Source organism: Methylobacterium oryzisoli (assembly GCF_046557895.1).
GTDB classification, from domain to species: domain Bacteria; phylum Pseudomonadota; class Alphaproteobacteria; order Rhizobiales; family Beijerinckiaceae; genus Methylobacterium; species Methylobacterium oryzisoli.
On sequence record NZ_JBKIBX010000004.1, the window covers coordinates 214,095 to 266,625 of the forward strand.

Genomic DNA, 52,531 nt, shown 5'->3' on the forward strand with positions numbered 1-52,531 from the left:
GGCGGCGAGCGCCGCGGGCGACCCCGCCGTCCCCGCCTCTCGGGCCGCGTCGCGGGCCGCCTCGCGCAGGAAGGCGCGGAGGGCAGGGACGGCGCGCAGTTCCAGAAGCGTCGTCGCCCGCGCCATCTCGCGCAAGGTCCCGCGGCCGTGCGACGGCGGGGCGGCGGTCTCGCCCTCGAAGGTCTCAAGCTCCGGATCGTAGGTGAGAAGGCGGCTTGCCATGGGCCCGTCTCCCGACCTCCCGCTGCGGGTTTCGAGCGGCGGTCGAGAGGGCTTGCGCAAGCAGCATGCCAAGACTTAAGCTATTGTGCTGATTATAATTCCGTCCGGAGAGCGATTGCTCTGGACGAAGCGTTCTTCGCCCATCGATGCCGTTCCCGAAGCGCCCTTCGCCGACAATCGCTGGGTCCCGGCCGCCGCGACGTCGAGGCCATCAGCCTTCCGGAGTACGAGGCGCTCATCGGTGCGCGTTCGCTGCAAGCCCAATCCCGCCACGGTCCGAGCGAGGCGGCGTGTCCGTCGGGCTCGTGACGGCTGTGAACGGCGGAACTGAGCAGGCCGCGGGCCGGACAGCGAGGATGAAGGCGGCGCCACAAGGGCGAGGCTGACAGGGTGATCGGCGCTCCGGGTGACGCTCTCGATGGCGCAGCCCGGCAGGGGGAGGGGAGGATCATCCCGTCCGTGAATCAGCCAGCGCCGCCCTCGTCACCGCGACCGTTCCACGCAAAGTGCGGGGGGAGCCACCAGAAATGGGAGTGGATCAGGGGAGCGATCTCACGCTGATCGCAAGACGAACCCGCACCGGCCCGTTTCAGGCCGCCACACCGGCCGCGCTGCGCCACGTCCCGAACGCCTTGGCCCGGAAGGGCCGGCGCGCTCAAGCCGAGACGAGTGGGCCTCCGCAAATTCCCGGGCGCGCCAACGTGCCAAACCCCTCCGGCGGGAACTCGCCATGGCTGCAGACGTAAACGCCTCATGAGCGAAGCGTCACTTCAGGCCGTGGTACCGGCGGATGCTCGGACGGGCACATCTTTCCTGCCCAGCGACGAGCACGAGGCCCTCAGGCTCGCTGTCATCACGCTCGAGAGCCCCAGCTTGGTGGCTCGCTTCTCGAACTTCGCGGGTCGGCCTGTTGAGTTGATCGGGCACGTACTCCCTCGTGCCGCCTCGAAAATCATCGCACGGGCCAGTCGCGCGGCTCTCACGTCCGCCCTGCGTCTTGCCCTGACGACCCTGCCCAACGTCCCTGCCAAGCGCGGTCTTCTCATTCACAAGGCCCTGGCCGCTACATCCGGTGCACTGGGCGGTGCGGTGGGTATCGTGAGCCTGCCGCTCGAGCTGCCGATCGCCACGGCCCTCATTCTCCGCGCCATCGCTGAGATCGCCCAGTCTGAAGGGGAGGATCTGGCGAGCCCGGACGTCGCTCTTGCCTGCGTGCAGGTGTTCGCTCTCGGAGGTGGGCAGTCCGAGAACGACAACCCCGCCGAGAGCAGCTACTTCGCTGTCCGCGCGGCGTTGGCGCAGTCGATGTCCGAAGCGGCCCACTTCGTGGCCGAGCAAGGCTTCGTCGGGCAGGGTGCGCCTGTTCTCATTCGGCTCGCGGCTGAGATCGCTTCGCGCTTCGGGGTGGTGGTCTCCCAGAAGCTCGCGGCGCAAGCACTTCCTTTGGTCGGGGCGCTCGGAGGGGCTGTGGTGAACACGGTCTTCATGGATCACTACCAAGACATCGCCCATGCGCACTTCACTGTTCGGCGCCTCGAGCGCATCTACGGCAAGGAGAGGATTCGATCTGCATACGAGCAGCTCCGATTGAGCGAGCTCGATCAGACGTCTTGATTGCCCCATCAGGTTTCAACGCGCACCCCAGGGCTGTCGCCTTTCCGGTCAACCGGCCGGCCATCACATGTGCCGATGACTACGGCGCGCGGCGCAAAACATTCAAAGAGCGGGATCCGATCGCGTTGCATTCGGACCCCGCTCTCAGTCTTCGATAGGGTCGCATTCTCAGCGCCGGATCGGTCACCACTTCGTCGCAGAAAATGCGGCAAAATCAAAAACCTAGAGCAGGCTTCACGTTTCAACCTGATCGAAGCCTGCTCTAGGTGACGATGAAGTGTGCGGCGGTGAGGGCGGCCCTGTTGTCGAGGGTCGCGAATTGCACGGCCTCCGCGGCCGAGCCGCTGCCATCGGCATCGTAGAACAGCGCTCCCACCGTGCCGTCGTACAAGATCCGATCACCCTCGTCCGCCGCACCCAGACCCAGATCCGCGAACGCATCCGCGGCCAGGGGGCCGCCCGTCAGGGCTGTGAAGATGCGGGCATCCAGGTTGATCACGTCGTCGGTCACGGAGAAATCGGCGATCGAGTCGACGTTGTCGGAGCCGAGTGTCGCGCTGAACCGGAATGTGTCGGCACCCGCGCCGCCCGTGAGCAGATCATCGGCCAGTTTGCCGTCCAGCACGTTCGCGCCGGCGTCACCCGAGAGGCTGTCGCCGAAGGCGCTGCCTTCCAGGTCCTCGATCGACAGGAAGACGTCACCCGTCGCGTCGCCCCGATTGCCCGTGGCATCCGACAGATCGACGGTGACGCCTTCGCCGGCCCACCGGTAACTCGCGGTATCGCGGCCACCGCGCCCGTCGAGCAGGTCGGCGCCGCGCTCGCCCATCAGAAGATTGTCTCCGTCCGTTCCCCGCAGCACGTCGTCGAAGAAGCTGCCGGCGAGCCCTTCGATGCTCTCGAACGTGTCATCCGCCGCGTCGCCGGTATTCTGCGCAGGATCGGTCAGATCGGCGGCCACGGCCGTGGCCGAGTACCAATAGCCGACGAGATCCTGCCCCTCGCCACCCACGAATGTGTCGGCACCCTGAAGGCCGTACAATTCGTCATCGCCCGCTCCTCCGGACAGCCGGTTGCTCCCGGCCGTGCCCTCGAGGATGTCGGCGAAGGCGCTGCCGATCTGATTCTCGATGGAACGCAGCGTGGCCGTGGGATTCCAGTTGCCGGAGACGTTGGCCTCCCAGAGCGGCTCGCTCGAGAACCAGGCGAGGCCGTTGCCACCGTCGCGTACGTCGATCCAGACGGCCTGGGCCGCCTGAGAGAAGTCGACCGCATCGACCCCCTCGCCGCCATCGGCCGTCTCGGCCTCGGCAAGAACGACGAGCAGGTCGTTGCCCTCGCTGCCCTGAAGCGTATCGAGCCCGGCACTGCCGATCAGGGTGTCATCGCTTCCACCACCCGTCAGAAGGTCGTCGCCTCCGAGTCCGTCGATCACGTCGGCGAAGGCCGATCCGGTGAGTGTGTCGGCATTCTCCGTCGCGCGCAGGGCGTCGACGCCCCGCACCTCCTCGATGTTCCTGAAGCTGACGCTGCCCGTGAAGAGCGCCGCGCCGCGCGAGCCCGTGAAGGCAACCGAGCCTGCCGCGGCGTCGTAAGCCGTGACGGTGACGCCGGTGAGATCGAGGATGTCGTAATCGTCACCGCCATCCGCGATGTCGGCTCCGTTGCCGTCGATCACGATGGTGTCGTTGCCGAGTCCGCCGAACACTTCGTCTCGGCCGTCTCCGCCCAGGAGGACGTCGCCGTCGGCCCCACCCTCGAGCGTGTCGTCACCAGCACGGCCTTCGAGCCGGTCGGCGCCGCCTTCGCCTCTCAGGTGGTTGGCGCGGTGATCCCCGTAGAGACCGTCCGCCGCCTGACTGCCGGTGACGTTCTCGAAGCCGCTGTAGCGCAGTTCGCCGACGGTGCGGGTCTGGCCCAGATCGGGCTTTGGCAGGACCGGAAGCACCGGCTTCATGGGAAGCTCGGGGTCGATCGGGATCGGGAAGCTCGGGATGGTCGGCAGCTTGGGAACGAAGAGGTTGCCCGGTAGCCCTGGCAGGGATGGAAGTGTCGGGAGGCCGGGAAGCTGAACCAGCCCGACCCCGGCGTCGACCTTCGTCTCGTCGGCACCCAGGAAGCCTGCCTGTGCGGTCGCGAAGGTGTCGAGGACGGCCTTGTCGCCGACCAGAGGCATCCTGGGCGAGCCCGGGGCGGAGGTCGCCATGTCCGCGCGCGCGAGGTCGAACCGGTCGGCAAGCGCGAAGCGCGGCGTCGTCGTGGTCAGCGACGACGTCCCGATCGCACCGACGATGGAGACGTGGTCGGCGGGCGTCAGGTCGAGGAAGTCTCTGAACAGGAACTCCGGATAGATCGGCTTGCCGGCCGGCTTGGCGATGGCATCGAGGATGCTCCAGGAGAAGCTGGTGCTACCGGCGGCCAGCGACAGGTCGACCGTCACGCCCTTGCGAAGCGTCGACAGGGTGAGCGTGTCCGTGCCGCTGCCGCCCTCTGCCACGGTCGTCCCGAAGATGTCGGTGACCCGCACGAGGTCGTTGCCCTGGCCGCCGCGCAACAGAGCGTCGCCGGCCCCGTCGTGAAGGATGTCGTTGCCCCGGCCGCCGTCGAGCATCGTCCCGTCGAGGCTGCCCGCGATCAGCACGTCGTTGCCGTCGCCGGCATAGGCTTTCTCGATCGTGTCGCCGGTGATCGACAGGCGGCGGCCGTCGAGGCGGCTCGTCCCTTCGCCACTCAGGTCGATCCAGGAGTTCGACTTGATCGCCGCAGCGTTGAGGATGTCGATGCCCCCGTCCTTGTCGGCGAGGCGCCCCCGCGCCGTGCCGCCGAGTTCGCCGAAATCCTCGGTGTAGACGTAGAGGGAGTCCCGGTTGGTCGGATCGGCATTCTTGGTCTGCCCGGCCACGCTCAGGCGGATCTCATCGACGGCGCCGGTGTCGCGGGCCCAGGTGTCGCGGATCACGACCTGCCACTCGCCGCCGCTGTCCTCGCCGCGGAAGGCATTGCTGAGGAAGGTCAATCGCCCCTCGACGTCCATCACGGCGCCCGTCGAGTCGGCGCCATTGCCGTCGTTGTCGAGGACGCGGCTGCGGGTGCCGTCCGGTCGCACGATCTCGATCTGCAGGTCGCGCAGGCGCTCATGCGCGATGTCCAGATCGAGCGTCACCGTCTCGACGGAGACGCCCTGACGCAGGAAGAACGAGTAGGTCAGGTCGCCCGTGCCGTCCGGAATGGTGGCCTGCCATTCGGAATTGGGCGGATCGACCAGCGCCGATGCGGTGAGCACGGTCTGGTTCGCGCTGGTATGCTGTCCCTCCCAGGTCTCCGCGAGGCGGACAGCCGCGTGAGCGTCGAGATAGCCGAAGCCGTAATCGTTCGAGAAGCGGTGGCCGCCGCCGTTCCAGTTGGTGGCATTGTTGATGGTCCAGCTCGCGTCGGTGACAGGCGGGCCGACGTGGCGGGCGGAGTGGGCCAGGATGTCGGCGACGTCCCGCCATCCGAGCAGGGGATTGGCATCCAGCAGCAAGGCGGCGACGCCCGCGACGTGCGGCGCGGCCGCGGAGGTTCCGCCGAAGCCGCCCGGCTGCGGGCGCAACTCGTCGATCGCGCCGTCGCCATCATTGTCGGTGATGCCGTCGGCGTTGCTGTCGGCGACATCCGCCGCGACGATGCCCGGATTGCCCGCGGACCGGGTGGGGGCGGAGACGAACACGTTGGCACCGGCATTCGAGCCCTCGTAGAGGGCACCCGTCGAGCCAACGCCTGCGACCACGATCGACCACGGATTGCCGGCGTGAATGCCGTTGCCGTTGGCATTGAAGTCGTTCGCGCGATCGTTGCCGGCCGATGTGACCAGGATGGTTCCGAGCCCGCCGCGACCGAACCGGGCCGCATCGGAGAGCCCCTGCCACATGGCGGCCCCGCGAGCGTCGTTGAGGTCGTTGGCGAAGTTGAAGCTGTATCCCCAGCTCTGATTGACGACATCGAAGTTCAGGAGCGCATCGACGGCGGCTTGGTACTCAGCGTCGCCGGCGCCCTGGATATCGACGCCCGTCACTTCGGCCCCGTAGGCGACGCCGACCATGCCCGCACCATCGCGTTCCGCCGCGATGACGCTCGCCACGGACGTGCCGTGATAGGTCTGCCCCATGGTCGGAATCGAACTCGCAAAGGCCGTTTCGAGCGCTGCTTCGTAGTTGCCGTCGAGCTCCTGATGGGTGCGAAGGACGCCGTTGTCGAAGACGCCGACATTGACATTGCGGCCTGTGTAGTCGCGCCAGACGGTCTCCACATCGATCGACCAGGGACTCGCATCGCGCAGCTGCCACTGGTTGGCGAATTGCGGATCGGTCGGCGGGCCGAAGATCAGAGACCAATCGAACGACGGTCTGGTGATCGCGTCGGCCAAATTCGGCCGAAGCAGCAAGCTCGACAGGCTTGTGCCGGTCCTGACGAGGTCGAGATAGAGGCTCGGTTCCATGGCGGCTCTCCTCTGCACAACCCAGACACGCAAGGCTTTGAGCAGTAGAAGAGGCTGCCAGAGGTGGCTCATCCGTGCCGTGCGTCAGTGCACTTCATCACAGACAGCAGCATCAAGGAGAAGCCGAGTGCTCGAAATCATTCGGAATGGCTTGACTATTCGTGCCGCGGCAGGTTTGAGGCGGCCCTTGCCATCAGCGAAAGGCGGGATGGGCCGGCTCGCCCGCACCCGGGAGCGGCTCGGAAAGCGAGAACGAAGGCGTGCGCTTGGCACTCAGCTGCGTCGAGATCGAGACGACGGTTGAATGTGCGCTCCGCGGGGCCTTGAAACGTCCCACATCCAGAGCCGGATAGGCATCGCTCGGCCCTCCGGTTGCGCGCGCCGCCGCGCCGCCGCGCTTCCTGCTCCGGGCTGGTGCTGTGGGAGAGCAGGATCCATCTCCCATGCGGCCTGTGAGCGCCGGACCAACCGAGGAGACTTTGGTGTCGATCGCAGGATGTAATCTTGGCTTCGATCAAGTGCAGGCAGCGCGGAATTCTTGACACTATTTCGATCGAAAGATACACAGCGACGCACGCGGTGTGATTGAGAGACGCGCCATGGCTGAGACCATCGAACGGCGAAGCTTTCTCAGGGCATCGGCAGCCCTCGCGGCGAGCGCTGCCGCGGGGTTCTCCTGCATCGAGATCGCGTCCGCGGCGCCCGTCGCGGTGCCGACCGTCGATGCGCTCGCGCTCCGGGTTCTGATCGACTCCGCCCACGACCAGTTCCTCAAGCCGGGCACCGTCCAGGGCGTCGTACATCAGCCGCCCGGCAGCGGGCGCGGCAGCGATTATCGCAAGGTTCTGCACAATCAGTGGGGCCTGTCGCTCTTCGCCGAGTCGCAGCGGAAGGACGAGACCAGGACGATCCTCCTCGATTTCGGCTACACGCCTGACGCGCTCCTCAACAACATCGAGCTCCTGAAGGTCGATCCGACCAAGGTCGACGCCCTGATCGTCAGCCACGGGCATCACGACCATTACGGCGGCCTGATCGGCTTCCTCGATCGGTACGGCGCGGCCTTGTCCCCGGACGTGAAGCTGTACGCCGGTGGCGAGGACAATTTCTGCCACCGGCTCGTGCCGAGCGGCACCACCGGCCAGTTCACGGATTTCGGACAGCTCGACCGGCGCGAACTGGCGGCCCGGCGCATCACCACCGTCCTGTGCGAGGCGCCCACGGTGATCGCCGGCCACGCCTTCACGACCGGGCAGATCAAGCGGCGCTCGATCGAGCGTGTCCTGCCCAACACCTTCGTCGAGCGCGGCATCAAGGATGGGCTCGGCTGCGATGCCGGCCACTACGCGGCGGCGGAACTGGAGGGGAAGATCATCCCGGACGAGCACGTCCACGAGCATGCCACCTGCTTCAACATCAAGGATCGGGGCCTCGTCGTCATCAGTTCGTGCGGCCATGTCGGCATCGCGAATTCGGTCCGGCAGGCGCAGGAGGTGTCAGGCGTCGAGAAAGTCCACGCCATCGTCGGTGGCTTCCATCTCGGCCCGGCCCCGAAGGAGTATCTCACGCAGGTGGTGGCCGAGATCGCCAAGCTGCAGCCCGACGTCGTGATCCCGATGCATTGCAGCGGCTTGAACTTCGTCCTCGAAGCACAAGCCCAGATGCCGGGGAACGTGCTCGTCCCGACGACGGGCAGCCGCCTGCGCTTCGGTGCGTAGGGCCGTCCTGCTGGCGCTGCTCGCCGTCCTGACGGGCGCGTTGGCCGGGGCTGCGCAGCCGGCACGCCGGTCGGCCGCCGAACTCATGGACGTGCTGATGTGGAACCGGGAGCCGGTCGGTGGTCCCTTCGCGCTCGTCGATCAGGCCGGACACCGGCGCACGCAGGCCGATTTCGGCAGCAAGATCCTCCTCGTCTATTTCGGTTTTACCTCGTGCCCGGACGTGTGCCCCACCGACCTCATGGAGATCGGCCGGCTCTTGACCCTGCTCGGCGACCGGGGCGAGGCGATCCAGCCGCTCTTCATCACGCTGGATCCCGAGCGCGACACGGTCGAGCGTCTGGCCGAGTACGTGCCGAGCTTCCATCCCCGGCTGATCGGTCTCACGGGCAGTTCCGACGCCATCGGGCAGGCCGCCGCCGCCTACAAGGTCTATCACGAGCGGGTGCCTCTCGGCGCGGACGACTACACGATCGACCACTCGGCCTTCATCTACCTGATGGACCGGTCGGGACGGTACGTCGGCTTCTTCCCACCGGGAACGTCCGCCGAGCGGATGATGACGATCCTCAAGCCCCTGCTCTAGAAGGCGCGATACCAGAGCGGTGCGGGCCGCTCAGGCTTGTAGCAGACGTAGCCGTAGGGCCCATACCAGCGACTGCCGACACGACAGGGCGCCAGCGGCCGGCGGCACGCGCCGAGACAGACCGGCGGGCCGGCCAATTCCACGGCCGGAGACCAAGAGGCGTGTCGGGTCGGGCCAAACTCCGCGCCCCCGGCAGAAACCTGCCCAGGCAGGAGTGCACCGACGCCGAAGACCATGGCCGCAACGGAACCGGCTATTCTCGATAGCGCCATGTCGAGACCTCCCTGGCAAAGATCGGCCGGGCCGCAAGACGTGACTTTGTGGCCCCATTCATCCAACGTCTCAGAAGCGAGACAGTTCATAGGACTTCGGCGGGTTCGCCGACCAATCACCGATGCGGCGACATCGAGGGTGGGAACGAGGATTGCGTCGCCGTCCGGGTGCCTGGCAGCCGTGTCCGAATCCGGCGCGCCCGGTTGCTACACCGATCGACGGCCGCTTGTGTCCCGGGTCACGCGAAAGTCACGAGACGACCGTTCGGCTCAGACCTCGCGCGCGCCCTGGCCGTCGACCCGCCGAAGGTCGCGCCGAACACTTGGTCCGATCGGGGCCGCGCCAGATCGATCCGCCTGTCGACTGCGTCGATCTCAGCTGAACGGTGCAACCTCCCGGTCTGCATCGGCTCACGCGGGCACCGCCTGAACTCAAGGCGCCAGTGCAAATTGTATGACCACATCCTGCAACTGAGAGAGGCAGACGACGCAACGACTTGGATCTAGTTGGTAACCAAATGTTAACTATGCTGGTCGAAGGGTGCGAGGCAGCAATTCGGCCGAAGCACGACCAAACGGATCCGCCATCGATGGACAAGCCGGGCAAGTTCTCCCTGCGGGGCCTCGTGGCGGCGATGTGCGCGCTCTCGGCGCTGGCCGGCGGCCTCGCCGCGCTCTCGCCGATGATGGCGCCCGAGCGCGACCCGACGATGCGCCTGGGGCAGGAGGCTCAGCGCGGGGCACAGCTCCTCGCCGACCGGCTCAATGGCGCCCTCCTGGCCGTATCGCGCGACGTTGCGCTGGCGGCCGAGAACGTCCTCCTGCGGCCCGAGACCGACCCGGCGGCGATCCGTGACTATTTCGCGCGCTGGCGCAGGCTGCACCCCGAATACGCCGACATCCTGCTGGCCGACCGCACCGGCGCCGTCCGCGCCACGGCGAGCGGGCAGTACACGGCGGCGAATGTGTCGGGCGCCGGCTGGTTCTCCCGTGGCCTGTCCGGCCCCGTGGTGGCGGATGCGAGCGAGCGGAGCAGGGCCGGGATCGAGGCGCCGCGCAACACCATCGTGGGCCTGCCCGTCCCGGGTCCGGATCGGTCCGCCACCGGGGTCCTGGCGATCCAGCTCACGCCGGACTGGATCGAGACGGTCACCGACGCCGCGCGGGCGGACCTCGGCGAGGGCGGGCGGGCGCTGCGCTTCACGATCTTCAATGGGGCGGGCCGCCCGCTGCTGCGCTCCGGCGAGCCCGCATCCCAGGCCGGGACCGAGGGTCCGGAGGCGGTCGCGCCCCTTCCCGAGGCCGAGGGCGCCGGTCTCGGTTGGCTGGTCGCCGCCCGGGCGGTCGCCGGCCCCGGCGGCCTCCCGCAGCCGGGCACCGGGCCGATGCTGATCCTGTTCGCGGACGCGGTGGCTCTGGCGGCGCTCCTCGGCTGGATGCTCGGCGGTCGCCTGAGCCGCAGCTTCGCGCGCCTGGGCGAGGCGGCCCGGACGGGGGTGTCCGGTCCCGCCCCCGATCAGTTCCGGGTGGCGGATCTGCGCGCCCTGGCCGCGGCGGTGTCTCAAGCGACCGCCCGCGGTCAGAGCCGGGATCGCCTGCTCCAAGACACGCGCGCCGCCCTCGTGCGGGCACGCAATCGGATCCGGTTCATCAAGGCCGTGACCGGGACGACCTGCTGGGAAGTCGACCTTGTCGCGGGCCAAGTGGCCTGGACGGACGCCGCCGGGGAGCGTGGCGAGAGCGCGTCGGAGCGGGTCTGCGCTCTCGAAGAAATCCTCTCCCACGTCGTTCCCGAGGACCGGGATATCCTCAGCGGAGCGATGCGCGGCGTGCTGACGGGGGAGGGCGGCATCCGCGACGTCGCCGTCAGGACCCTGCCCGCCGACGGCGACGCGCTGGGCCGGCGTCTGATCCTGCGCATCGCCCGCGCGGCGCAGGACGAGACGGCCGGTTCGCGGCTCCACGTGCTCAGTCGCGAGATCGGCGTCGCCGCCCTGCCGGCGCCGGCGGCCGTCGAGCCGGACGCCCGCAGCGACGCCGCGCCTTCCGCGCTCGAGCGGCGCAAGGATCCGCTTACCCGCGCGATCGTCGACAGCATCGTGCACGACATCAACAACGCGCTCACCGTCGTGCTGACCGCGATGGGAGCGGCGCGCGCCGGCTATGCGGCGGACACCGCGACGCGGCGCTGGGTCGACATGGCCTTCCGGGGCGCCGCCCGCGGCGCATCGATGACGCGCCGGGTCACGGCGCTGAGCCGGCGCGAAGCGCCGCCCGTCCGGGAGACCGACCTCGCGGCGATCCTCGATGACGTGATCGAGTTCCTGCGCGGCACCGTCCTGCCGGGTGCGGCCGTGGCCGTCTCGAAGAAGGCGGAGCTGCCGCGGCTCCTGTGCAGCGAGCGCGAGGTCGAGATCATGATGCTCAATCTCGCGGTCGACACGAAGGCCTCCCTGGGGGCCGACGACATGGCCACGATCGTGGTCGAGACGTCGCACGGGCTGGCCGACCCCCCGATCGGCCAGCGCGCGGGCGTGCGGATCGCCGTCTCGGTCCCGGGCCGCTTCATCGAGGGAGGCGGGACCGCGGCCGTCCGCCAGATGATGGAGGAGATCGGGGGGGCGGTCAGCATTGCGCCCTCGACGGTCACGCTGTGGATTCCCGGCTCCGAGTTCCAGCCCGACCAAGCCCGCTCCGCAACCCGGCGGGGCGCCCAGCGCGTTCTCATCGTGGACGCCGACCCCCTGGTGCGCTCCGCCACGGCCGAGGCCCTGGCCGAACTCGGCCACATCGTGATCCAGGCCGCGAGCGCCGATCAGGCCTTCGGGATCCTCGCCGAGCGCCGGAACATCGACCTCATGCTCTGCGACTATCTCCTGCCCGGGACGAATGGCCTCCACCTTGCCGGCGTGGTCTCGCGCACACACCCGTCGATCGAGATCGTCATCATGGGCGTGCGCGGCCACCTTCCGGCGAACGCGCAGGCGTTCCGCAACCTCCACAAGCCCTTCGGCCTGGACGAACTCGGGCGGATCTTCGACGAGGCGCCGGTGTCGAGGGTGCGCGCCGCCTGAACACTTCCCGGAGACGGAGAGGGCGGGAGGCCGCCCCGCACCAGGGCTCGCCCCGCGACGGGGAGGGCCCGAACGATCGGCAGCGCTCCGCGGCCAGATATGCCAACGCATATCGCCGCGGTTCGAAGTGTTGCGTCAATCCAACTTCAAGACCGAAGCAGACGATCCAAATATAGCCGACTGACAAGATGTTGCCCGTTCGGCACATATCATAGTAATGCGGTCACACCCGCTAGCCATGCCGCCTCGCACCCGCTTAATATCGACGGGTCAGCGAATCGCGCGCGATCCGACCTGACACAAGAGCGAAAGGTGACGTCGTGTCTGCCAAGAAACTGATCCGGTCGTGCGCCGTGGTCTTGACGGGAGCGCTCGTCACGACGGACGTCTGTTTCGCGGCCGATTGGTACACGGGGAAAGAGCCGGTCGTGGCGCAGGACGACTGGATCGTCGCGGTCGATGCGGCCGCCACGGTCACGTCGAACAGCTCGGCCTTCGGCGCCGTGACGGCCACGATCGCCCCCGTGAACACGCTCACGGAGAGCGGACCGCGCGTGCGCCTCCAGAACGTCACGGGCGTGTATTCCTACCCGGACACCGCGAACGGGCGCACCGTGCGCGGATTCCAAGAGGAGGTCTCCGCCCTCTTCGGCTACGAGTGGATCTGGCAGCAGGCGGCGATCGCCGGCTACATCGGCTTCAACGTGCGCCACAACGAGCTGTCGATCCCGGATCCGGGCAACCCCGTGGTCGGCACCGGCGTCGGCGCCAAGATCGCGGCCGACATCTACCTCAACCCGACCGTCGACACGCTGTTCGCGGCGAACGCCTCCTATTCCACGCTGTTCCGCGCCTATTACGCCCGCGTGAGAGCCGGTGTCGCCGTGGCCGATGGCGTGTTCATCGGGCCGGAGGCGACCTTTCTGGGCGACGCTTTCTTCAACCAGTGGCGGGTCGGCGCGCACCTGACGGGCTTCCTCGTCGGGCCGGTCAAGTTCTCGCTCGGCGCCGGATACGCCTACGACCGGGTCCAGAAGGGCGGCTACTACACCAGCGTCGAAGCGCGCGCGGCCTTCTAGGTTAATAAAAAGTTTCAGCACAGAGAAGACAACACGAGTCTCGGCGCTTCCGTTACGTCTCGTGGCACGAATCGGCGTGAATTTTGCGGAAGGATGCGGCGACACAGCTGTGTCTTGTTTTGAAGCAGGAGATGGGATCCGTGTCTGTTGTCATCGCGCGAGCGCTGTGGCTGGCCAGCGTGGCGGTCGTCCTCGCCCTGCTGGTCCAGCCCGTGGGAACCGCGGTCCAGCTCGAGATGAGCCTCGGGGCGATCGCCCTGATGATCCTCGCCTGGGCCTTCCTGCGCGGGCGCGTCGCCCGGTCGGTGTTCCTGGCGATCGGCAGCCTCGTCGTGCTGCGCTACCTCTACTGGCGCGTCTCCAGCACCCTGCCGCCGACGAGCGATCTGCTCGGCTTCGGCTGCGGCGTCGTCCTGCTCGCGGCGGAACTCTACTGCTTCTACATCCTGGTGGTCAGCCTGATCGTGAACGCCGATCCGGTCTCGCGCGCACCGCCCCAGATGGCGGACGACGACGCCCTGCCGACCGTCGACATCTTCGTGCCGAGCTACAACGAGGACAGCAACATCCTGGCGGCCACGCTGGCGGCGGCCAAGTCCCTCGATTACCCCGCCGACAAGCTGACGGTCTGGCTGCTGGACGACGGCGGAACGGAACAGAAGTGTTCCGATTCGGACCGCACCAAGGCGGTCGAGGCGCGGACGCGACGCGCCACCCTGCAGAAGCTCTGCGAGACGCTGGGCGTCGAGTACCTCACGCGCCGCCGCAACGCCCACGCCAAGGCGGGCAACCTCAACAACGGCTTCCAGCACTCGCGCGGCGAGATCGTCGTCGTCCTCGACGCCGACCATGTTCCCTTCCGGTCCTTCCTGCGCGACACGGTCGGGCACTTCGCGGCCGACCCGAAGCTGTTTCTGGTCCAGACGCCGCACGCCTTCCTCAACCCGGACCCGGTCGAGCGCAACCTGCGCACCTTCGACCGCATGCCCTCCGAGAACGAGATGTTCTACGCCGAGACGCAGCGCGGCCTCGACAAGTGGAACGGCTCGTTCTTCTGCGGCTCGGCGGCCCTGCTGCGCCGCCGCGCGCTTGAGGAGGCCGGGGGCTTCTCGGGGATCACCATCACGGAGGATTGCGAGACCGCCTTCGAGCTGCATTCCCGCGGCTGGACCAGCCTCTACGTCGACAAGACGCTGATCGCCGGCCTGCAGCCGGACACGCTGACCGCGTTCATCGGCCAGCGCTCGCGCTGGTGTCAGGGCATGCTGCAGATCATGCTGCTGAAGAACCCGCTCTTCAAGCGCGGTCTCAAGCCGATCCAGCGGCTCTGCTACCTGTCGAGCATGACCTTCTGGTTCTTTCCGCTGCCTCGACTCATCTTCATGTTCGCCCCACTGCTCTACATCTTCTTCGATCTGAAGATCGTGGTGGCCAACGTCGACGAGGCGATCGCCTACACGGCGACCTACATCGTCGTCAATCTGCTGATGCAGAACTACTTGTACGGTCGGCTTCGATGGCCGTTCGTGTCCGAACTCTACGAGTACATCCAGGGTCTGTTCCTGATCCGGGCGACCGTGGCGGTGATCCTGTCGCCCCGCAAGCCGCAGTTCAACGTCACGGCCAAGAACGTGACGCTGGACCGCGACCAGCTCTCGCCGCTCGCGCTGCCGTTCTTCCTCGTCTTCGTCGTGCTGCTCGCCGGCGCCGTGGTGTCGGCCTATCGCTACCTCTACGAGCCGGGCATCACCGACCTGATGCTCGTGGTCGGCTTGTGGAACCTGTTCGGCCTGATCACCGCCGGAGCGGCTCTCGGCGCGGCGGCGGAGCGCCGCCAGACCGAGAAGACGCCCTCGCTCGCCGTGCAGCGCCCGGCGGTCCTGACCCTCAACGGGATGGCGATCGACGTCGCGGTCGAGCGCATCTCGGCCGAGCGGGCGCGGATCCGTATGGACGCGATCGTGCCGATGCGGCGCGACGACGACGGCAGCATCGGCACGCTGGCGATCGCGCCGCGTCCCGACCTCACGGAGGCGCAGGCGCGGGCGGCGATCCGGGCCCGCGTCGCCGGAATCGTTCTGGTCGGGGAGGAATCGGTCTGCGACGTCGTGTTCGAGGACATGACGCCCGCCAGCTACTACGTCCTCGCCGACCTGATGTACGGCGACGCCGAGGCGATGCGGCGCTTCCAGCAGCGCCGACGCAACCACAAGAACCTCCTCGCCGGAACCCTGCAGTTCATCGCCTGGGGCATCGTCGGTCCCTTGCGCGCGCTGGTCTGCCTGGTCTCCGACCTCGGCGCGCGCGCGCCGCGGGAGACGGAGGCGGAAGCGGAGGTGCCGCTGCCGCGCGAGGCCCGCATGCACCGGCGCCTCACCGCGAATGCGCGCGGCGCGCTCACGCCGGTCCCGGACGCCGCCCTGGCGCGGGCTGCCGAGACGGCCGCGCCGCCGCGGCCGGCCGAGGCCCCGGGTGCGACGCCGGCGTGGCTGACGATGATGCTGGAGGCGGAGAACGCCGCGCTCGCCCACAACCGGGGCCGCCGCCAAGCCGACCTCGACCCCTCCGCGCAACCGAGCCTGGGGTGAGGCTGCCATGCCCGCAGATCGTTTCTTCCGCCCCGCCACGACGAGCGCTCCCGCAGCGCCAAGAATCCTGCGCCGGCTCGGCGCCGCGGCCCTCCTCGCGCTCGCCGTACCGCATGACGCCGGCGCGCAGGCCTTCCTCGGGCGCGGCGCTCCCCAGGCCCTCGCCGTCCCCGGAGCCGAGACGCGCCCCGATGTGCGGGACGCGGCCGTCCGCCCAGCCGCACCGGCACCCGCCCCCGAGGTCTCGGCTCCCCCGCCGCTCACGCTCGTGCCGCAGCGACCGCTCCCGGCGACGCGCAGCGGGCTGCGCCTGAGCGGCGAGGAGAGCAGCCTGCAATGGCCGGTCTATCTGACGGAGGCCGAGGCGCAGGAAAATCTGCGCTTCCGGATCGGCTATCTCGCGGCGATCTCGGTCGTCCCGGAAACCTCCTCCCTGACCCTGACGATCAACGACACGGTGGTCGGCCGCTCGGCGATCCGCGCGCCCGGCGCCGTGAAGCTCGTCGAGTTCGACCTGCCGCCGGGGCTGCTGAAGCCCGGCTACAACGCCGTCTCCATCACGGGCGTCCACCGCCACCGCGTCGACTGCTCCCTGCCGGCCACCTACGAACTCTGGACGCAGATCGATCCCTCGTGGACCGGCTTCGTGCTGCCGCCCGGCAGCGGTAGCGCCCAGGGCCTGCGCGACCTCGCGGCGGTTGCGCCCGACGCGCGCGGCACGGTGCCGATCCGCGTGGTGCTGAGGGACAAGCCGACCTTCGAGGTCTTCGAGCAGGTCGTCGGGCTCCTGCAGCGCGTCGCCCTTGCGGGGGGCTACACCCACGTCTCCGTCGAGTTCGGCCCGCCACGGCAGGGTCCCGCCGGCCTCAACCTCGTGATCGGCAACCCCGAGGACCTGCGCGAGGTCGCGCGCATCGGTCCCGGCGACGTGGCGAGCGGCCAGCCGCTGACCTTCCTGCCGGCCGCGACCGACCGAGCCGCGACCCTGGTCGTCCCGGGCAGCAATGCCGCCGACATCGCGGCCGCCCTCGAAGCCGTGAGCGCCTCCGCCGCCCATGCCGCCGCGGGCAGCGCGCCCGGCCTGCGGATGCTCGCCCTCTCGCGCGGCACCGAACTGCGCGGGGGCGAGACCCTGCGCCTCGCCGATCTGGGCGTCGCCAACCGCGAGTTCACCGGCCGTCTGTTCCGCACGGGTTTCGACGTGGTCCTTCCCGCCGACGTGATCACGGCGGATTACGGCAAAGCCGTCCTGACGCTCGAAGGCGGCTACACGGCCGGGCTCGATCCGCGCGCGCACGTCGTCATCGACGTCAACGGGCGCAACGCCGCCAGCACACCGCTGCCGCGTGCCGAGGGCGAGATGTTCCGGGACGCGCAGGTCGCCCTGCCGCTCGGGCGCTGGCGCCCGGGCCGCAACCGCATCGACATCTCGGCGTACCTCCCCGCCGCGCAGGACCGCGTCTGCAGGGAGGACGAGGTGGAGCCCAAGCGCTTCCTCTTCCTCAACGAGACGAAGCTCTCCCTGCCGCGCCTCGCGCGGGCCCTGCGCCTGCCGGATCTCGCCGCCACCGCCAGCAGCAGCGCGCCCTTCGTGGGCTTCGCCCGGCGGCCCCGGCTCGTGGTGCCGACGCCCGATCGCGACAGCATGGGGGCGGCCGTCACGATGGCGGTGCACCTCGCCCTCGCGGCGGGCCGGCCCGTGAACTTCGAACTCGCCAACGAGCGGCCGCTGGAGGGCCGGACGCCCACCCTGGTGGTGGGGCCGGTCCGCTCCCTGGACCCGGAGGTGCTGCGGGCGGCCGGGCTCGACCCGCAGCAGATCCAGCAGATCTGGCAGGGGCGGGCCGTGCCGGTGGGCGCCGAGCCGGCGAAGGCTCCCGCTCCGGCCGAGGGGCTGAGCCTCGACCGGCTGCGCACCAACCTCTCGCCGGCCTGCGCCCTGCCGGCCGCCACCTCCCGGAGCCTCCCGGTGGTGCAGCGCACCCGTCCGGGACCCGCGCGGGTCCAGGCCGCCGATCTCGCCTCCAGCTGGGGGGCCTCGCTGCGCGGGACGAACACGATCGGGGACAGCCTGTCCACCGTCGGCGCCAAGCTCGGCGCGGCGGCCCAGGACGCCTACGCGGCCGCCTCCCGCTGGACCGAGACGCAGGTGCGGGAGGCCGAGATCGAGGTGGATGCGCGCGCCTCGCTGATCGTCGGCCAGGGCATCGGCGGACGCGACGTCGGCTCCCTGCTCACGGTGGTCACGGCGCCGACCGCGGCGGCGCTCCAGGCGTCCGTGACCTGCCTCACCTCGCCGGCCGTATGGGATCGGCTCCAGGGCCGGGTCGCCGTCCTCGATGCCAACGACGGGTCGGTGACGACCTACGAGGCGGCGCGGACGCACATCGTCGAGACGACGCCCCGCACCTTCGAGAACCTACGGCTCATCGTGGCCGGCTGGTTCTCCAGCAACCCGTCGACCTTCGCGCTGATGCTGTTCGCGGCGGCCGTGAGTCTCGGCCTCACCACTTCGGCCATGCTGCGGGGCGTGGGACGCACGAGCACGGAGCGCCGCGACGAGGGCGGCCATACGACCGGAGAGCGCCGATGACGACCCTGCTCGCCCGCCTCACCGCGGCGCTCCTCGCCGCGAGCGTCGCGTCGGCCGCCACCGCGCAGCAGCTGCGGCCCCCGGTCGAGCCGCCCGCCCGCACCGCCGAGCCCGCCGGACGCGCCGGCGAGGCCGCCCCGCTCCTCAACGCGCTCGGCAATACCGCCGCGTGGCGTGCCTACAAGGCCCGCTTCGTCTCCGACCAGGGCCGGGTCGTCGACACGGCCAACGGCCGCATCAGCCACAGCGAGGGCCAGGGCTACGGCATGTTGCTCGCCGTCGCGGCGGGCGACCGAGACACCTTCCAGCGGATCTGGGACTGGACCCGCGCCAACCTGGCGGTGCGCGACGACGCCCTGCTGGCCTGGCGCTGGGAGCCCGACAAGCGGCCGGGCGTCGCCGACATGAACAACGCCACCGACGGCGACATCCTGGTGGCCTGGGCGCTGATCGAGGCCGCGGAGGCGTGGTCGGACGAGGGCTACCGCCTCGCCGCGCGGCGCATCGCCGTCGATGTCGGCCGGCGGACGGTCCTGTTCAAGACCGAGGGCCCGCCGCTGCTCCTGCCCGGCATGGCCGGCTTCTCGGCCGAAGACAGGGCCGACGGCCCGGTGGTCAACCTGTCGTACTGGATCTTCCCCGCCCTCGCGCGTCTGCCCGCCGTGGCCCCGGAATTCAACTGGGCCCGGCTCTCCGCTGCCGGCCTCGACCTCGTGCTTCGCGCCCGGTTCGGCGAGGCGGCGCTCCCGGTGGAATGGACCTCGCTGCGCGGCGAGCCGAAGCCGGCCGCGGGCTTTCCCGCGGTCTTTTCCTACAATGCGGTCCGGGTGCCGCTCTATCTCGCCATGGCGGGCGTGACGGAGCGCCGATACTACGCTCCCTTCGTCAAGGCGTGGAGCGAGGTCGAGGCTGCGGGCCTGCCGATCGTCGATGCGGCGAGCAACGACGTGGCCGGACGGATGCAGGAGCCCGGCTACCTCGCCGTCGCGGCGCTGACCGCCTGCGCGGCCGGCACGGCGTCGCCGCCCTTCGCCCTCCCGGACCCTGGCTCGCAGCAGAACTACTATCCCGCCACGCTCCAGCTCCTGGCCCTCGCCACCGTGAACATGAGGTACGCGTCATGCCTGGGGCGCTGAGCTTCTCCCGACGGACGGCCCGCCTCCGGACGGCCGCGCCCCTGACGGCCCTGCTCGTCCTGGCTGCTCCGGGCTCCGTAACGGCGCAGGCGCCGAACGCCCCGGTGGGCGTGATCCAGCTCGACGAGCGGCGTGCACCCGTGATCCTGGGCAGGGACGGCGCCGCGACGCCGGATGGGGAGATCATCGACGAGAGCGCGCTGCGGTACTACGCCTCCCTGAGACAGACCGAGCGCGTCCAGGCCGAGATCGCCCGGCTGCGCCGCCGCTATCCGAACTGGAAGGTCCCCACCGACCTCGACACCCTCAAGCCGAGCCCGCCCGAGGAAGCCCCGATGTGGGACCTCTTCACGGCCGGCCGGTTCGGCGATCTGCGCGCCGCGATCACGGCGCGCCAGGCGATCGATCCCGGATGGCAGCCGTCCGAGGATCTCGCCCGCAAGCTCAACCGCGGCACCCTGCGCACCGAGGTGAAGGCGGCGGCGCGCGAGGGCGCCTGGACCGACGTCATCGCGCGGGTGCGCGCGATCCCGGACGCCATGCGCAGCCCCGACATCGACATCGCGTGGCTCGTCGCCGAGGCCTATGCGCGGACCGGCGATACGGGGCAGGCAGCGGGCCTCTACCGGGGCATCCTGGCGAGCCAGCGGGAATCCGCTCTGCGCCTGGCGACGATCCAGAAAGCGATGGCGGTCCTGCCGATCGCCCAGGTCGAGCCACTCCTCGCCCTCGGCCAGCCCGCCGCCGACGGGACGAACGAGTTCGCGGCGCTCCGCCTCGACGTCACCCGGGCCCGGATCGTCGCGGTCCTGCACGACGAGGCCGTCGGGCGCATCGAGGCGGGCGACGTCGCTGCGCTGAGCGACCATGTCCGCCGGCTCGGCGATCCGGACCAGCTCAGCCTGCTCGGCTGGTACGCCTATCAGAGGCGCCAGTTCCGGGAGGCCCTGGACTGGTTCAAGGCCGCGATCGCGCGGGGAGGCGGGGCCACCGTCGCGACCGGGCTCGCCCTCGCCCTGCGCGAGGTCGGCCAGGAGCGCGACGCCGAGGAGGTGGCCTATGCGTGGCGCGCCGCCTCGGTCACCAACACGGCGCTCTACATCGACATGATGGAGCGCCGCCTGACCCAGGTGCCGGTGGCGACGCTGGATGCGCCGCGCCTCGACCGCTTCGCGAAAGTCGTCCTGGCGACGAGCTCGGGCGAGGGGGCGCAGGCGCTCGGCTGGTACGCCTACAACGCCTGCCAGTTCGATGCCGCGATCGAGTGGTTCGAGCGGGCGACCGCCTGGAAGCCGCGCGAGGCGGCCGTTCTCGGCTACGCCCTTTCTCTGGCCCGCCAGAAGCGCACGCGCGACTCCCTCGACGTCGTCAACCGCTACGACGGCCTGTTTCCCAAGCTCGTGGACCTCGTCTTCGCGGTGCCGGAGGAGGGCGCCGATCCGGGGCCCTGCGCACCCGCCCGCGCCAATCCGCCCCCGCAGCGCGCCGTGATCAGCCAAGCGACGGCCCGCGTGCCGAAGCCGGCGGGCGGTGCCGGGCTCCAGCCGCAGGCGCTGCCCGTGAAGCGAAGCGACTTCCCTCACCCGGTCGCGGCCGAGAACCCACTGCGCTTCACCACGCTGCCGAGCGGCCTCGATCGGGGGCGGGAGGGCGATTTCCTGCGCGAGACGAGAACAGCGCCCCCCCTGATCGCGCGCCGCGTGCCGGGGGTCGGGCCGATGCCCTACGAACGCTACGGCTACTCGCTCCTGCCGGGCTGGAACGGCGCCGACCGTCCCACCCTGCAGGGAGGCCTGCCGCCGCCCGCGATCGGGACCCTGGCCCACGCCGACCAGGCAAACGCCCCCTCGGGCGGCCAGCGCCTGACGCAGACCCGCGACGGAGACCGTTTCGGCCCCTTCGACGCCCCGCCCGCCGCCGTGCGGTGAGGCCGATCTCGGAACAGGATCGATGATCTCGCGCCATTCCCGCATCGCTGCGCTCGCCGCACGCCTTCTCGGCCTCGCGGTGGCCGCGGCCTCGCTGGCCGCTTGCACGACGGCCGGAACCGGCCACCGGTCGGTTCAGGCTCTGGAGAGCCGGGGCTCCTTCGCATCGCTCGCCGGAACGGCCCGGTCGCGCTCGCTGGTGTCGATGCCGGGTGCCGAGACCGCGCGATCGATCCAGGCGGACGATCGTCCCCAGGGCCTGCACCAGCGCATCACCTTCGGCGGTCCGGGCGACGGCGGCTGGATCGACCTCACGGTGGGACAGCAGGGCGCCGGCGGCGGCTCGGGCCCGACGAAGCCCACCCGAGCCGGCATCGCGTCCGAACTCGCCGCCCTCGCCCCCCGTTCGCTCTACCGGGTCTCGTCCCGGCCCGTGAACAATGCCTACGGCCCGGTCGGGATCGCCCTCGCCGAGCGCTGCGTCTACGCGTGGCAGTGGATCGACCCAGTGCCGAGCCTCGCCGCCGACCTTCCGGTGCCCGGCGCGCGGCTCGCCGCGTCGATCCGCGTCCATCGGTGCGGTGCGGCGACCGGAGACATGGAGGCGATCATCGGTGGCCTGGAGCGTCTCAGGCTCGGGACCGCTGGTTCCTCCGTCCTGCGCCCGCTCCGGCGGCGCCCCGCGCCGCAGACCCGCCCGGCCGGACAGGACGTCGCGGCTTCGTCACCCAGGCCGGACCAACCGGCACCGGTGGCGGCCGTCCGCCCCGTCCCCCAGCCCGCAGCCGGCGGGGCCGCGACCTATCTCGCGCCGCCCGCTCCCGTGCCTCCTGCCGTGTCCGCCGGCACGCTCGTCGTTCCGCGTCCTGGGCCGGCAGGGTCGGGCACGCTCACCGAGCCGCGCTTCCTCACCGGGCCGGTCCTCTCCGCCGGGGCCGGACGCGCCGGCGGCCCGCCCCCCATGCCGGTCCAGCAGCCGGCCGTTCAGACGGAACCGGTGTCGGGAGCCCTGCCGGCGCAGGCCTATCGCGGCCCGACCCCGCCACCGTTCGGCTGGTAGCCCCGCCCGCATCCATGTTGATGGTCGGTCCGCGATGACGGCGCGCCCCGCCACTGCCGGCCCCGCGACGCGGGCCGGTGGCGTGATGGCGGGGCCGGTGGGCGACGACGATCCGCCCCTCGGATCGCCCCGCCGGTGACGCGGACGGGACCTTCGGACCAGCGTCGACCTCCGCTGGTCCCCGCCACCTCAGTCGAGGCGGGTGAGGAAGTGCAGAGCGCTCCGGCTCGGCATGAAGAGGTAGGCGCCGCCGCGCATCCGGACGAAGTCCTTGATGCCGGTCAGGTTGAGCGGACCGCGCGGCGAGGGCACGGTCAGGCGGCCCGTCTTGCCGCCTCGCCCGATGATCGGGTCGACCTCGTTCTCCAGGCCGTGGAACTGCAAGGCGTAAGCCCAGGTCTGCTGGATGAACTCGAATTGCCGTTCGATGTCGGCGTTGAGGCACATGAACAGGAGCCCGGGCTTGCGCTCCCCGGGATCGCCGCTGCCGGCCGGACCGTAGGCGCGCCCGACCCGCAGGATGCGGTGCCGGTTGACGATGCCGAGTTCGCTCTTCGAGTCCGGGGCGAGACTCTCGCGCGGATTGGTCCGGCGGATGTGGGCGCCGAGGGGGCAGCGCTCGCCGAGGGGATCCTCGGCCCCGTACAGGAAGCCGTTGTCCGGCCGGAAGCGGTCCGGCGCGTGGCGTCGGGTGGCCGGCCCGTGCGGAAAGCGCACCAGCGAGGAGCCGTCCTTCCAGCGCCCGACCATCTTGGCGCCGATCCATTCCGGCAGCAGGGCCGGATCGAGCTGCGCGGGAATGGCAGGGTGGCCGGCATGGTCGCGCGCCGCCGTTTCCAGGTAGGCGTCGAAGGCCGCGACGTCCTGGGCGAGCTGCCGGATGACCAGGAAGGTGCCGTTGCGCCCGAAATCGCGCGCGGCCTCGCGCCGGCTCACTCCGAAATCCGGGATGAGCGCACCGCGCGACTGGGCCGGGTCGGCGAGTGGCAGCAGCTCGCCATGGTCCAGCGCGGCCGGCACCGTCGGGGAGGGCGGAAAGTAGCCGCGCCCGTCCGGATAGCCGAGCAGGAACTCGCCGGGCTCGACCGTGTGGATCGCGTCGGACTGGCGAAGCCAGCGACGCGTGCCCCTGACGATCGGCTGGGACACGCCGTCGACGAATCCGAACGGCTCGCGCACCGCCTTGACCGCATCGCCCTCCGAAGCGGGCAGGGGACCCGGATCGACCCGGTGGATCACCGCGCCGCCCGTCTCGGCGATCGCCGCCGCGAGGCTCGCGGCCTCCGCGTCGCGGGTCGCCTCCGTATCGGCGTAGAGCAGCAGGACGGCGTCGACCGTCGTCGAAGGCCCGCCCCAGAGCCAGTGACGGGCCGCATCGTCGCCGGTATCGGCCAGGATGGTGGCCCGGCCCGGCGAATCCATGCCGGCCCGGAAGCCGGCCGGGAAGGCGTCGTAGGTGTCCTTGGGCAGGCCGAGTCTCCTCAGGCCGCTCGCCGAGAGCGCAGCGATCAGGACCTTGTCGCGGGGCGGCTGGTCTCCGAAGGTGATGCGCGGCGCGATGCTCGCGAGCCAGGCGCGGGCGCTTGCGGCCTCTTCGGGCAGCCGCAGGGCGAGGCAGGCGGCGAAGCGGTGCCGGCTCAGGCCCCCGTAGAGGAGGGTCTGGACCTCGAAGGTCTCGATGAGGCTGTCGGGCCTGACCTTGGAGCCGAACAGGCCGAGCCAAGCTGCCGCCTCGTCCTCGGTCGAGACCCGGCCGAGCCCCTGGCGGATCGCCGCATTCGTGCGGATGCGCGCCGTCGTGAGGTGGGGATAGGCGCTGTACCAGAAGCGGGTCGGCTGCTGCTGCCGGCGCGCCCAGCGCTTGAAGCGGTCTCCATCGGTCGCGCCCTTGAAGAAGAGGTTCTCGGTGCGGGGGAAGCCGAGCGTGTTGCTCCAGGCCCCGGTCAGCCCGGCCGAGGCCTTGGTGATGAAGTCTTCGAGGTAGCTCTCCCAGCTGCCGCCGTAGTTCGAGAAGAACAGGAGCTTGTTCGTCCCCGGCAGCCGGAGCCAGCGGGCGTAGTGGATCGTGCCGATGTCGCTCAGGAAGCCGGGCCGGAAGCGCCGGTCCGTGATCATGCGGCCGATCGCCCAGAAGGCGATCCGCAGGGTCAGCTCGCGCAGGAGGCCGGGCTGCATGACCGAGATGCCGGCGAGGTGGTTCTGCTGGGTGTCCTTGAGGTTCTCGCTGTCGGCGATCGCCGCCATGAGGTCCGGATCGGGCAGGCCGTCGACGGGTCTGTTCGCCGCCTCCTTGCGCCGCAGGGCGAGATAGAGCGCGACGAGCCCTCCCACGACCACCGCCAGAGCGACGCCGAGCCCGACCACGAGGGTGAGCGCGCCGACCGTCGCGCCGTGCGACGTCCAGGCCGCGACCGTCGCGGCGGCGAGCAGGAGCGCGAGCAAGGCGAGAACCGGCCAGAGGAACGTCGCGAGCCCGGTGAGGACGAGGCCCACGATGTAGGCGGCGTCGAGCCCGCTCGTCTCCGCGGCGGCGATCCGTTCCAGGGGCTCCGGCCTCAGCAGCGGCTTGAGGTCCGGATCCTCGGCCACGATCCGCCTGGCGCGGTAGAACGTGTCGAGCGCCCGGACGTCCGGCGGGCTCGCGTCGAGGACATCCCGCAGTTTGCGCGCCAAGTCCCACTCCTGCTTGATGCGCGCCACCGACAGCCCGGGCGTGCCGCAGAAGTCGAGGCCCGCGACCTGTAAGAGACCCTGCCCGGTCCGCACCCGATGGCCCGCGAGGAAGTCCTGGAGCGGTCCGCGCAGGGTGATCCGGGCCGTGTGGAGGATCGGGGTGATCCAGGCTTCGAGATTCGCCGCCACCGCCGCGTAGGCGTCGTCGGGACCGCCGTCGGCGGAAATTTCGAGCACGAGGTGGGTCGGCTCGGTCCCGTCGCCGCGCACCACCGTGATCGAGAGGAAGTGCACGCCCTTGTCGTGCAGTGCCTCGCGGATCCTGCCGCTCCGGTGGAACAGGTCGGGCCGATAGGTGTCCAGCAGCGCGTCGACGACATCGGCCCTGCCGCGATCGAACGGGATCGCGCTCGTCACCATCGATTGGGTCATGGCTCCCCCCGGATCGGCCGGATCCCGGTGCGCACGCCTTTGGGCGTCGCGCGGTGCGGACCTGGCCCGGTTTGCTCCCTGCCCGCGACGCAGCGTTCGTCGTCGGGCGACCGGCTTTTCGCCGTGCCTCGTCACCGGCTGGACGAGGCGGATCCTGCGCTCGTCCAGCCTCCCCCCGCCCGAAATCCGCGCAGCCCTTCCGCGACGCTCTGCAGGCGTCCTATTTTCCGTCGACCGACCAGTGCGGCGGGTCGCTGACGAGCTTGATCACGCCGTAGCCGCTGCCGACCTTGATCAGCTGGGAATTGCTGCCGTTGCGCGGCTGCGTCCCGATCGTCAGCGTCGTGCCGTTCTTCTGACGGATCGCCAGCGCGCCGCTCCAGGAAATGGTCATGTCGACGGCGAGGGCATCGGTGTGACGCGACTTGAGCGCGGGACGGAAGACGATGTCGTAGCCGTTCACCATGTCCTGCGCGGCCTTCCGGGACTTGGCGAGCGTGCCGTGATCCCACTGGATCGGAACGCCGGCCATGGCGGGCACGGCGGAGGGCGCGACGGCCTTCTTGGCGATCTGCCAGGCCCAATGCATCAGGTAGGCGCGCTCGGCCGGTCGAAAGGTGGCGCTGATGCTGACGGTCGCGCCGCCCCGGCGCAGCGCATCCACGAACGCGCTCGCGGCAGCCCGGAACGGCTCCTTGAGATCGTCGAGCGAGCGGCTGGTCGGAAACAGCGCTACCCAATGCGCGCCTGACAGGCGCGCGGGCACCGAGGCCTCCGCCGCGGCCACATGCTCCGCGACGGCCGCTTCCCCACCCATGATGGATTGAAGATCCGCCCGGAGTCGCTCGGTTCGCTTCGGGACCGGCTTGGGCGGGATGAGGACGCTCAGGGCCTTCCTGAAGTAGCTCCTGCGTTCGGGCAGGCCGAGCAGCTTGGGATTGATGCGCTTCGTGACGGCCGCGACCGCCGCGTCCGTCGTGTCCGTCGCGACCTCACCGATCCTGTTCAGCCTCCAGTATCCGAGCGCGATCTCGAGCGCGCTGTCCGGCTGCCGGCAGAGGTCCGGTTCGTCCTCGAGCGGCATGCCGACCAGCTTGCCGACGGCTGCGAAATTTCCCCGGCCGGTCAACTGGATGAGGCCGCTTCCGCGATAGGTGTAACCGTCGTCCGGGAGGGTGTTGCCATTCACGCCTGCGTAGACGTAATTGGCGAGCTTCTTGGGGCTCTTGATATACTTCCTTGCGGTGGCGATGTCCGGGAATTTGCCCTTTCCGTACACGGTGATCAGGCGGCTCGGCGTGGTGTAATACAGATTCTCGTCGAGGCGCCCCAGGCCGCCGGTTTCGGCGGCGATCTGACTCAGGAAGTGGCAGATGGACGTCGCGGTCGTTAGGCCCGCGCCTGGAAAGGATTTCGGCGCGTCGGTCAGGATTGTCTCAACAATATCCGGATCGGCCGATGGGCAGATCGCATTGAGTCTCGCCGCAGTAAGGAAAGTCGAAATATCAATGTCCGACTGCGACATCGCGTGCCTCCAGAAAGGCTTGCACATCAGACGAGCCAAAGGATCGTCGGAAAATCGCAGAAACGCGCAAGGGTCAATCTAAGCAGCCTAATCTTCATAGTCAATCGAAATCATCATTTCTGCGACGGCATGCCTTCACTACAGACATCCGTCTTCACGCCGACCGGCGGCGTGCGCCGTGGATCGCCGCACGATTGCTGCCTTGAGCTCCGGATCCGTCACGGTGCCGCACCCGGTCGCCCTGCGACCAGAGGCGTCCTCGGGAGGAGGCGAAGGATCAGGTCCAAGTTGCGGTGAGAGGGCTGGCCGTCAACCATAGGCGCACTTACCGGCTCTACCGGGACGAAAGGCTGTCGATCCGACCTAAGCTGCTCAGGCGCAAGTCGGCTTGGCGCTATCGCCAAGGCCGACCGGCAATCGGCGGTCCCGACGAGGTCTGATGATGGACTTCACGGCCGACGGCCTCTTCGATGGGCGTTCACTCCGGATCCTGACAATCGTCGATTGTCACACGAGCCTACGATCGGCACGCCCGCCCCTGATCGCGTTCTTCTGGCTTCAGAGACCGTAGAACATCCTCGGACGGCTGATTTCTGGGGCATTACAAGCCCCGCGGCGGAGCCCGACTTAGTCGAGGCATTTCACTACCGAACCGGCAACCTGATCGACCTTCCACTGTTCGATGTCGATGCGCAGTGCTCCGGCCGGATCTGATCGCGCGGCTGGAAGACATGCCGCGGCGCGGGACGCTGATGGCTACGCGTGATCCGCAGGACCGTCGCCGAAAGGTGCATCTGCCTTGGCAGGAGCGCTACCTCCGAGAGTGCATTTCCGACATCCGCACGGCGTCTGGCATCGACCCCGAAATCGGCTTCATGGGCCTGCGCCATGGGCGGCAACGTCGAAGGCGCTGAGGCCAGCCCGACAGACGCTCAGCTCCGCGCGCGGAGTGGTCATCTCACCACCGCGGCACTGACTCCGGTACGCGCACGAAACCCCGAAGCACCGACAGGCGGGCGCGAGGAAACGATCGGACGCGAGAACGACGAGGAAGGATTCGTCGAGATAAGCCGCTGACGCCCTGTCGAAATGGCGCCTCGGATATCGGCCAAGTCCTTGAGATGATTGGTGGGTGCACTAGGGCTCGAACCTAGGACCCGCTGATTAAGAGTCAGCTGCTCTACCAACTGAGCTATGCACCCGCCGCTCCGGAGAGCGGGTCGGGCCGGCCACCAACCGGCCCGAACGCGAGGCGGGAGATAGCCGCTCGCGCGGGGAGAGTCCAGCCCTCCGCGCGAGGCGCCGCCGCGTTTTTTCGCCAGCTATTCGGCCGCGGCATGCTGGGCATGCAGGCGGGTCGCACCGGCGAGCAGCTTGTTGAGCGCCGCCAGATAGGCCTTGGCGGAAGCCACCAGGGTGTCGGGATCGGCGCCGCGCGCGGTCACGCTGCGCTCCGCTTGGCGCAGCCGCACCGAGACCTCGGCCTGTGCGTCCGTGCCCTCAGTGACCGCGTGCACGTCGTAAAGTTCGAGCTTCGCCTCGTGCGGCACCAGCGCGTGGATCGCGTTGAAGACGGCGTCCACCGGGCCGTTGCCGTCCGCCTCCTCGGTGGCGATCCGGCCCTCGATGTCGAGCTTCATGGTCGCGCGCTGGGGGCCGCGGGTGCCCGCGATCACCGTCAGCGAGACGAGGCGGATGCGGTCGTGCGCGGTGGCGAGGTTTTCGTCGACCAGCGCCTCGATGTCCTCGTCGTAGACATTCTTCTTGCGGTCGGCGAGCGCCTTGAAGCGCTCGAACGCGTCCTGGAACTGGTTGTCGGACAGGCGGTAGCCCATCTCTTCCAGCTTGGAGCGGAAGGCGGCGCGGCCCGAGTGCTTGCCCATCACCAGCGAGGTCTTTTGCACGCCGACCGATTCCGGCGTCATGATCTCGTAGGTGGACTGGTTCTTGAGCATGCCGTCCTGATGGATGCCGCTCTCGTGCGCGAAGGCGTTCCGGCCCACCACCGCCTTGTTGTACTGGACCGGGAAGTGCGTCGCGGCGGCGACGAGCTTGGAGGCCCGCATGATCTGCGTCGTGTCGATGCCGGTGGCGTAGGGCAGCACGTCCGCGCGGGTGCGCAAAGCCATCACGATCTCCTCGAGCGCCGCGTTGCCGGCCCGCTCGCCGATGCCGTTGATGGTGCACTCGACCTGGCGCGCGCCGCCCTCGATCCCGGCGAGCGAGTTGGCGATCGCGAGTCCGAGATCGTTGTGGCAATGGACCGAAAACACCGCCTTGTCGGCGTTCGGCACGCGCTCGCGCACGGCGCGGAACATCGCCCGGTACTCGTCCGGCGTCGCGTAGCCCACCGTGTCGGGCAGGTTGATGGTGGTCGCGCCCGCGCGGATCGCCGCCTCGACGCAGCGGCACAGGTAGTCGAGCGGGGTGCGGGTCGCATCCATGGCCGACCATTCCACGTCCTCGACGAGGTCGCGGGCCTGCGCCACGGTCTTCTGGATGATCTCCAGCACCTCGTCCTCGCTCTTGCGCATCTGGTGCGCGAGGTGGATCGGCGAGGTCGACACGAAGGTGTGGATGCGCCCGCGCGCGGCGAAGCGCACCGCCTCGCCCGCGCGGGCGATGTCGGCGGGGACCGCGCGGGCGAGGCCGGCGATCACCGCGCGCTTGGTGCGGCGCGCGATCTCGGCCACGGCCTCGAAGTCGCCGTTCGAGGCGATCGGGAAGCCGGCCTCGATGATGTCGACGCCCATGCCGTCGAGCATCTCGGCCACCACGAGTTTTTCCTCGAAGGTCATGGTGGCGCCGGGGCATTGCTCGCCGTCGCGCAGCGTGGTGTCGAAGATCAGGACACGCTCGGGAGAGGGGGTCGGGCGGGCGGCAGTGTCGGTCATGGCGGAAGGGTCCTTGAGTCCCGGCGCGGCGTGAGGCGGCGCAATCGCGAAGGTCGAGGGGGTGTCATCGCGCTCCCCTGAAGGCCCAGGCGCGCGCCCGGACGGCCCTCAGGGGCGGGTAAGGAGAAGGCCGGTGAGACGACGCGCGCGCACGAGGACCGCCGCGGGGGCGGAGGTCGTCGGCAGCGGCAGGGAGCCGGCATGCGCCACGGCTCGGGTCTCCTTCGGGCGAGCGCCCGGTGAATTCCTGCGTGTTCTACGGGGCGCGCGCGCCGATGACAAGACGCGCGGCCGGACCGCGATTGACCCGGGGCGCCCCGCTTGCCACAAGCGTGGCCATAATTTTTCGCCATGAATGTCCTGCGAGGAGATCGCCCATGTCCGCGCAAACCGGCCTCGCCGTCGCCCTGCTCGCGGCCCTCGGCCTGGCCGCCTGCAAGCCGAACACGCCGCCGCCCGCCGCCGCGGTGGCGGCCGCTCCCCTCGTGGCGGTGCCGCCGCCCGGGGGCGCCGGCTGCGGCCCGGCCATCGCCCGCACGCAGGCGATCGTGGAGAGCGACGTGACCAGCGGCAACCTCAACGCGCCGGTGGGCAAGCGGTTTTCCGACGATCTCGCCCGGGCGGCCGAGGCCTGCGCCGCCGGCCGCGAGGCCGACGCCGTACGCCTCCACGCCGCCGCCCGCGCGCGCTACGGCTACCCGTAGGCCCTCAGGCGTCTCCCCCGGCCGCGAAGGCGTCGCGCAGGAAGACCTGGGCGTAGACCGGCATGGATGCGGGGTCGATGTCGTCGGGGCCGCGCACCGCCACGACATCCGCCAATTCCGGCACGGCCTCCGCGGCGAGGTGGGCGCGGGCGCGGGCGAGGAGGGTGTCGGCGTCCTCGGCGAAGTGCATCGGCCGCAGGAAGGCGAGGTGGCCGCCCTCCTGCACGACGGTCCAGCCGCGATCGGTCTCGGGCGGCACGAGGCCGGTCTCCTCGTGCAGCTCGCGCAGCGCGCTCGCGCCGAGATCGACGCGACCGCCCTCGCGCACATCTTCTGGATCGGGCGTGCCGCAGGCGAAGTAGATCTGGCCCGCATTGGCCGTGTGGCCGTTCATGCGCCCGAGCAGGTAGGCGCCGTCCGCGCTGCGCGGCACGATGGCCGCGAACACGTTGAAGATGCCGGGATCCGGGAAGCCGAAATCGCGGAACGCCGTCAGGGTGGCGTAATCGGTCTCGAACAGCGCGGCATGGCAGGCGCCGTTCCGCTCCGCCAGCGCGTGGGCGAGCATCACCCGGCCGTTGAACATGGCGGGCCGGGCCGCGCGACGCCGCGCCCAGTGGGCCTCGATCCGTGCCCGGTTCTCGCGGGCCCAGGCCCACTCGTACGGGCCGAGCGCGGCCGTGACCGCGCGGGTGCGCCGGAGGGTGACGGGCGCCATCAGACCCGGATCTCGCCCTCGGCGACCACCACCGCGCTGCCCCCGATCTCCGCCGCGCGCAGGCGCCCCGCCTCGATCACGAGCTGGAGCGCGATCTCGCTCGGCCGGCCCATCTCGTAGCCCTGCGCGATCACGACGTCGTGCGTGCCGTCGCCGAGAGGCTCGAACTGCATCAGAGCGCCCGCGAAGGCCGCCACCGCGGCGCCGGTCGCCGGATCCTCCGGCACGCCGAGACCAGGGGCGAACATCCTGGCGCGGTACCCGTGGGCCGGGTCCTCGGTCTCGCGCGTGTAGAGGAAGACCTTGGCGTTCGCCCCGAACGCCGCGTCGAGGGAGGCGGCGCTGGAACGGGCGCGCCCGAGGGCGGGGAGCGTGCGCACGGGCACGAGGTCGAACGGCGTGCCGGCGGAATGGCGGCTCGGCAGGTGGCGCGAAAAGCCGATGTCGCCGGGTTCGAGGCCGAGCGCCGCGGCGGCGTCTTCCGGCGTGGGCCCCAGCCCCTCCGCCTCGCCCCAGACCTCCGGCAGGCGGGGCAGCCGGAAGCGCGCCCGCCCGCGCCCGTCCCCCGCCTCGACCACGCAGGAGACGGTGCCGACCGCCTCCTCCAGGCCGAACGCCACGGCATCGGCGACCTCGGAGCGGCGGTCGCGCAGCCCGAGCAGCACCGCGGTGCCGACCGTCGGGTGCCCGGCGAAGGGCAGCTCCTGGGCGGGCGTGAAGATGCGCAGCCACGCCCGGTGACGCGCCTCGCGCGGGGGCAGCACGAACACCGTCTCGGAGAGGTTGAACTCGCGCGCGATGGCCTGCATGGCGGCCTCGTCGAGCCCCTCGGCATCCAGCACCACCGCCAGCGGATTGCCGGCGAGCGGGCGCTCGGTGAAGACGTCGAGGGTGACGAAGCGGCGTGCAGGCATCGGGGGTCTCCGGGCGTCCTCACGCAACGCAACACGGAGCCGCGGTGCAGCGCAAGAGGAGCCGCCCGGATTCCCCGGCTCCTCCTGCGGAATCCGGCCTTTCCCTCAGACCGTGCGACCGCCGTCGATCGGCATCTCGACGCCGGTGATGAAGGCGGCCTCGTCGGAAGCGAGGAAGAGCGCGGTCGCGGCGATGTCCTCGGCGCGCGACAGGCGCCCGAGCGGGATGGTGGCGATGAACTTCGCCCGGTTCTCAGGGCTATCCGGCATGCCCATGAAGGCTTCGAGGAGGCCGGTCTCGCCCATCACCGGGCAGAGCGCGTTGACCCGGATCTTCCAGGGCGCGAGTTCCACCGCGAGCGACTTCGACATCAGGTTCACGGCGCCCTTCGAGGCATTGTACCACGTGAGCCCCGGCCGCGGGCGCAGACCCGCCGTCGAGCCGACGTTGAGGATCACCCCGCCGCCGTTGTCGCGCATCGCGGGCGCCACCGCGCGCACGTAGTAGAAGATCGACTTCACGTTGACGCGGAAGACGCGGTCGAACGCCTCTTCGTCCACATCCATGATCGGCTGGTTCTTGTGCGTCGTGCCGGCATTGTTGACGAGGATGTGCGGCGTGCCGAAGCGCTCGGTGGTCAGTGCCACGGTGCGCTGCACGTCGTCCTGCGCGCCCACATCGGCCGCGACCGCGATGGCGGCCTCGCCGATCTCGCGGGCCACGCGCTCGGCCGCGTCGCCCCGCAGGTCGACCACCGCGACCCGGGCGCCCTCCTGCGCGAAGCGCTTGGCGATGCCCTCGCCGAACCCGCCGCCGGCCCCCGTGACGATCGCGATCTTGCCGTCGAGCCTCATGCCGATCCTCCCCGTCGCCCGGGCGCTCCTCGGCGCGCGGGTCGCGGGCGGATCATGGCCGCCGGGGCCGGGCCTGTCCAATGCGCGGGCGGGGAGGGGCCATGCAGGCCGCGCCGGTGGCGGGCACGCCCTACAGCGCGCCCTCGCGCACCGAGCCCGGATCGGCGAGCGCGTGCAGCAGCCCGGCGGCCATATGCGCGAAGCGCAGGGTGACGGCCTTGCGCCGGGCGCCCGCGAGCGGGTGCTCGGGCGGCTCGCGCAGGATCGCGGCCGCGAAGGCGTCGGCCACGATCAGCCCGGTATCCTCCGGCAGCACGTGGGTCGGCATGTCGTCGGGCACCGCGAAGTAGAAGCGGTCGCAGTAGTCGCGATAGTCCGGCCACTTCCGGTCCGCCCGGAAATCGGCGAGGCCCGACTTGATCTCCACGATGGTGAGCTGTCCGCCCGGACCCAGCGCGATCAGGTCGGCGCGCCGGCCGTTGGCCAGGGTGAATTCCGGGATCGTCACGTGACCGAGTTCCGCGAACAGGCGGCGCACGCCGCGCTGCACTCCGAACGCGATCGGCGACTGGCGGCGGTCGAGAGGAAGCGAGAGGGCGGCGGACAAGGAGGCGCGAACCGGATCGAGGTGACGAGGACGAATCAGGAACGCGAGTCTGGACCGATGGGGCGCGGCTTGTCACTCGGGATGCGTGTCGCAGGGGCGTGGCGCGCGTGCCACGTGTCCCGCAAGTCATACTGCCCCCCTCTTGCCAAGCGGTGGCCCCAACGTTAGCACCGATTCAGAAACCGCTGGAATTTCAGCAGTTTATTATAATTCAAAACAGGGCCGCTCCCCGTCCCTCGCCGTGTCGGCGAGCCCGTCGTGCTGCGCGCCTCCAAGGGGTGACAGAGGATGATGTCGCGTCGTGGCATCGGCCGGCCGGCCGTTCTGAGGGCGGCGCTCGCGGGCGCTTCGCTGGCGGCGCTCGCGGGCACGGCCCTGGCGCAGCAGAGCGGCACCATCCCGCTGGACGCGATCGACGTGGAGGGGAGGGGGTCTCCCCTCGGCGCCCCGGCCGGCGGCGGAGCGGCCCCGCGCCTGCGTCCGGAGACGGCGGTCGGCCCGGTCCAGGGCTACGTCGCCACCCGCAGCGCGACCGCCACCAAGACCGACACGCCGCTGATCCGCACGCCCCAATCCATCTCGGTGATCGGCACCGAGCAGATCATCGCCCAGAAGGCGCAGACCCTCTCGGAGGCGGTGCGCTACTCGCCGGGCGTATTCGCCAACCAGTTCGGGCCGGACACCCGCCTCGACTGGTTCATCATCCGGGGATTTTCCGCCACCGAGAGCGGCCTCTTCCGCGACGGGCTGCAGCTGTTCCAGACCTCGTTCGCGAACTACCGCATCGATCCGTTCGGGGCCGAGCGCATCGAGGTGCTGCGCGGACCGGCCGCGACGCTTTTCGGTGGCAGCCCGGTGGGCGGCCTCGTCAACATCGTGACGAAGCGCCCGCCGCTCGATCCGCTGCGCTACGTCGAGGTCGGCGGCGGCTCGTTCAACCAGGCCTACGCGGCCTTCGACGTCGGCGGACCGGTCGATCAGGAAGGCCACTGGTTCTACCGCCTCACCGGGCGGTTCCAGAACAGCGACGCGCAGGTGCGCTTCGCGCCCGAGAACCGCTACTACATCGCGCCCGCCTTCACCTATAAGCCGGACGGGGCCACCACTTTCACGCTGCTCACGAGCTTCCAGCGCGACGAGACCGGCGGGGCCGGCCAGTTCCTGCCCTATTTCGGCACCGTGCGCCGCCAGGCGCTGGGCCTGCGCATCGACCGCTCGCTCAATGTCAGCGATCCGCTGGTCGATGGCTACACCCGCAACCAGGCGAATGTCGGCTACGTCTTCGAGCATCAGTTCAACGACGTCTGGACCGTGCGTCAGAACATGCGCTACTCGTTCACCGACGTGCGCGACCGGCGCTATGTCGGCAACGGGTACGATGTCGGCGACACGACGCAGACGCAGCTCTCGCGCTACGGCTTCCTGACCACGCCGCGGGCCGGACTCGTCACGGTCGACACGCAGGCGGAGGCGCGGTTCAGCGACGGCCTGTTCGCGCACGACCTGCTGCTCGGCGTCGACTACAAGCACTACAACCTCTACGACAACCAGGCCTCGACTTTCCCGGTCCCGTCGCTGAACATCCTGCGGCCGATCTACTTCCAGCCCTCGGCCTATCCGACGCCGTACCTCGTCACCAACCAGACGCTGCAGCAGGTCGGCCTCTACGCGCAGGACCAGATCCGGCTGACCGAGCGCCTGACCTTCCTCGCCGGCGTCCGGCAGGACTTCGTCACCAGCGACGTGATCAACAGGCTCACGCCCGCCTCGTCGGTGCGCGGCGACGACCAAGCCCTCACTGGACGGCTGGGGCTGATCTACAACTTCGACAACGGGTTCGCCCCCTACGTGACCTGGGGCACCTCGTTCAACCCGACGCCCGGCACCAACACGGCCGGCCGGCCCTTCGCGCCCGACCGCGGCGACCAGATCGAGGTGGGCGCCAAGTTCCAGCCGGTCGGCTGGAACACGCTCTTCACGGTCGCGGCCTTCGACCTCCAGCGCTCGAACGTGCTGACGCCGGACCCGAACAATCCCTTCAACAACCTGCAGATCGGCGCGGTGCGCTCGCGCGGCTTCGAGGCCTCGGTGGTCGCCACCCTCACGGAGGGCCTGAACCTCGTCGGCGCCTACACGGTCTATGGCCTGCGCACCGTCGAGGGCACGGTGCTGGACCTCGGCCGGGTGCCGGTGGGCATTCCGGAGACCTTCGGATCGCTGTGGCTCGACTACACCTTTCCGGCCGGCCCCTTGAAGGGCTTCGGCTTCGGCGGCGGCGTGCGCTACGTCGGGCGCTCCTTCGCGGATGTCGCCAACACCCTGACGGTGCCCGACTACGTGCTGTTCGACGCCGCGATCCACTACGAGCGCGACGGCTGGCGCGCCGCCGTGAACCTCCAGAACGCCACCGACCGCCGCTTTGTCTCGTCCTGCTCGACCGTGACCGCCTGCTTCTACGGCGAGCAGCGGCGGATCATCGGCAGCGTGAGCTACACGTGGTGAGGAGGCAGACCCGGATGACGGCGGCTTCCCTGCGCGCGTGGCGCTTCGTCCACACCTGGACGAGCCTCATCTGCACCGTCTTCATGCTGCTGCTCTGCCTGACGGGGCTGCCGCTGATCTTCCACCACGAGATCGACGAGTGGCTCGGCGCGCAGGCCGAGCCGGCCGCGATCCAGGCCGGCCAGGAGCCGCTGCCGCTCGCGCGCATCGCGGAGGCCGCGCTCGCCCAGCATCCGGGCAAGGTGATGCAGTATCTCGGCTTCGACCAGCACGAGCCGCGCTCGGTCTTCGCCATCCTCAACGACAGCCCGGGCGGCCACCCGAACGACTCGATCACGAAGGTCTACGACTCCCACACCGCCGCGCCGCTGGGCCCGCCGATGAGCGCCTTCATGATGGTGATGCTGCGCCTGCACGTGGACCTCTACGCGGGCCTTCCCGGCAAGCTCTTCCTCGGGCTGATGGGCACCCTGCTCGTCGCCGCCATCGTGTCGGGCGTGGTGCTGTACGCGCCCTTCACCCGGCGCCTCGCCTTCGGGACGATCCGTACCGAGCGAGCGCGGCGCACCGTCTGGCTCGACCTGCACAACCTCCTCGGCATCGTCACGGTGGCGTGGCTGACGGTGGTGGGGGTGACGGGCGTGATCAACACGCTCGCCGAGCCGATGATCAACCACTGGAAGGCCACGGAACTCGCCGACATGGTGGCGTCGCAGGCGAGTGGAGCGGGAGTGGCCGCCGCCGCGGCCCTGCCGCTCGATCGCGTGGTCGAAAAAGCCCGCGCCGCCGCGCCCGGCATGACGGTCTCGTTCATCGCCTATCCGGGCACCGCCTTCAGCACTTCCCGCCACTTCGGCGTCTTCCTGCGCGGCGACACGCCGCTCACCGCGCGCCTGCTGCAGCCGGTGCTGCTCGACGCCGGGACCGGGGAGGTCGGAGCGACCCGGCACCTGCCCTGGTACCTCACGGCCCTCCTCGTCTCGCAGCCGCTGCATTTCGGCGATTACGGCGGCATGCCCCTCAAGATCATCTGGGCGCTCCTCGACCTCGTGAGCATCGTGGTGCTGGGCAGCGGCCTCTACCTCTGGCTCGCGCGCCGCCACCGCACCGCGCCCGCCGCGCTCACCCTGCGGCCCGCCCCGAGCGCATGACACGGGTTCCGAAGGCCGCGGAGGGACGAAGTGTCTTCCGCATCCCGCTCCTCGTCGGTCTCGCCTCGATCGGCGGGCTTCTCAGCGCCCTGTTCTTCGAGGGCCCGGGCTGGGTGGCGGCCTGGGCCGGCCTCGGCCTGCCGCTCGCCCTGGTGGCGTGGCACGTCGGTCAGGCGCTGATCCGCAACGAACGAAGCGGTTGATCTCGCGCGCCCGCTCGCCGACATTCGGCGCCGCCCCGGACCGGCACGAAGTCCGGGCACGGCGTGCGGAGGAGACGGGATGAGCCAGCAGGGCGCTGCCGAGGGGCGGAAGGGCGGTCGCGGCGTGCGCCTCGTCGGCGGCACGGCGGTCGCGCAGAACGCCAGTGCGGTGCGGCTCGACCGCGTCTCGATCGCCTTCACGCTCAAGGGCGGCAAGCGCTACGTGGCGGTCGAGGGCATCGACCTCGGCGTGGCGCCGGGCGAGTTCGTGGCGGTGGTGGGACCGACGGGCTCGGGCAAGTCGACCCTCCTCAACGCCGCCGCCGGATTGCTCAAGCCGGCGGACGGCAGCGTCACGGTGTTCGGGCAGCCCCTTCAGGGCATCAACGCCCGGGCGGGCTACCTCTTCCAGGCCGACGCGCTGATGCCCTGGAAGACCGCCCTCGACAACGTGGCGGTGGCGCTGGAGCCGAAGGGCGTGGCCCGCGCCGAGGCACTGGCGCGGGCCCGCGACTGGCTGGCGCGGGTGGGGCTCGCCACCTTCACCGACCGCTACCCGCACATGCTCTCGGGCGGCCAGCGCAAGCGCGTGGCGCTCGCCCAGATGCTGATCCGCGACCCCGAGATCCTGCTGATGGACGAGCCCTTCGGGCCGCTCGACGCCCAGACCCGGCAGATCATGGGCAACCTGCTGCTGGAACTGTGGGCGGCCAACCGCAAGGCGGTGATCTTCGTCACCCACGACCTCGAAGAGGCGATCGCCCTCTCAGACCGGGTGATCGTGCTCACGGCCGGCCCGGCGGCGCGGATCGTCGGCGAGTACGCGGTGACCCTGCCGCGCCCGCGCGACATCGCCGAGATCCGCCTCGAACCGCAGTTCCACGCCATCTACAAGGAGATCTGGGCGTGCCTGCGCGTCGAGGTCTCCCGCGCCTACGCCACCGGCCCGGCCTGAGCCCCGCAGCGGAGGACTGCCCGTGAAGGAGCCTTGCCCGTGAAGGAGCCTTGCCCGTGAACCGCCCGATCAACCGTCTCGGCCTCCTGGCCCTCCAGATCCTCGTCGGCTTCGTCGTGCTGGCGGTCTGGCACGTCCTCACCGTCTACCCGATCCTGGGCCAGCCCAAGCAGGTGCAGTTCTTCTTCTCGACTCCGATCGACGTCCTCAAGCGCACCTGGGCGGAGATGGCGAACCCGGAGATCTGGAACCACCTCTGGATCACCCTGCAGGAGACGATCCTGGCCTTCGTCACGGGGGCGCTGGGCGGCATCGCCTTCGGCTTCCTGTTCGCCCGCAACGCGTTGCTCGCCGCGGTGTTCGACCCCTACATCAAGGCCGCGAACGCCCTGCCGCGCGTGGTGCTGGCGCCGATCTTCGCGCTCTGGTTCGGGCTCGGCATCTGGTCGAAGGTGGCGCTCGGCTTCACCCTGGTGTTCTTCATCGTGTTCTTCAACGTCTACCAGGGCGTGCGCGAGGTGAGCCCGGTGGTGCTCAACAACGCCCGCATGCTCGGCATGAACGAGCGCGGGCTCCTGCGCCACGTCTACTGGCCCTCGGCACTCACCTGGATGTTCTCGTCCCTGCACACGGCGGTGGGCTTCGCCCTCGTCGGCGCGGTGGTGGGCGAGTATCTCGGCTCCTCGGCCGGTCTCGGCTACAAGATCCACGAGGCCGAGAGCGTCTTCGACGTCACGGGCGTCTTCGCCGGCATGCTGATCCTGGCGGTCTTCGTCATCGCGATCGACGCGGTGGTGACGCTGATCGAGAACCGGCTCCTGGTCTGGCGCCCCGGCGGGGCCGGCGGGCAGGTGTGACGCGAAAAAAACCAACCATCACCGGAGGAATCCCCATGCAACGCCGCAGCTTCCTGGCCGGGGCGGCCGCCGCCCTCGCCCTCGGCCGCGCCGCGCCGGCCAGCGCCGAGACCGTCAAGGTGCGGATCGGCGTCGGCGGCAAGCCCCTGCTCTACTACCTGCCGCTCACCATCGCGGAGCGGAAAGGCTACTTCAAGGAAGAGGGGGTCGAGGCCGAGATCAACGATTTCGGCGGCGGCGCGCGCTCGCTCCAGGCCCTGATCGGCGGCTCGGTCGACGTGGTGACGGGCGCCTACGAGCACACGATCCGCATGCAGGCCAAGGGCCAGGACGTGCGGGCGGTGTGCGAACTCGGCCGCTACCCGGCCATCGTCATCGCGGTGCGCAAGGACCTCGCCGGCACCGTGAAGTCGGCCGCCGACTTCAAGGGCCGCAAGATCGGCGTCACCGCCCCCGGCTCCTCGACCGCGCTCGCCGCGCAATACGCGATGATCAAGGCGGGCCTGAAGGCGAGCGACGCACCGCTCATCGGCATCGGCGGCGGCGCGGGCGCCATCGCGGCGATGAAGAAGGGCGAGATCGACGTCATCTCGCACCTCGACCCCGTGATCGCCAAGCTGGAGAGCGACGGCGACATCGTGGTCCTCGTCGACACCCGCACCGAGGCCGGCACGCGCGCCCTGTTCGGCGGTCCCAATCCGGCGGCGGTGGTCTACACCAAGCAGGACTGGATCGAGCGCCACGCCGTCGGCACCCAGAAGGTGGTCAACGCCTTCGCCAAGTCGCTGAAGTGGCTCGCCAGCGCCTCGCCCGAGGAGGTCGCCGACACGGTGCCGCCCGCCTACCATTTCGGCGATCGGGCCCTCTACGTGCAGGCGGTGAAGAACTCGCTGGAGAGCTACTCGCGCACCGGCATCCCGTCGCAGGAGGGCATGGCGAGCGTGCTCGACCTCGTGCGCACCCTCGATCCCGAGCTGCAGGGCGCCAAGGTCGATCTCGCCACCACCTTCGAGGACCGCTTCATCCGCAAGGCGATGGGCTGAAGCCGGGCCGGGGCGGGTTCAGGCGCGCAGGAACCCGAACACGCCCGCCCCGGGCGCCAGCCACACGAAGGCCCAGACGAAGGCCGAGGTGACGTTGGCGACCTGGAAGGGCAGGCGCCCGACGAGGAAGATGCCGGCGATGAGCGGCACCACCGCCCGCGCCGGGCCGATGAAGCGGCCGATGAAGATGCCCCAGGCCCCCCAGCGCCGGCAGAAGTCCTCGCCCTTCGTCACCATCTCGGGGTAGCGGGTGAGCGGCCAGATCCGCTTGGCGCCGTCCTTGTAGTAGCGGCCGAACTCGTAGGAGACCCAGTCGCCCAGGATCGCGCCGATCGCCGCGCCGACCATCACCGGCACGAACGGGATGTCGCCGGCCCCGAGCAGCGCGCCGATCCCGAGCAGGATCACGGTGGCGGGCACGAAGATCGACAGCACCGCGAGCGATTCGCAGAACGCGATGATCCCGGTGATCACCGGCGCCCAGGCCTGGTGGTCGCGCACGAAGTCGAGGGTGGTGGTGCGAAGCGTCTCGAAGTCCATCGAACCTTGACCGGTCAGCCGCCCGGAATGTGGGTCGCCGTGTGTGTCACACCAAGGGCAACCGTCGTGTGACCCCGCGCACCGGCGAGGCGGCTCCCCACAACTTGCCGACGCGGCCGCCGGATCCCGCTGTTGCAATCGCGGCGCTCGCGGGCCAGTCCATCCCGACCGCCGCGCGAGGGGGTGCCGAGGGGGTGCGATGAACGTTTTGTCGATCCAGTCCCACGTCGCCTACGGGCACGTCGGCAACGCCTCGGCGGTCTTCCCGATGCAGCGGCTCGGGGTGGAGGTCTGGCCGATCCACACCGTGCAGTTCTCCAACCACACCGGCTACGGGGCGTGGCGGGGCCGGGTCTTCGACGGATCGGCCATCGCCGACCTCGTCGAGGGCATCGCCGAGCGCGGCGTGCTGCCGGCCTGTGACGGCGTGCTCTCGGGCTACATGGGCTCGGCCGAGATCGGGGAAGCGATCCTGGGGGCGGTGGCGCGGGTGCGGGCCGCCAATCCAGACGCGCTCTATTGCTGCGATCCGGTCATCGGCGATGTCGGGCGCGGCGTGTTCGTGCGCCCGGGCGTGCCCGAGTTCATGCGCGACCGGGCGCTCCTTGCCGCCGACCTCGTCACGCCGAACCTGTTCGAACTCGAATTCCTCGCCGGGCAGGCCTGCGCGACGCTGGCGCAGGCCAAGCGCGCGGTGGCGGAGCTGCAGGCGCGAGGCCCGGGCGTGGTGCTGGTTACCTCCCTCCACACCGCCGAAACACCCTCCGATGCGGTCGACCTCCTGGCCGGGGAGGCCGGCCAGTTCTGGCGGGTGCGCACCCCGCGCCTGTCCCTCGACATCAACGGGGCGGGGGATGCGAGCGCGGCGCTCTTCCTCGTGCACTACGCCCGCACGCGCTCGGCCGCGCAGGCGCTCGGGTCCACGGCGGCCTCCGTCTACGGCCTCCTGCGGCGCACCGCCGAGGCCGGGTCGCGCGAGATCCTGACGGTGGCCGCCCAGGAGGAGTTCGTGGCGCCGAGCCGGGTTTTCCCGATCGAGGCTGTGTAGAGGCCGGACGCCTCAGCATTCCGACCCGTGACTGTGCTCCGGATGGACTTGCCTGGCCCGCCGGGGTTGTGCATCGATTCGGCGGAAATAAGCGCCAGGGTCACCGACCCGCAGGCGCCCACGCTCAAGGACTGGACGATGGGGCTCTTCCAGGATGCATTCACCCGGTTCGGCCGGGTCGTGAGGTCGTATTCCGGCGACACCGCGTTCCTGCACGCGGCGGTCTCGGCCACCGCGAACGTCATCATGGCCGACCGCGAGATCGACGAGGACGAGATCGAGACCGCGCTCAGCGTGATGAGCGCCAACCCGATCCTGCAGAAATCCTACGGCGTGCTCAAGCTGGAGCAGGAGCTGCACGAGGCGATCGCCCGGGCGAAGTCGCGCGCCGGGCGGATCGAGAACATGCGCTACGTCTCGGCCATCACCGAACGGCCCACGGAGCAGCGCCAGGACGTCTTCCTGATCGCCGCCGACGTCGCGGATCAGGGCGGCATCAGCGAACTGGAGCACAAGGTGCTGGACGAGGTCGCCGAATCCCTCGGGATCGACAAGGCGCACCTGCTCGGCGCCTGAGGCCCGCCCCGCGCGCCTCGCCTGCCGTTGGCGCGCGCGGCGCGCGCCATACCTGATGGGCTCTCGCAACCGACGGGAGCCTCGTCGCGATGGATGTCGGATTTCTCGGGCTCGGCCGCATGGGCCGGCCGATGGCGCTCGCCCTGGCCAAGGCCGGGCACCGGGTGCGCGTCTGGAACCGCTCGCCGCAGGCCGCCGAGGCCCTGCGGGCGGAGGGCGTCGAGCCGGTGGCGAGCGCCGCCGAGGCCTTTCGGGGCGACGCGGCCGTCACCATGCTGGCCGACGACGCGGCCCTGCGCAGCGTCGTCGTCGAGGGCGGCATCCTCGATCAGGCGGAGCGGCCCGGCCTGCATCTCGGCATGAGCACCATCTCGGTGGCGCTCGCGCGCGACCTCACGGCCCTGCACGAGCGGGCGGGTGTTCCTTACGTCTCCGCGCCCGTCTTCGGACGGCCGGACGTGGCGGCGGCGGGCAACCTCAACATCGTGGCGGCGGGGCCGGAGGCGGCGATCGCCCGCGCCCAGCCGCTCCTCGACGCGATGGGTGGTCGGACGTGGCCGTTCGGCCCCGAACCCGCCCGCGCCAACGCGGTGAAGCTCGCGGGCAACTTCATGATCGTCGCGGCCGTCGAGGCGATGGGGGAGGCGGCGGCCTTCGGCGAGGCGCACGGCGTCGCGGCCTCCGCCCTGCTCGACCTCCTCACCGGCACGATCTTCGCCGCCCCCGTCTACAAGAACTACGGCGGCGCGATCGCGGCGGGCCGCTACGAGCCGCCGGGCTTCGGCCTCGCGCTCGGCGCCAAGGACATCCGGCTCGTGCTCGCCGCCGGCGAGGCCGCGCAGGTGGCGATGCCGATGGCCAGCGTGCTGCGCGACGGCCTGATCGAGGCGGCGGCGCAAGGCCACGGCGAGAAGGATCTGGCGGCGCTGGCCCTGGTCTCGGCCCGCCGCCGCGGCCGGAGCTGAACGTCGTCGCGTCGCCGCGACCGCGCGCGGCGCGTGTTATCCACCGCCGAATCAAGCAGAGGAGGCGGGTGTTCCGCGTTTTCGACGCCGCATCACTAGATGCGGCGGAACGCGGTTATCGGACGCGAGTTGAGCCCGCGAAGGCCTGCGCCCGCGGGCTCTTGCCTCGATTTCGGTTGTCCGATGACGTCACGCCCGCCATCCAGTCCCGAGTCTTCCAGCCGCACGACCTCCACGCTGTGGACGGTCTTCCTCGGTCTCGCCCTCGTCCGCCTCGTCACGGCGCGCCGACCCGCGGCCGTGGAAGCCCCGGGCGATCCGACGCGCCATCTCGGCACCGGCGCCAAGTCCTATGCGGGCCGGCCCGCCCACTGGGTCGCCGAGACCGAGACCGACCGCGGCCGCAAGGCGGAGCATCCCACCGAGATTCCGGCCAAGGGCTGGAAGGACGTGCTCTACCGGGTCTACCTGGAGTTCCAGAAGGACCGGGTGCTCTCGGTGGCGGCGGGCGTGACCTTCTACACGCTGCTGGCGATCTTCCCGGCGGTGGCGGCCCTGGTCTCGCTCTACGGGCTGTTCACGGACCCGGCCACCATCAACGACCACCTCGCGCTGCTCCAGGGCGTGCTGCCTGCCGGCGCTCTCGACATCATCGGCGAGCAGGTCAAGCGCATCACGTCGAAGGGCGGCACGACGCTCGGCGTCACCTTCTTCACCAGCCTGGCGATCTCGCTGTGGAGCGCGAACGCGGGCGTGAAGGCGGTCTTCGACGCGCTCAACATCGTCTACGAGGAGGAGGAGAAGCGCAGCTTCATCCAGCTCAACCTGCAATCGCTCGCCTTCACGCTGGGCGGCCTGCTCTTCGTGGTGATCGCCCTCACGGGCATCGTGGTCCTGCCGCTGGTCCTCAACTTCATCGGGTATTTTGGCATCAGCCTCAGCCCCAACGCGTGGTACATCGCCCTGGTGCGCTGGCCGATCCTGCTCGCGATCCTGCTGTTCGGGCTCGCGATGCTCTACCGGTACGGCCCGAGCCGCGACAAGGCGCGCTGGCGCTGGGTCACGCCCGGCAGCCTCGTCGCTGGGGTGGTCTGGCTCGCCGGGTCGATCGCCTTCTCGTGGTACGTCTCAAACTTCGGCAATTACAACGAGACGTACGGGTCGCTCGGCGCCGCGATCGGCTTCATGACCTGGATCTGGATCTCGGCGACCATCGTGCTGATCGGCGGCGAGATCAACGCCGAGCTGGAACACCAGACCGTGCGCGACACCACGGTCGGACCCGAGCGCCCGCTCGGCACCCGACAGGCCCGCATGGCCGACACCGTGGGGGCGCCGGCCTGACACCCTCGCCGGACGCCCGCGCGATGCCCATCTTCCCTGCGGAAGGCCAGACAGCCGCAGGAGAGCCGCGATGGGTCTGTTCACGAAGGAGGCCGGCACCGGCGAGGTGGCCCGCACCGAGGAGGAGTGGCGCACGGCCCTGACGCCCGAGCAGTTCCGCGTGCTGCGCCAGCACGGCACCGAGCGGGCGGGCACGAGCCCCCTCAACGACGAGAAGCGCGCCGGCACCTTCGTGTGCGCCGGCTGCGGACAGTCCCTGTTCGAGGCCGAGACCAAGTTCGAGTCCGGCACCGGCTGGCCGAGCTTCTTCGCCCCGATCGAGGGCGCGGTGGAGACCCAGACCGACCGCTCGTTCTTCATGACCCGCACCGAGGTGCATTGCGCTCGCTGCAAGGGCAATCTCGGCCACGTCTTCGAGGACGGCCCGGCACCCACCGGCCTGCGCTTCTGCATGAACGGCGCGGCGATGGGGTTCGAGCCGCGGGAGTAGGTGCGTGTGGACGCCAGCCGATCGAGCGTCGAAGCTGATGGGCATCGCCCCGTGAATCCACGAGCTTCTCCGCACATTGCGTGATATCTCAGTCTGAGATAGATCTCGTCATGAGTGATGGCGAAGGGCATGCGCGTCGTATCCAACAAGCGCCTCGTTGCCTTCGCGACCGAACATCCCGCCGCGCTCGTCCCGCTTCAGACGTGGCGGAAGGTCATGGAAGCGGGCACCTACCGCCACTTCGCGGACCTCAAGCGTGTCTTCAACGCTGTCGACCGGGTCGGCGACTTCTACGTGTTCGACGTCGGCGGCAACAAATTCCGCATCGTTGCGGCCATCCACTTCAACACGCAGATGCTCTTTGTCAGGCATGTCTTCACGCACAAGGAGTACAACCGATGGGTGCCGTGACGCTCGACATCGAAGACATCGCCGAACATTACGCAGCCATCAGCAGGCATGTGCCTCTGCGGCCGATCCGGACATCGGAGGAATACGACTCCGCCGTGACCGCGCTCGACGCGTTGCTCGATCAGGGCGCCGCGCAGGCGGGTCATGCGCTGGCCGGGCTCGTGGCGACCCTCGGCGAACTGATCGCCGACTACGACGACACGCACCACCGCCTCCCGGATGCGGGCGCCACGGAGGTGCTGCGGATGCTGATGGAGGCGCATGGCATCCGGCAGGCCGACCTGCCGGAGGTCGGCAGCCAGGGCGTGGTCTCCGAGGTGCTGAGCGGCCAACGGGAGCTGAACGTCCGGCAGATCAAGGCCCTGGCGCAGCGCTTCGGCGTGAGCCCGGCGGTATTTCTCTGAGCCCGACCCGCGACATAGCTACAGCGGCCGCTCGCACCGACGCCCCTTGACCACGCGCCCGCCGCCCCGCACACCGCCTGCAACCCGGCGGAGCCCATGTCCGACATCCTCGTCATCGACAACTACGATTCCTTCACATGGAATCTCGTCCACCTGATCGGGCCGCTGGTCTCGACCATCACGGTGGTGCGCAACGACGAGATCACCGTCGAGGCGATCCGGACCCGCGCCCCGGACGCGCTGGTGCTCTCCCCCGGCCCGTGCACGCCGAGCGAGGCGGGGATCTGTCTCGACGTGGTGCGGAACCTGAGCGCGGAGATCCCGATGTTCGGCGTCTGCCTCGGCCTCCAGGCCATCGGGCAGGCCTTCGGCGGCGACGTGGTGCGCGCGCCGGCGCCCATGCACGGCAAGGTCTCGACGGTGCAGCACCGGTCGACCGGCCTGTTTCGCGGCATCAACAAGCCCTTCGCGGCCACGCGCTATCACTCGCTGATCGTCGACCGCGCCACCTGCCCGGCGGACCTCGTCGTCACGGCGGAGGCCGATGGGCTGATCATGGCCCTGGAGCATGCCGGGCGGCCGGTGCACGGGGTGCAGTTCCACCCCGAGAGCATCCTGTCGCAGCACGGCGAGCGCATGGTGCGCAACTTTCTCGACCTCGCCCGGGCCTGGAACGCCGGTCGGCGGGGTGACAAGGCGGCGCCCGGCGTGCATTGACGTCGGCGACCGCGAAACCGCTGCGCTGGGTGTCAGGCTCCCGTCATGGACTCGTTCAAGCCCTATCTGGCGAAGGTGGCCACGGGCGCCGCATTGACGCGCGAGGAAGCCCGCACCGCCTTCGACCATCTTCTCTCCGGCGAGGTGACGCATGCCCAGGCCGGCGCCTTCCTGATGGCGCTCCGGGTGCGGGGCGAGGCGGCGGACGAGATCGTGGGCGCGGCAGGCGCCCTGCGCGAGCGGATGGTGCGGGTCGTGGCGCCCGCGGGCGCCATCGACATCGTGGGCACCGGCGGCGACCACTCGGGCAGCTATAACGTCTCGACCCTCGCCGCGATCGTCACGGCCGCCTGCGGCGTCCCGGTGGCCAAGCACGGCAACCGTGCGGCCTCGTCGCGCTCGGGGGCGGCCGACGTGCTGGCGGCGCTCGGCGTCAAGCTCGGGCTCGATCCGGCGGCGCTCGCCCGCTGCCTCGCCGAGGCCGGCCTCTGCTTCATGTTCGCGCAGGCCCACCACGCCTCGATGCGCCACGTGGCGCCGGTGCGGGTCGAACTCGGCACCCGCACGCTCTTCAACGTGCTCGGCCCGCTCTGCAACCCGGCCGGCGTCGAGGGCCAGCTCTTCGGCGTCTATGCCGCCTCGCTCGCCGAGCCGCTCACCCGCGTGCTGGGGGATCTCGGCAGCCGCCGGGTCTGGACCGTGCACGGGTCGGACGGCCTCGACGAGATCACCACCACCGGCCCCACCGCCGTGGTGGCGCTGGAGGAGGGCGCCATCCGCCACTTCACCATCGACCCGCGCGACCTCGGCTTCGCCCTGAGCCGCCCGGAGGATCTGCGCGGCGCCGATCCCGAGCACAACGCGGCGGCGCTCCGCGCCGTGCTCGACGGCGCCCGCACGCCCTACCGCGACATCGCGCTCCTCAACGCCGCGGCGGCCCTGGTGGTCGCCGGGCAGGCCGCTAGCTTACAGGACGGTGTCGCGCGGGCCGGGCAGGCGGTCGATACCGGGGCGGCCACGGCCGTCCTCGATCGTCTCGTCGCCGTCTCGAACGCCTGACGCCGCCGCGCGTCCGTCGCCGTATCTCTCCCCGCGAGAGGAGCCCGCCCGTGTCCGTCACCGATCTCAAGAGCCCGACCGCCGGGACGGCCCGGCCGCAGACGCCGGACGTGCTGGCGCATATCGAGGCCTACAAGCGCCGCGAGATCGCCGAGGCGAAGCTGCGCGTGCCCCTCGCCGAGCTGGAGCGGCGCGTCGCCAAGGCCGATCCGCCCCGCGGCTTCGCGGACGCGATCGAGGCCCATCTCGATGCCGGCCGGCCCGCGCTGATCGCCGAGATCAAGAAGGCGTCCCCATCCAAGGGTCTGATCCGTGAGGATTTCGACCCGCCGGCGCTGGCGCGCGCCTATGCCGAGGGCGGGGCGACCTGCCTGTCCGTCCTCACCGACGAGCCCTCCTTCCGGGGCCGGCCGGACGACCTCGTGGCGGCGCGGGCGGCCTGCGCGCTCCCGGTGCTGCGCAAGGACTTCCTGTTCGAGCCCTATCAGGTCTACGAAGCCCGCGCCTGGGGGGCTGACTGCATCCTCGTCATCATGGCGAGCCTCGACGACGACGAGGCCGCCGCCATCGCCGAGGCCGCGGACGACCTCGGCATGGACGTGCTGGTGGAGGTGCACGACGAGGCGGAGCTGGAGCGGGCGCTGCCCCTCGGCTCCCGCCTGATCGGCATCAACAACCGCGACCTGCGCAGCTTCCGGGTCTCCCTCGACGTGTCGCTGCGCATGGCGCCGCTGGTGCCGAAGGACCGGATCCTCGTCGGCGAGAGCGGGATCGCCGGCCATGCCGACGTGCAGCGCCTCGCCGCGGCCGGCATCCGCACCCTCTTGGTCGGCGAGAGCCTGATGCGCGAGGCGGAGGTGACGGGCGCGACACGCCGGCTGCTGTTCGGCGACGCCGCATGAGGCGCCCGGACCGCCGCGCCCGTCCGCCTCGCGAAACGGTGCTCCGATGCCCGGCCTGACCCATCTGGACGCGGCCGGCAGCGCCAACATGGTGGACGTCTCCGACAAGGCCGCCACCGCCCGCACGGCGCGCGCCGAGGGCGCGATCGTGATGCAGCCCGAAACCCTGCGGCTGATCCTGGAGGGCGACGCCAAGAAGGGCGACGTGCTCGGCACCGCGCGGCTCGCCGGCATCATGGCGGCCAAGCGCACTCACGAGCTGATCCCGCTCTGCCACCCGCTCCTCCTGTCAAAGGTGCGGGTCGACTGCACGCCGGATGCCGGCCTGCCGGGCATCCGCGTCACCGCCGAGGTGAAGGTGCAGGGGCCGACCGGGGTCGAGATGGAGGCGCTGACGGCGGTCTCGGTCGCCTGCCTCACCGTCTACGACATGGTGAAGGCCGCCGACCGGGGCATGCGCATCGAGGCCATCCGGCTGCTGCAGAAGAGCGGCGGACGCTCCGGCCTCTACGAGGCCGATCCCGCGGGAGCGGACCGGTGAGCCCACTCCTGCCGGTGGGCGAGGCGATCGCCCGCATCCTGGCGGATGCGCGGCCGGTGGAGGCCGAGGACATTCCGGTCGGGCGCGCCGCCGGCCGCACCCTGGCGGCGGATCTGCGGGCGCTACGCACCCAGCCGCCGTTCATCACCTCGGCGATGGACGGCTACGCCGTGCGCAGCCAGGACGTCGCGCAGGCCCCCGTGACGCTGCGCCTCGTCGGGGTCAGCGCCGCCGGCCGGGGCCATCGCGGGCCGGTCGGCCCCGGGGAGGCGATCCGCATCCTCACTGGGGCGCCGATGCCCGAGGGTGCCGACACGGTGGTGATCCAGGAGGATGCCGAGGTCTCCGGCGACACCGTGCGCCTGGTCCAGGGCAATCCCCCGGGGCGCCACGTGCGCGGCGCGGGCCTCGACTTCCGGGAGGGCGACCTCCTGCTCACGGCCGGCACGCGGCTCGACGGGCAGCGGGTGGCGCTCGCTGCCGCGGGCGGGCACCCGACCCTGTCCGTGCGGCGCCGCCCGCGCGTGGCCGTGCTGGCCACCGGCGACGAGCTGGTGCGGCCGGGCGAGCCCGCCGCCTGGGACCAGATCGTGGCCTCGAACGGCCTCGCGCTCGCGGCGATGGCCGAGGAGGCAGGCGCGGAAGCGATCGATCTCGGCATCGCGGGCGACCGTTTCGCGGATCTCGAAGCCGCGATCGGGCGGGCGAGCGACGCGCGCGCCGACCTTCTCGTCACCCTCGGCGGCGCCTCGGTGGGCGACCACGACCTCGTGCAATCCGCCCTGGTGCGCCAGGGGCTCAGCCTCGGCTTCTGGCGCGTGGCGATCCGTCCCGGCAAGCCGCTGATGCACGGCCGGCTCGGGCCGATGGCGGTGCTGGGCCTGCCCGGCAACCCGGTCTCGTCCGTGGTCTGCGGCCTCGTCTTCGTGCGCCCGCTGATCGCCGCGCTGCTCGGCGACCCGCAGGCCGGCGCCGACCGCAGCGAAGCGGCGCTGCTGGGCCGCGACCTGCCGGCGAATGACGGCCGCCAGGACTACATGCGCGCGAGGCTCGATCTCAGTCCGGACCGGCTGCCGGTGGTCCATCCGGACGCCAAGCAGGATTCCTCGATGCTCTCGGTTCTGGCCACCGCCGAGGCACTGCTGATCCGCCCGCCCGGCGCGCCCGCCGCGCGGGCCGGCGAGCCCTGCCGCATCCTCCGGCTCGACCGCACGGCCTGAGCCTACTGGGGCCGGCGCCCCGCCTCGGAGGTGTTCTCCCCCCGGTCGAAGGCCTGGATCGCCGACCGGCACTGCGGCGAGAGGCGGGCGCGGTTGCGCGCGAAGCAGCGCTCGACCTCCGGGCTGTCCGGGTCGGCACCGGCACAGAGCCGGAAATAATCGTTGGCGCAGTTGAGCTGGAGGCCGGGATCGTCGCGCTGGGCGAGGACCGGCGTGGCCGAGAGGATGACAAACGCCGCGATGGCGAGGGGCGCACGGAGCGACTTCGAGACCAAGAGACCAACCCCGCTGGTGTTGACCACCCGGTTCTAGGCGCACCGCATCGGCAGGCAAGCGCGCGGCGGCCACAGCGGCCGGAATGTCACACCCGCGCCAGGGCCGCTGCTCCCGCAGATCCTCCTCCGCTCCCGTTCCGACCGCCGCAGCATTGCCACGGTCCCCGTGCCGAACACGCCGTGTCGAACCTGTGCCGTTTTACCATCAAGTCGAACGGCAACGTTTAAGCCCAAGCTTTCAGATTAAAGTTTCCTGAATACGACTTTCAGATCGCATTAAAACACCGGTCTTTATTACGGCACACGCGGTGGCAGAGCGGCCCGACGCCGGTGGTTCCCCTCGATGGACTCCGCGCCGGATCGGGCCGTGGAGGCGAGGTCGATGACGAACGACGATCAGGCCCGACCCGACCCGTCATCCGCCGGCGGGCGCGACCGCACGGCGCAGGGCAGACCCCTGCGGAATCAGACCGGCATGCTCGACGGTGCCGTCCGCGAGGACCTCGGTCGGGCACTGCGCCACGCCTACGCGGACCTCTTGGAGGCGCCGATCCCCGACCGCTTCGTCGCGCTGCTCACGGATCTCGACCGCGGCTTGCCCGCACCGGAGGAGGGCTCCCGATGACCCATGTCGATCCGGAGATGCGCGATCTCCTGCTCGCGGCGATCCCCGCCCTGCGCGCCTTCGCGTTCTCGCTCACCCACGATCTCGACCGCAGCGACGACCTCGTGCAGGAGACCCTGGTGCGCGCCTGGACCAAGGCCGACAGCTTCCGGCGCGGCACGAACCTCACCGCGTGGCTGTTCACCATCCTGCGCAACCAGTTCTACACGGACCTGCGCAAGCGGCGCCGCGAGATCGAGGATGTGGACGGCACGATGGCGGCGCGCCTCGCGTCCCTGCCCGACCAGGAGGCACGCCTGGAACTGAACGCGTTCCGGGTCGCGCTCGCGGGCCTGCCGACGAACCAGCGCGAGGCGCTCGTGCTCGTCGGGGCGCAGAGCTTCACCTACGAGGAAGCTGCCTCGATCTGCGGCGTCGCGGTCGGCACGATCAAGAGCCGCGTCAGCCGTGCCCGCCTGCGGTTGACCGAGGTGCTGGGCATGGGCGGTCCCGACGACATCGGCAGCGACGCGGCCACCCGCGCCGCCCTCGGCAACCCGTGAGGGAGGCGGCATGCCGCGGGGTCCCCAGCCCTTCGCCGACGCGATCCGCGTCGCGCGCGCCATCGTCGCCCTGGAAGGAGCGGCGCTGGCGCGCGCGGCCCGGCAGCGTGATCCCGCGGCCGTCGAGGCGGCCGGCCATGCCCTCGCGTGCCGGATCGCGGAGGCCCTGCTCGAGGCCGACCGCGAGGCGACGNGAGCGGCGCTGGCGCGCGCGGCCCGGCAGCGTGATCCCGCGGCCGTCGAGGCGGCCGGCCATGCCCTCGCGTGCCGGATCGCGGAGGCCCTGCTCGAGGCCGACCGCGAGGCGACGGCCCGCGAGGCCGCCTCCCGCGAGACCATCGTCGCCTGATCGGACACGTCCCGTTCGAGACCTGCTCGTTCTCGCGCGGCAGCGTGATCCGGCCAGTCGAGAGCGAGACTAATACCAAGTCTCGCTGAGCCCGACTCACGCTGGGTGGCGGTGCGGAAGGGGCTGTGATTCTGTCCTCGGGT

At 70.5% G+C, this 52,531-nt stretch carries 42 protein-coding genes, 1 tRNA gene and 1 pseudogene; 32 read left to right on the plus strand and 12 right to left on the minus strand.

Annotated elements, in window-relative coordinates; translation table 11 throughout:
• Positions 1–222, minus strand: a 222-nt coding sequence (locus ACKUB9_RS06470) for a hypothetical protein (protein ID WP_410825781.1), incomplete at its 3' end; no start/stop codon positions are given.
• A gap of 753 nt (positions 223–975) precedes the next feature.
• Here ACKUB9_RS06470 and ACKUB9_RS06475 point away from each other — a divergent pair.
• Entirely contained in the window at positions 976–1,836 is an 861-nt protein-coding gene (locus ACKUB9_RS06475; protein WP_407520372.1) for an EcsC family protein, read from the plus strand.
• Positions 1,837–2,098: 262 nt separating this feature from the next.
• Here the strand turns inward: ACKUB9_RS06475 and ACKUB9_RS06480 are convergent, their stop codons facing one another.
• Positions 2,099–6,313: a S8 family serine peptidase gene (locus ACKUB9_RS06480; RefSeq protein WP_407520374.1), complete on the minus strand. Its 4,215-nt coding sequence runs from the start codon at positions 6,311–6,313 to the stop codon at positions 2,099–2,101.
• Positions 6,314–6,912: 599 nt separating this feature from the next.
• Between ACKUB9_RS06480 and ACKUB9_RS06485 the strand changes: the two genes are divergently transcribed.
• From ACKUB9_RS06485 to bcsN, 9 genes are all read left to right on the plus strand, one after another.
• Complete coding sequence (locus ACKUB9_RS06485; RefSeq protein WP_407520377.1) at positions 6,913–8,031, plus strand: MBL fold metallo-hydrolase; 1,119 nt, start codon at positions 6,913–6,915, stop codon at positions 8,029–8,031.
• Positions 8,024–8,617 (plus strand): SCO family protein, encoded by a 594-nt coding sequence (locus tag ACKUB9_RS06490; protein WP_407520379.1) that lies wholly within the window; start codon positions 8,024–8,026, stop codon positions 8,615–8,617. The genes ACKUB9_RS06485 and ACKUB9_RS06490 overlap by 8 nt, the downstream gene beginning before the upstream one ends.
• 862 nt (positions 8,618–9,479) lie before the next feature.
• Positions 9,480–11,963, plus strand: coding sequence for a response regulator (locus ACKUB9_RS06495; protein ID WP_407520381.1), 2,484 nt, complete (start codon positions 9,480–9,482; stop codon positions 11,961–11,963).
• Positions 11,964–12,316: 353 nt separating this feature from the next.
• A complete protein-coding gene (gene bcsS, locus ACKUB9_RS06500; protein WP_407520477.1) occupies positions 12,317–13,042 on the plus strand; it encodes a cellulose biosynthesis protein BcsS in 726 nt (241 codons plus the stop codon).
• 131 nt (positions 13,043–13,173) lie between these two features.
• The gene (gene bcsA, locus ACKUB9_RS06505) at positions 13,174–15,630 is read left to right on the plus strand and encodes a UDP-forming cellulose synthase catalytic subunit (RefSeq protein WP_407520384.1); all 2,457 of its coding nucleotides are present in this window, start codon (positions 13,174–13,176) and stop codon (positions 15,628–15,630) included.
• Between the two features lie 7 nt (positions 15,631–15,637).
• Complete coding sequence (locus ACKUB9_RS06510; RefSeq protein ID WP_407520386.1) at positions 15,638–18,223, plus strand: cellulose biosynthesis cyclic di-GMP-binding regulatory protein BcsB; 2,586 nt, start codon at positions 15,638–15,640, stop codon at positions 18,221–18,223.
• Complete coding sequence (locus ACKUB9_RS06515; RefSeq protein WP_407520389.1) at positions 18,220–19,359, plus strand: family 8 glycosyl hydrolase; 1,140 nt, start codon at positions 18,220–18,222, stop codon at positions 19,357–19,359. The genes ACKUB9_RS06510 and ACKUB9_RS06515 overlap by 4 nt, the downstream gene beginning before the upstream one ends.
• Positions 19,344–21,287, plus strand: coding sequence for a tetratricopeptide repeat protein (locus tag ACKUB9_RS06520; RefSeq protein ID WP_407520392.1), 1,944 nt, complete (start codon positions 19,344–19,346; stop codon positions 21,285–21,287). Before ACKUB9_RS06515 ends, ACKUB9_RS06520 begins: the two co-directional genes overlap by 16 nt.
• Positions 21,288–21,309: 22 nt before the next feature.
• Positions 21,310–22,347, plus strand: coding sequence for a cellulose biosynthesis protein BcsN (bcsN, locus tag ACKUB9_RS06525; RefSeq protein WP_407520395.1), 1,038 nt, complete (start codon positions 21,310–21,312; stop codon positions 22,345–22,347).
• A 189-nt stretch (positions 22,348–22,536) separates the two neighbouring features.
• Here the strand turns inward: bcsN and ACKUB9_RS06530 are convergent, their stop codons facing one another.
• Complete coding sequence (locus ACKUB9_RS06530) at positions 22,537–25,452, minus strand: Dyp-type peroxidase (RefSeq protein ID WP_407520397.1); 2,916 nt, start codon at positions 25,450–25,452, stop codon at positions 22,537–22,539.
• A 220-nt stretch (positions 25,453–25,672) separates the two neighbouring features.
• A complete protein-coding gene (locus tag ACKUB9_RS06535; protein WP_407520400.1) occupies positions 25,673–26,977 on the minus strand; it encodes a glycoside hydrolase family 19 protein in 1,305 nt (434 codons plus the stop codon).
• A 299-nt stretch (positions 26,978–27,276) separates the two neighbouring features.
• On the opposite strand from ACKUB9_RS06535, the pseudogene ACKUB9_RS06540 reads away from it, so the two are divergent.
• Positions 27,277–27,491, plus strand: a pseudogene (locus tag ACKUB9_RS06540) (IS3 family transposase); the annotation flags it as partial.
• A gap of 612 nt (positions 27,492–28,103) precedes the next feature.
• Here the strand turns inward: ACKUB9_RS06540 and ACKUB9_RS06545 are convergent.
• Together ACKUB9_RS06545 and ACKUB9_RS06550 are read right to left on the minus strand one after the other, a co-directional pair.
• A tRNA-Lys gene (locus ACKUB9_RS06545) sits at positions 28,104–28,179 on the minus strand.
• 120 nt (positions 28,180–28,299) lie between these two features.
• Positions 28,300–29,871, minus strand: a complete 1,572-nt coding sequence (locus ACKUB9_RS06550) for a 2-isopropylmalate synthase (RefSeq protein ID WP_407520403.1) — start codon at positions 29,869–29,871, stop codon at positions 28,300–28,302.
• Positions 29,872–30,248: 377 nt separating this feature from the next.
• Between ACKUB9_RS06550 and ACKUB9_RS06555 the strand changes: the two genes are divergently transcribed.
• Positions 30,249–30,575 (plus strand): hypothetical protein, encoded by a 327-nt coding sequence (locus ACKUB9_RS06555; protein WP_407520406.1) that lies wholly within the window; start codon positions 30,249–30,251, stop codon positions 30,573–30,575.
• 4 nt (positions 30,576–30,579) lie between these two features.
• Here ACKUB9_RS06555 and ACKUB9_RS06560 read toward each other — a convergent pair whose 3' ends face one another.
• The 4 genes from ACKUB9_RS06560 to ACKUB9_RS06575 all read right to left on the minus strand — a co-directional run bounded on the left by ACKUB9_RS06560 (position 30,580) and on the right by ACKUB9_RS06575 (position 33,669).
• Positions 30,580–31,293 (minus strand): NUDIX hydrolase, encoded by a 714-nt coding sequence (locus ACKUB9_RS06560; protein WP_407520409.1) that lies wholly within the window; start codon positions 31,291–31,293, stop codon positions 30,580–30,582.
• A complete protein-coding gene (locus tag ACKUB9_RS06565; RefSeq protein WP_407520412.1) occupies positions 31,293–32,207 on the minus strand; it encodes a PhzF family phenazine biosynthesis protein in 915 nt (304 codons plus the stop codon). Before ACKUB9_RS06565 ends, ACKUB9_RS06560 begins: the two co-directional genes overlap by 1 nt.
• A 105-nt stretch (positions 32,208–32,312) precedes the next feature.
• Positions 32,313–33,062, minus strand: a complete 750-nt coding sequence (locus tag ACKUB9_RS06570; protein WP_407520415.1) for an SDR family oxidoreductase — start codon at positions 33,060–33,062, stop codon at positions 32,313–32,315.
• A 130-nt stretch (positions 33,063–33,192) separates the two neighbouring features.
• Complete coding sequence (locus ACKUB9_RS06575) at positions 33,193–33,669, minus strand: MmcB family DNA repair protein (protein ID WP_407520417.1); 477 nt, start codon at positions 33,667–33,669, stop codon at positions 33,193–33,195.
• 288 nt (positions 33,670–33,957) lie between these two features.
• Between ACKUB9_RS06575 and ACKUB9_RS06580 the strand changes: the two genes are divergently transcribed.
• From ACKUB9_RS06580 to ACKUB9_RS06605, 6 genes are all read left to right on the plus strand, one after another.
• Complete coding sequence (locus ACKUB9_RS06580; RefSeq protein ID WP_407520420.1) at positions 33,958–36,171, plus strand: TonB-dependent siderophore receptor; 2,214 nt, start codon at positions 33,958–33,960, stop codon at positions 36,169–36,171.
• Positions 36,172–36,185: 14 nt separating this feature from the next.
• Complete coding sequence (locus tag ACKUB9_RS06585) at positions 36,186–37,322, plus strand: PepSY-associated TM helix domain-containing protein (RefSeq protein WP_407520423.1); 1,137 nt, start codon at positions 36,186–36,188, stop codon at positions 37,320–37,322.
• Positions 37,319–37,525: a hypothetical protein gene (locus tag ACKUB9_RS06590; protein ID WP_407520425.1), complete on the plus strand. Its 207-nt coding sequence runs from the start codon at positions 37,319–37,321 to the stop codon at positions 37,523–37,525. The genes ACKUB9_RS06585 and ACKUB9_RS06590 overlap by 4 nt, the downstream gene beginning before the upstream one ends.
• A 79-nt stretch (positions 37,526–37,604) precedes the next feature.
• Entirely contained in the window at positions 37,605–38,480 is an 876-nt protein-coding gene (locus tag ACKUB9_RS06595) for an ABC transporter ATP-binding protein (protein ID WP_407520427.1), read from the plus strand.
• Positions 38,481–38,548: 68 nt separating this feature from the next.
• Positions 38,549–39,337, plus strand: coding sequence for an ABC transporter permease (locus tag ACKUB9_RS06600; RefSeq protein WP_407520479.1), 789 nt, complete (start codon positions 38,549–38,551; stop codon positions 39,335–39,337).
• 35 nt (positions 39,338–39,372) lie between these two features.
• Positions 39,373–40,380 (plus strand): ABC transporter substrate-binding protein, encoded by a 1,008-nt coding sequence (locus ACKUB9_RS06605; protein WP_407520429.1) that lies wholly within the window; start codon positions 39,373–39,375, stop codon positions 40,378–40,380.
• Between the two features lie 18 nt (positions 40,381–40,398).
• Here the strand turns inward: ACKUB9_RS06605 and ACKUB9_RS06610 are convergent, their stop codons facing one another.
• Positions 40,399–40,920, minus strand: a complete 522-nt coding sequence (locus ACKUB9_RS06610; protein ID WP_407520431.1) for a DedA family protein — start codon at positions 40,918–40,920, stop codon at positions 40,399–40,401.
• A gap of 199 nt (positions 40,921–41,119) precedes the next feature.
• Here ACKUB9_RS06610 and pdxY point away from each other — a divergent pair, with 199 nt between their 5' ends.
• The 12 genes from pdxY to ACKUB9_RS06670 all read left to right on the plus strand — a co-directional run bounded on the left by pdxY (position 41,120) and on the right by ACKUB9_RS06670 (position 50,597).
• On the plus strand, positions 41,120–41,968 hold the full coding sequence (gene pdxY / locus ACKUB9_RS06615) for a pyridoxal kinase PdxY (protein WP_407520433.1): 849 nt from the start codon (positions 41,120–41,122) through the stop codon (positions 41,966–41,968).
• A 138-nt stretch (positions 41,969–42,106) separates the two neighbouring features.
• Entirely contained in the window at positions 42,107–42,544 is a 438-nt protein-coding gene (locus ACKUB9_RS06620) for a tellurite resistance TerB family protein (RefSeq protein WP_407520435.1), read from the plus strand.
• 89 nt (positions 42,545–42,633) lie between these two features.
• Entirely contained in the window at positions 42,634–43,509 is an 876-nt protein-coding gene (locus ACKUB9_RS06625; RefSeq protein WP_407520437.1) for an NAD(P)-dependent oxidoreductase, read from the plus strand.
• A gap of 183 nt (positions 43,510–43,692) precedes the next feature.
• A complete protein-coding gene (locus tag ACKUB9_RS06630) occupies positions 43,693–44,853 on the plus strand; it encodes a YihY/virulence factor BrkB family protein (protein WP_407520439.1) in 1,161 nt (386 codons plus the stop codon).
• 70 nt (positions 44,854–44,923) lie between these two features.
• Positions 44,924–45,343: a peptide-methionine (R)-S-oxide reductase MsrB gene (msrB, locus tag ACKUB9_RS06635; RefSeq protein WP_407520441.1), complete on the plus strand. Its 420-nt coding sequence runs from the start codon at positions 44,924–44,926 to the stop codon at positions 45,341–45,343.
• Between the two features lie 117 nt (positions 45,344–45,460).
• Positions 45,461–45,754, plus strand: coding sequence for a type II toxin-antitoxin system HigB family toxin (locus ACKUB9_RS06640; RefSeq protein WP_407520443.1), 294 nt, complete (start codon positions 45,461–45,463; stop codon positions 45,752–45,754).
• On the plus strand, positions 45,742–46,158 hold the full coding sequence (locus ACKUB9_RS06645) for a helix-turn-helix domain-containing protein (protein WP_407520445.1): 417 nt from the start codon (positions 45,742–45,744) through the stop codon (positions 46,156–46,158). Before ACKUB9_RS06640 ends, ACKUB9_RS06645 begins: the two co-directional genes overlap by 13 nt.
• Positions 46,159–46,254: 96 nt before the next feature.
• Positions 46,255–46,875, plus strand: a complete 621-nt coding sequence (locus ACKUB9_RS06650; protein ID WP_407520447.1) for an anthranilate synthase component II — start codon at positions 46,255–46,257, stop codon at positions 46,873–46,875.
• Positions 46,876–46,920: 45 nt separating this feature from the next.
• On the plus strand, positions 46,921–47,934 hold the full coding sequence (trpD, locus tag ACKUB9_RS06655) for an anthranilate phosphoribosyltransferase (RefSeq protein ID WP_407520449.1): 1,014 nt from the start codon (positions 46,921–46,923) through the stop codon (positions 47,932–47,934).
• 50 nt (positions 47,935–47,984) lie between these two features.
• Entirely contained in the window at positions 47,985–48,836 is an 852-nt protein-coding gene (trpC, locus tag ACKUB9_RS06660) for an indole-3-glycerol phosphate synthase TrpC (RefSeq protein WP_407520451.1), read from the plus strand.
• Between the two features lie 46 nt (positions 48,837–48,882).
• Positions 48,883–49,377, plus strand: coding sequence for a cyclic pyranopterin monophosphate synthase MoaC (gene moaC, locus ACKUB9_RS06665; RefSeq protein WP_407520453.1), 495 nt, complete (start codon positions 48,883–48,885; stop codon positions 49,375–49,377).
• Positions 49,374–50,597 (plus strand): molybdopterin molybdotransferase MoeA, encoded by a 1,224-nt coding sequence (locus tag ACKUB9_RS06670; RefSeq protein ID WP_407520455.1) that lies wholly within the window; start codon positions 49,374–49,376, stop codon positions 50,595–50,597. Before moaC ends, ACKUB9_RS06670 begins: the two co-directional genes overlap by 4 nt.
• Positions 50,598–50,599: 2 nt before the next feature.
• Here the strand turns inward: ACKUB9_RS06670 and ACKUB9_RS06675 are convergent, their stop codons facing one another.
• Positions 50,600–50,899 (minus strand): hypothetical protein, encoded by a 300-nt coding sequence (locus ACKUB9_RS06675; RefSeq protein ID WP_407520457.1) that lies wholly within the window; start codon positions 50,897–50,899, stop codon positions 50,600–50,602.
• Between the two features lie 355 nt (positions 50,900–51,254).
• Here ACKUB9_RS06675 and ACKUB9_RS06680 point away from each other — a divergent pair, with 355 nt between their 5' ends.
• Together ACKUB9_RS06680 and ACKUB9_RS06685 are read left to right on the plus strand one after the other, a co-directional pair.
• Positions 51,255–51,497: a NepR family anti-sigma factor gene (locus tag ACKUB9_RS06680; RefSeq protein ID WP_407520459.1), complete on the plus strand. Its 243-nt coding sequence runs from the start codon at positions 51,255–51,257 to the stop codon at positions 51,495–51,497.
• The gene (locus tag ACKUB9_RS06685) at positions 51,494–52,039 is read left to right on the plus strand and encodes a sigma-70 family RNA polymerase sigma factor (RefSeq protein ID WP_407520461.1); all 546 of its coding nucleotides are present in this window, start codon (positions 51,494–51,496) and stop codon (positions 52,037–52,039) included. Before ACKUB9_RS06680 ends, ACKUB9_RS06685 begins: the two co-directional genes overlap by 4 nt.
• Positions 52,040–52,531 lie beyond the last annotated feature (492 nt).

Bases quoted from the DNA above. Each gene is read 5' to 3' on its own strand.
- ACKUB9_RS06605 (WP_407520429.1), top strand. From the start codon at position 39,373: ATGCAACGCCGCAGCTTCCTGGCCGGGGCGGCCGCCGCCCTCGCCCTC.
- ACKUB9_RS06530 (WP_407520397.1), bottom strand. From the start codon at position 25,452: ATGACCCAATCGATGGTGACGAGCGCGATCCCGTTCGATCGCGGCAGG.
- ACKUB9_RS06595 (WP_407520427.1), top strand. From the start codon at position 37,605: ATGAGCCAGCAGGGCGCTGCCGAGGGGCGGAAGGGCGGTCGCGGCGTG.
- ACKUB9_RS06515 (WP_407520389.1), top strand. From the start codon at position 18,220: ATGACGACCCTGCTCGCCCGCCTCACCGCGGCGCTCCTCGCCGCGAGC.
- ACKUB9_RS06630 (WP_407520439.1), top strand. From the start codon at position 43,693: ATGACGTCACGCCCGCCATCCAGTCCCGAGTCTTCCAGCCGCACGACC.
- ACKUB9_RS06550 (WP_407520403.1), bottom strand. From the start codon at position 29,871: ATGACCGACACTGCCGCCCGCCCGACCCCCTCTCCCGAGCGTGTCCTG.
- ACKUB9_RS06610 (WP_407520431.1), bottom strand. From the start codon at position 40,920: ATGGACTTCGAGACGCTTCGCACCACCACCCTCGACTTCGTGCGCGAC.
- ACKUB9_RS06620 (WP_407520435.1), top strand. From the start codon at position 42,107: ATGGGGCTCTTCCAGGATGCATTCACCCGGTTCGGCCGGGTCGTGAGG.
- ACKUB9_RS06640 (WP_407520443.1), top strand. From the start codon at position 45,461: ATGGCGAAGGGCATGCGCGTCGTATCCAACAAGCGCCTCGTTGCCTTC.
- ACKUB9_RS06510 (WP_407520386.1), top strand. From the start codon at position 15,638: ATGCCCGCAGATCGTTTCTTCCGCCCCGCCACGACGAGCGCTCCCGCA.
- trpD (WP_407520449.1), top strand. From the start codon at position 46,921: ATGGACTCGTTCAAGCCCTATCTGGCGAAGGTGGCCACGGGCGCCGCA.
- ACKUB9_RS06680 (WP_407520459.1), top strand. From the start codon at position 51,255: ATGACGAACGACGATCAGGCCCGACCCGACCCGTCATCCGCCGGCGGG.
- pdxY (WP_407520433.1), top strand. From the start codon at position 41,120: ATGAACGTTTTGTCGATCCAGTCCCACGTCGCCTACGGGCACGTCGGC.
- msrB (WP_407520441.1), top strand. From the start codon at position 44,924: ATGGGTCTGTTCACGAAGGAGGCCGGCACCGGCGAGGTGGCCCGCACC.
- ACKUB9_RS06555 (WP_407520406.1), top strand. From the start codon at position 30,249: ATGTCCGCGCAAACCGGCCTCGCCGTCGCCCTGCTCGCGGCCCTCGGC.
- ACKUB9_RS06590 (WP_407520425.1), top strand. From the start codon at position 37,319: ATGACACGGGTTCCGAAGGCCGCGGAGGGACGAAGTGTCTTCCGCATC.
- bcsA (WP_407520384.1), top strand. From the start codon at position 13,174: ATGGGATCCGTGTCTGTTGTCATCGCGCGAGCGCTGTGGCTGGCCAGC.
- ACKUB9_RS06650 (WP_407520447.1), top strand. From the start codon at position 46,255: ATGTCCGACATCCTCGTCATCGACAACTACGATTCCTTCACATGGAAT.
- ACKUB9_RS06480 (WP_407520374.1), bottom strand. From the start codon at position 6,313: ATGGAACCGAGCCTCTATCTCGACCTCGTCAGGACCGGCACAAGCCTG.
- bcsN (WP_407520395.1), top strand. From the start codon at position 21,310: ATGATCTCGCGCCATTCCCGCATCGCTGCGCTCGCCGCACGCCTTCTC.
- ACKUB9_RS06565 (WP_407520412.1), bottom strand. From the start codon at position 32,207: ATGCCTGCACGCCGCTTCGTCACCCTCGACGTCTTCACCGAGCGCCCG.
- ACKUB9_RS06535 (WP_407520400.1), bottom strand. From the start codon at position 26,977: ATGTCGCAGTCGGACATTGATATTTCGACTTTCCTTACTGCGGCGAGA.
- ACKUB9_RS06685 (WP_407520461.1), top strand. From the start codon at position 51,494: ATGACCCATGTCGATCCGGAGATGCGCGATCTCCTGCTCGCGGCGATC.
- moaC (WP_407520453.1), top strand. From the start codon at position 48,883: ATGCCCGGCCTGACCCATCTGGACGCGGCCGGCAGCGCCAACATGGTG.
- ACKUB9_RS06520 (WP_407520392.1), top strand. From the start codon at position 19,344: ATGCCTGGGGCGCTGAGCTTCTCCCGACGGACGGCCCGCCTCCGGACG.
- ACKUB9_RS06495 (WP_407520381.1), top strand. From the start codon at position 9,480: ATGGACAAGCCGGGCAAGTTCTCCCTGCGGGGCCTCGTGGCGGCGATG.
- ACKUB9_RS06645 (WP_407520445.1), top strand. From the start codon at position 45,742: ATGGGTGCCGTGACGCTCGACATCGAAGACATCGCCGAACATTACGCA.
- ACKUB9_RS06560 (WP_407520409.1), bottom strand. From the start codon at position 31,293: ATGGCGCCCGTCACCCTCCGGCGCACCCGCGCGGTCACGGCCGCGCTC.
- ACKUB9_RS06580 (WP_407520420.1), top strand. From the start codon at position 33,958: ATGATGTCGCGTCGTGGCATCGGCCGGCCGGCCGTTCTGAGGGCGGCG.
- ACKUB9_RS06475 (WP_407520372.1), top strand. From the start codon at position 976: ATGAGCGAAGCGTCACTTCAGGCCGTGGTACCGGCGGATGCTCGGACG.
- ACKUB9_RS06570 (WP_407520415.1), bottom strand. From the start codon at position 33,062: ATGAGGCTCGACGGCAAGATCGCGATCGTCACGGGGGCCGGCGGCGGG.
- ACKUB9_RS06485 (WP_407520377.1), top strand. From the start codon at position 6,913: ATGGCTGAGACCATCGAACGGCGAAGCTTTCTCAGGGCATCGGCAGCC.
- ACKUB9_RS06625 (WP_407520437.1), top strand. From the start codon at position 42,634: ATGGATGTCGGATTTCTCGGGCTCGGCCGCATGGGCCGGCCGATGGCG.
- ACKUB9_RS06585 (WP_407520423.1), top strand. From the start codon at position 36,186: ATGACGGCGGCTTCCCTGCGCGCGTGGCGCTTCGTCCACACCTGGACG.